This is a genomic window from Streptomyces sp. NPDC107517, from assembly GCF_055582645.1.
In genome coordinates this window covers 338,112-393,680 of sequence record NZ_JBVJPM010000006.1, presented here as the reverse complement: position 1 = coordinate 393,680, position 55,569 = coordinate 338,112, and the positions used below count along the sequence as shown (strand labels likewise).

At 71.2% G+C, this 55,569-nt stretch carries 53 protein-coding genes, 1 pseudogene and 1 riboswitch (2 of these 55 running past the window's edge); of the genes and pseudogenes, 25 read left to right on the top strand and 29 right to left on the bottom strand.

Annotated elements, in window-relative coordinates:
* From ACZ67T_RS17750 to ACZ67T_RS17740, 3 genes are all read right to left on the bottom strand, one after another.
* On the bottom strand, positions 1-171 hold the start of the coding sequence (locus ACZ67T_RS17750) for a sulfite exporter TauE/SafE family protein (RefSeq protein ID WP_469984948.1). 597 nt of this gene lie to the left of the window's left edge; 171 of the gene's 768 nt are visible here — the first part of the coding sequence; its start codon is at positions 169-171; its stop codon lies off the left edge, out of view.
* A gap of 205 nt (positions 172-376) precedes the next feature.
* Complete coding sequence (locus tag ACZ67T_RS17745) at positions 377-1,183, bottom strand: alpha/beta fold hydrolase (RefSeq protein ID WP_469984946.1); 807 nt, start codon at positions 1,181-1,183, stop codon at positions 377-379.
* A 142-nt stretch (positions 1,184-1,325) separates the two neighbouring features.
* On the bottom strand, positions 1,326-1,520 hold the full coding sequence (locus tag ACZ67T_RS17740) for a hypothetical protein (protein ID WP_469984945.1): 195 nt from the start codon (positions 1,518-1,520) through the stop codon (positions 1,326-1,328).
* 476 nt (positions 1,521-1,996) lie between these two features.
* On the opposite strand from ACZ67T_RS17740, the gene ACZ67T_RS17735 reads away from it, so the two are divergent.
* Positions 1,997-3,658 carry an ABC-F family ATP-binding cassette domain-containing protein gene (locus ACZ67T_RS17735; protein ID WP_469984943.1) on the top strand — a complete coding sequence of 554 codons (1,662 nt, stop codon included), beginning with the start codon at positions 1,997-1,999 and terminating at the stop codon, positions 3,656-3,658.
* An 82-nt stretch (positions 3,659-3,740) separates the two neighbouring features.
* Here ACZ67T_RS17735 and ACZ67T_RS17730 read toward each other — a convergent pair whose 3' ends face one another.
* Complete coding sequence (locus ACZ67T_RS17730) at positions 3,741-4,004, bottom strand: hypothetical protein (protein ID WP_469984942.1); 264 nt, start codon at positions 4,002-4,004, stop codon at positions 3,741-3,743.
* Between the two features lie 410 nt (positions 4,005-4,414).
* Between ACZ67T_RS17730 and ACZ67T_RS17725 the strand changes: the two genes are divergently transcribed.
* Complete coding sequence (locus ACZ67T_RS17725; RefSeq protein ID WP_469984941.1) at positions 4,415-5,038, top strand: class I SAM-dependent methyltransferase; 624 nt, start codon at positions 4,415-4,417, stop codon at positions 5,036-5,038.
* A 14-nt stretch (positions 5,039-5,052) separates the two neighbouring features.
* Here the strand turns inward: ACZ67T_RS17725 and ACZ67T_RS17720 are convergent, their stop codons facing one another.
* Positions 5,053-5,691, bottom strand: coding sequence for a LysE family translocator (locus tag ACZ67T_RS17720; protein ID WP_469984939.1), 639 nt, complete (start codon positions 5,689-5,691; stop codon positions 5,053-5,055).
* 124 nt (positions 5,692-5,815) lie between these two features.
* Here ACZ67T_RS17720 and ACZ67T_RS17715 point away from each other — a divergent pair, with 124 nt between their 5' ends.
* Positions 5,816-6,436, top strand: coding sequence for an L-threonylcarbamoyladenylate synthase (locus ACZ67T_RS17715; protein WP_469984938.1), 621 nt, complete (start codon positions 5,816-5,818; stop codon positions 6,434-6,436).
* A 16-nt stretch (positions 6,437-6,452) separates the two neighbouring features.
* On the opposite strand, the gene ACZ67T_RS17710 is transcribed toward ACZ67T_RS17715, so the two are convergent.
* The 3 genes from ACZ67T_RS17710 to ACZ67T_RS17700 are packed head-to-tail and all read right to left on the bottom strand — an operon-like array spanning position 6,453 to position 13,005.
* Positions 6,453-7,688 carry an epoxide hydrolase family protein gene (locus ACZ67T_RS17710; protein ID WP_469984936.1) on the bottom strand — a complete coding sequence of 412 codons (1,236 nt, stop codon included), beginning with the start codon at positions 7,686-7,688 and terminating at the stop codon, positions 6,453-6,455.
* A 10-nt stretch (positions 7,689-7,698) separates the two neighbouring features.
* A complete protein-coding gene (locus tag ACZ67T_RS17705; RefSeq protein ID WP_469984935.1) occupies positions 7,699-9,105 on the bottom strand; it encodes a M1 family metallopeptidase in 1,407 nt (468 codons plus the stop codon).
* Positions 9,106-9,141: 36 nt separating this feature from the next.
* Complete coding sequence (locus tag ACZ67T_RS17700; protein ID WP_469985020.1) at positions 9,142-13,005, bottom strand: Pls/PosA family non-ribosomal peptide synthetase; 3,864 nt, start codon at positions 13,003-13,005, stop codon at positions 9,142-9,144.
* A 510-nt stretch (positions 13,006-13,515) separates the two neighbouring features.
* On the opposite strand from ACZ67T_RS17700, the gene ACZ67T_RS17695 reads away from it, so the two are divergent.
* On the top strand, positions 13,516-15,159 hold the full coding sequence (locus ACZ67T_RS17695; RefSeq protein WP_469984934.1) for a GMC oxidoreductase: 1,644 nt from the start codon (positions 13,516-13,518) through the stop codon (positions 15,157-15,159).
* A 56-nt stretch (positions 15,160-15,215) separates the two neighbouring features.
* Here ACZ67T_RS17695 and ACZ67T_RS17690 read toward each other — a convergent pair whose 3' ends face one another.
* The 3 genes from ACZ67T_RS17690 to ACZ67T_RS17680 all read right to left on the bottom strand — a co-directional run bounded on the left by ACZ67T_RS17690 (position 15,216) and on the right by ACZ67T_RS17680 (position 18,270).
* On the bottom strand, positions 15,216-16,439 hold the full coding sequence (locus ACZ67T_RS17690) for an RNA-guided endonuclease InsQ/TnpB family protein (RefSeq protein ID WP_469984932.1): 1,224 nt from the start codon (positions 16,437-16,439) through the stop codon (positions 15,216-15,218).
* Positions 16,440-16,705: 266 nt separating this feature from the next.
* Entirely contained in the window at positions 16,706-17,185 is a 480-nt protein-coding gene (locus ACZ67T_RS17685; protein WP_469984930.1) for a carboxymuconolactone decarboxylase family protein, read from the bottom strand.
* Positions 17,182-18,270, bottom strand: coding sequence for an NAD(P)H-dependent amine dehydrogenase family protein (locus tag ACZ67T_RS17680; protein WP_469984928.1), 1,089 nt, complete (start codon positions 18,268-18,270; stop codon positions 17,182-17,184). The genes ACZ67T_RS17685 and ACZ67T_RS17680 overlap by 4 nt, the downstream gene beginning before the upstream one ends.
* Before the next feature lie 186 nt (positions 18,271-18,456).
* Between ACZ67T_RS17680 and ACZ67T_RS17675 the strand changes: the two genes are divergently transcribed.
* A complete protein-coding gene (locus ACZ67T_RS17675; protein WP_469984926.1) occupies positions 18,457-18,909 on the top strand; it encodes a hypothetical protein in 453 nt (150 codons plus the stop codon).
* A gap of 158 nt (positions 18,910-19,067) precedes the next feature.
* Here ACZ67T_RS17675 and ACZ67T_RS17670 read toward each other — a convergent pair whose 3' ends face one another.
* The 5 genes from ACZ67T_RS17670 to ACZ67T_RS17650 all read right to left on the bottom strand — a co-directional run bounded on the left by ACZ67T_RS17670 (position 19,068) and on the right by ACZ67T_RS17650 (position 24,185).
* The gene (locus tag ACZ67T_RS17670; RefSeq protein ID WP_469984924.1) at positions 19,068-19,367 is read right to left on the bottom strand and encodes a cupin domain-containing protein; all 300 of its coding nucleotides are present in this window, start codon (positions 19,365-19,367) and stop codon (positions 19,068-19,070) included.
* Between the two features lie 205 nt (positions 19,368-19,572).
* Positions 19,573-19,923, bottom strand: a complete 351-nt coding sequence (locus ACZ67T_RS17665) for a UBP-type zinc finger domain-containing protein (RefSeq protein ID WP_469984923.1) — start codon at positions 19,921-19,923, stop codon at positions 19,573-19,575.
* Entirely contained in the window at positions 19,920-21,401 is a 1,482-nt protein-coding gene (locus ACZ67T_RS17660; protein ID WP_469984921.1) for an ATP-binding protein, read from the bottom strand. Before ACZ67T_RS17660 ends, ACZ67T_RS17665 begins: the two co-directional genes overlap by 4 nt.
* Entirely contained in the window at positions 21,398-23,074 is a 1,677-nt protein-coding gene (locus ACZ67T_RS17655) for an NAD(P)/FAD-dependent oxidoreductase (protein WP_469984920.1), read from the bottom strand. Before ACZ67T_RS17655 ends, ACZ67T_RS17660 begins: the two co-directional genes overlap by 4 nt.
* Positions 23,075-23,210: 136 nt before the next feature.
* Positions 23,211-24,185, bottom strand: coding sequence for a threonine/serine dehydratase (locus ACZ67T_RS17650; protein ID WP_469984919.1), 975 nt, complete (start codon positions 24,183-24,185; stop codon positions 23,211-23,213).
* Positions 24,186-24,493: 308 nt separating this feature from the next.
* Between ACZ67T_RS17650 and ACZ67T_RS17645 the strand changes: the two genes are divergently transcribed.
* Positions 24,494-25,294 (top strand): ABC transporter ATP-binding protein, encoded by an 801-nt coding sequence (locus tag ACZ67T_RS17645; protein WP_469984918.1) that lies wholly within the window; start codon positions 24,494-24,496, stop codon positions 25,292-25,294.
* 80 nt (positions 25,295-25,374) lie between these two features.
* Here the strand turns inward: ACZ67T_RS17645 and ACZ67T_RS17640 are convergent, their stop codons facing one another.
* Complete coding sequence (locus ACZ67T_RS17640; RefSeq protein WP_469984916.1) at positions 25,375-25,932, bottom strand: AAA family ATPase; 558 nt, start codon at positions 25,930-25,932, stop codon at positions 25,375-25,377.
* A 147-nt stretch (positions 25,933-26,079) separates the two neighbouring features.
* Here ACZ67T_RS17640 and ACZ67T_RS17635 point away from each other — a divergent pair, with 147 nt between their 5' ends.
* Together ACZ67T_RS17635 and ACZ67T_RS17630 are read left to right on the top strand one after the other, a co-directional pair.
* Positions 26,080-26,538 (top strand): MarR family winged helix-turn-helix transcriptional regulator, encoded by a 459-nt coding sequence (locus ACZ67T_RS17635; RefSeq protein ID WP_469984914.1) that lies wholly within the window; start codon positions 26,080-26,082, stop codon positions 26,536-26,538.
* A 96-nt stretch (positions 26,539-26,634) separates the two neighbouring features.
* On the top strand, positions 26,635-26,781 hold the full coding sequence (locus tag ACZ67T_RS17630) for a hypothetical protein (RefSeq protein WP_469984913.1): 147 nt from the start codon (positions 26,635-26,637) through the stop codon (positions 26,779-26,781).
* An 11-nt stretch (positions 26,782-26,792) separates the two neighbouring features.
* Here the strand turns inward: ACZ67T_RS17630 and ACZ67T_RS17625 are convergent, their stop codons facing one another.
* Together ACZ67T_RS17625 and ACZ67T_RS17620 are read right to left on the bottom strand one after the other, a co-directional pair.
* Entirely contained in the window at positions 26,793-28,004 is a 1,212-nt protein-coding gene (locus ACZ67T_RS17625) for an FAD-dependent monooxygenase (protein ID WP_469984911.1), read from the bottom strand.
* 119 nt (positions 28,005-28,123) lie between these two features.
* The gene (locus tag ACZ67T_RS17620) at positions 28,124-28,918 is read right to left on the bottom strand and encodes a helix-turn-helix transcriptional regulator (RefSeq protein ID WP_469984909.1); all 795 of its coding nucleotides are present in this window, start codon (positions 28,916-28,918) and stop codon (positions 28,124-28,126) included.
* A gap of 85 nt (positions 28,919-29,003) precedes the next feature.
* On the opposite strand from ACZ67T_RS17620, the gene ACZ67T_RS17615 reads away from it, so the two are divergent.
* The 4 genes from ACZ67T_RS17615 to ACZ67T_RS17600 all read left to right on the top strand — a co-directional run bounded on the left by ACZ67T_RS17615 (position 29,004) and on the right by ACZ67T_RS17600 (position 33,538).
* Positions 29,004-29,471 carry a DUF2000 family protein gene (locus ACZ67T_RS17615; protein WP_469985019.1) on the top strand — a complete coding sequence of 156 codons (468 nt, stop codon included), beginning with the start codon at positions 29,004-29,006 and terminating at the stop codon, positions 29,469-29,471.
* 351 nt (positions 29,472-29,822) lie between these two features.
* A complete protein-coding gene (gene fusA / locus ACZ67T_RS17610) occupies positions 29,823-31,922 on the top strand; it encodes an elongation factor G (RefSeq protein ID WP_469984908.1) in 2,100 nt (699 codons plus the stop codon).
* A 144-nt stretch (positions 31,923-32,066) separates the two neighbouring features.
* A complete protein-coding gene (locus tag ACZ67T_RS17605; protein WP_469984907.1) occupies positions 32,067-33,038 on the top strand; it encodes a class I SAM-dependent methyltransferase in 972 nt (323 codons plus the stop codon).
* On the top strand, positions 33,035-33,538 hold the full coding sequence (locus ACZ67T_RS17600) for a hypothetical protein (protein WP_469984905.1): 504 nt from the start codon (positions 33,035-33,037) through the stop codon (positions 33,536-33,538). Before ACZ67T_RS17605 ends, ACZ67T_RS17600 begins: the two co-directional genes overlap by 4 nt.
* A 33-nt stretch (positions 33,539-33,571) precedes the next feature.
* Here the strand turns inward: ACZ67T_RS17600 and ACZ67T_RS17595 are convergent, their stop codons facing one another.
* From ACZ67T_RS17595 to ACZ67T_RS17575, 5 genes and pseudogenes are all read right to left on the bottom strand, one after another.
* Entirely contained in the window at positions 33,572-35,197 is a 1,626-nt protein-coding gene (locus tag ACZ67T_RS17595; protein WP_469984903.1) for an amidohydrolase, read from the bottom strand.
* Positions 35,198-35,342: 145 nt separating this feature from the next.
* Positions 35,343-36,002 (bottom strand): TetR/AcrR family transcriptional regulator, encoded by a 660-nt coding sequence (locus ACZ67T_RS17590; RefSeq protein ID WP_469984902.1) that lies wholly within the window; start codon positions 36,000-36,002, stop codon positions 35,343-35,345.
* Between the two features lie 124 nt (positions 36,003-36,126).
* Entirely contained in the window at positions 36,127-36,480 is a 354-nt protein-coding gene (locus ACZ67T_RS17585) for a deoxyxylulose-5-phosphate synthase (RefSeq protein ID WP_469985018.1), read from the bottom strand.
* Between the two features lie 225 nt (positions 36,481-36,705).
* Positions 36,706-37,095: pseudogene (locus ACZ67T_RS17580) on the bottom strand (LysR family transcriptional regulator substrate-binding protein); the annotation flags it as partial.
* Positions 36,995-37,420: a helix-turn-helix domain-containing protein gene (locus ACZ67T_RS17575; protein WP_469984901.1), complete on the bottom strand. Its 426-nt coding sequence runs from the start codon at positions 37,418-37,420 to the stop codon at positions 36,995-36,997. The pseudogene ACZ67T_RS17580 and the gene ACZ67T_RS17575, both read right to left, overlap by 101 nt.
* 119 nt (positions 37,421-37,539) lie before the next feature.
* On the opposite strand from ACZ67T_RS17575, the gene ACZ67T_RS17570 reads away from it, so the two are divergent.
* Entirely contained in the window at positions 37,540-37,938 is a 399-nt protein-coding gene (locus ACZ67T_RS17570; protein ID WP_469984900.1) for a tautomerase family protein, read from the top strand.
* 19 nt (positions 37,939-37,957) lie between these two features.
* On the opposite strand, the gene ACZ67T_RS17565 is transcribed toward ACZ67T_RS17570, so the two are convergent.
* Both ACZ67T_RS17565 and yczE read right to left on the bottom strand, forming a co-directional pair.
* On the bottom strand, positions 37,958-39,694 hold the full coding sequence (locus tag ACZ67T_RS17565) for an immunity 49 family protein (RefSeq protein ID WP_469984899.1): 1,737 nt from the start codon (positions 39,692-39,694) through the stop codon (positions 37,958-37,960).
* Positions 39,695-39,704: 10 nt separating this feature from the next.
* A complete protein-coding gene (gene yczE, locus ACZ67T_RS17560; protein ID WP_469984898.1) occupies positions 39,705-40,496 on the bottom strand; it encodes a membrane protein YczE in 792 nt (263 codons plus the stop codon).
* A 120-nt stretch (positions 40,497-40,616) separates the two neighbouring features.
* Here yczE and yczR point away from each other — a divergent pair, with 120 nt between their 5' ends.
* Positions 40,617-42,104, top strand: a complete 1,488-nt coding sequence (gene yczR, locus ACZ67T_RS17555; protein ID WP_469984897.1) for a MocR-like transcription factor YczR — start codon at positions 40,617-40,619, stop codon at positions 42,102-42,104.
* 27 nt (positions 42,105-42,131) lie between these two features.
* On the top strand, positions 42,132-42,695 hold the full coding sequence (locus tag ACZ67T_RS17550; RefSeq protein WP_469984896.1) for a hypothetical protein: 564 nt from the start codon (positions 42,132-42,134) through the stop codon (positions 42,693-42,695).
* Here ACZ67T_RS17550 and ACZ67T_RS17545 read toward each other — a convergent pair.
* A complete protein-coding gene (locus tag ACZ67T_RS17545; RefSeq protein ID WP_469984894.1) occupies positions 42,643-43,521 on the bottom strand; it encodes a bifunctional 5,10-methylenetetrahydrofolate dehydrogenase/5,10-methenyltetrahydrofolate cyclohydrolase in 879 nt (292 codons plus the stop codon). The genes ACZ67T_RS17550 and ACZ67T_RS17545 overlap by 53 nt on opposite strands.
* A gap of 22 nt (positions 43,522-43,543) precedes the next feature.
* Positions 43,544-43,634: riboswitch (ZMP/ZTP riboswitch) on the bottom strand.
* 242 nt (positions 43,635-43,876) lie between these two features.
* Between ACZ67T_RS17545 and ACZ67T_RS17540 the strand changes: the two genes are divergently transcribed.
* Positions 43,877-44,854, top strand: a complete 978-nt coding sequence (locus ACZ67T_RS17540) for a DUF1731 domain-containing protein (RefSeq protein WP_469984892.1) — start codon at positions 43,877-43,879, stop codon at positions 44,852-44,854.
* Between the two features lie 42 nt (positions 44,855-44,896).
* Here ACZ67T_RS17540 and ACZ67T_RS17535 read toward each other — a convergent pair whose 3' ends face one another.
* Entirely contained in the window at positions 44,897-45,604 is a 708-nt protein-coding gene (locus tag ACZ67T_RS17535) for an SDR family oxidoreductase (protein WP_469984890.1), read from the bottom strand.
* Positions 45,605-46,284: 680 nt separating this feature from the next.
* Between ACZ67T_RS17535 and ACZ67T_RS17530 the strand changes: the two genes are divergently transcribed.
* The 6 genes from ACZ67T_RS17530 (at position 46,285) to ACZ67T_RS17505 (ending at position 52,624) form a co-directional block, all read left to right on the top strand.
* Entirely contained in the window at positions 46,285-47,508 is a 1,224-nt protein-coding gene (locus ACZ67T_RS17530; RefSeq protein ID WP_469984889.1) for a cytochrome P450 family protein, read from the top strand.
* Positions 47,505-47,864, top strand: a complete 360-nt coding sequence (locus tag ACZ67T_RS17525) for a 2Fe-2S iron-sulfur cluster-binding protein (protein WP_469985017.1) — start codon at positions 47,505-47,507, stop codon at positions 47,862-47,864. Before ACZ67T_RS17530 ends, ACZ67T_RS17525 begins: the two co-directional genes overlap by 4 nt.
* 361 nt (positions 47,865-48,225) lie before the next feature.
* Positions 48,226-48,789: a winged helix-turn-helix domain-containing protein gene (locus tag ACZ67T_RS17520; protein WP_469984887.1), complete on the top strand. Its 564-nt coding sequence runs from the start codon at positions 48,226-48,228 to the stop codon at positions 48,787-48,789.
* 130 nt (positions 48,790-48,919) lie between these two features.
* Complete coding sequence (locus ACZ67T_RS17515; protein ID WP_469984886.1) at positions 48,920-49,750, top strand: oxidoreductase; 831 nt, start codon at positions 48,920-48,922, stop codon at positions 49,748-49,750.
* 248 nt (positions 49,751-49,998) lie between these two features.
* Positions 49,999-51,999: a hypothetical protein gene (locus ACZ67T_RS17510; protein WP_469984884.1), complete on the top strand. Its 2,001-nt coding sequence runs from the start codon at positions 49,999-50,001 to the stop codon at positions 51,997-51,999.
* A gap of 121 nt (positions 52,000-52,120) precedes the next feature.
* Positions 52,121-52,624 (top strand): GNAT family N-acetyltransferase, encoded by a 504-nt coding sequence (locus tag ACZ67T_RS17505; protein ID WP_469984883.1) that lies wholly within the window; start codon positions 52,121-52,123, stop codon positions 52,622-52,624.
* A gap of 795 nt (positions 52,625-53,419) precedes the next feature.
* Here the strand turns inward: ACZ67T_RS17505 and ACZ67T_RS17500 are convergent.
* Complete coding sequence (locus ACZ67T_RS17500; protein WP_469984881.1) at positions 53,420-53,887, bottom strand: nuclear transport factor 2 family protein; 468 nt, start codon at positions 53,885-53,887, stop codon at positions 53,420-53,422.
* 146 nt (positions 53,888-54,033) lie between these two features.
* On the opposite strand from ACZ67T_RS17500, the gene ACZ67T_RS17495 reads away from it, so the two are divergent.
* From ACZ67T_RS17495 to ACZ67T_RS17485, 3 genes are all read left to right on the top strand, one after another.
* Positions 54,034-54,471: a nitroreductase family deazaflavin-dependent oxidoreductase gene (locus ACZ67T_RS17495; RefSeq protein ID WP_469984879.1), complete on the top strand. Its 438-nt coding sequence runs from the start codon at positions 54,034-54,036 to the stop codon at positions 54,469-54,471.
* Between the two features lie 86 nt (positions 54,472-54,557).
* On the top strand, positions 54,558-55,094 hold the full coding sequence (locus tag ACZ67T_RS17490) for an NUDIX hydrolase family protein (protein ID WP_100593395.1): 537 nt from the start codon (positions 54,558-54,560) through the stop codon (positions 55,092-55,094).
* A 143-nt stretch (positions 55,095-55,237) separates the two neighbouring features.
* Positions 55,238-55,569, top strand: partial view of a DUF1330 domain-containing protein gene (locus ACZ67T_RS17485; protein ID WP_469984877.1) — the 5' portion only. Its footprint extends 22 nt past the window's final position; 332 of the gene's 354 nt are visible here — the first part of the coding sequence; its start codon is at positions 55,238-55,240; its stop codon lies beyond the right edge, outside the window.

Sequence of the window (55,569 nt, the reverse complement as noted above, 5' to 3'; positions counted from 1 at the left end):
GATGGATCCCGGGATCAGACCGAGCGCGTTCGAGACGGTCGCGGTGACGGGCGGCAGGCCGGTGGCGAGCAGAACCGGGAACGTGATCAGAGTCCCGGAGCCCACCGCGGTGTTGATGGCTCCCGCGCCCACCCCGGCCGCACAGACGGCGACCATCTCCCACACCGTCACTCGGCCCCGCCCCTCGCTCCTTCGTTTCGCATGCGGCAGACGCTAGGCCGCTGACGGTTCGGCGCCTGCCGAAGCGTCCGCGGCGGCCGAGGCCGGGGGCCGAACTCTCGCCGAACGTCTCGCGAAACCGAGATAGCCGGACCGCACCGGGCCCGGTGCCGGTCTTCGCGGACAAGCCCGACGAGCACCAGTTCCGGCAGATCCCTCAATCCGGCAGGGAGTTGAGGAAGTGGATCAGTGCGGAGTTGACGGCGTCGGGCTGTTCCATGTTCGGCAGATGTCCCGCGCGGTCGACGACAGTGAGGGTCGCGTGAGGGGTCAGCCGCTGAAGGGCCCGGGCGTCCTCGGGCGGGGTGTACACGTCGTCCGCGCCGACCACGATGAGTGTGGGAGCGGACGTGGCCGCCAACGTCTCGCGGTAGTCCGCCCGTTCGGCGCGCCCGCGCAGGGCCGCGGCGGCGCCCGCCGGGTCGGTGGTCCGCATCATCTCCCCTACGTGCGCGGCGACTTGGGGCATCGCGGTGACGTTGTACGGGGCCAGCATCTTGTCGATCACCTCACCCGCGTAACCGTCCATGCCCTCCGCGAGGAGCCGGTCCGCGAGGCGGTTGCGGAAGGCCTTGCCCTCGTCGGTCTCGGCCACCGGCGACGTGTCGGCGAGGACCAGGGCCCGCACGCGCCGCGGGTGGCCGCGCAGGAACTCCATGGTGATCTGGCCGCCCATGGACACACCGCCGACGACGGCGCGGTCGAGCTTCAGGTGGTCGAGCAGGGCGGCGATGTCGTCCGCGAACACGGGGAAGGGGGTGGTGCCCGCGACCGTGTCGCTGTCCCCGTAACCGCGCAGGTCAGGGGCGATGACGCGGTATCCGGCAGCGGTGAGCGCGGCGGTCTGGGGATGCCACATGGTGCGGTTGAAGGGGTGGCCGTGGATCAGGACGACGGGCGCGCCGTCCGCCGGGCCCAGATCGTCGAAGTGGATCGTGGCACCGTTCGAAGTGAGGCGGCTCATGTGGGCACTCTAGGCCCGCGATCATGACCTGCCGGCGGCGGGCGGGCGGCGCTCGTGCGCGCGAGGGTGTCCTTCCGCGCGGGGGCAGCGCTGGGTGACCCCGTGTCGCAGGACGTGACGGTGTGGGCGGCCGGCCCGCGCGTCAGTTGTGGCCGAACTTCCGCGGCGGCTTGTGCGAGTGGTGCTCCGAGATCCGGCGTGCCGGCTCCTCGGAGGGGTCGGTCGCCTTCGTGACCGGCTCGGGCGTCGACTTCTTCTCGGCGGCGGGGGTGCTGCGGCCATGTTCGTGGCCGCCCGAGCGGGCGCCGCGGTTGTGTCGGCTCTGCTTCTTGCTCATGATCGCTCCTCCTGCCGGAGTGCGCCGGAGTCGAGTGCCCGACGGCAGTGCCCGACGGCAGTCCGGCCACTCCCAGACTTGCACGCGGCCGCGCATGGTGCATGTCGGGCGCGCAGCGTGCACGGCAGGCCGGACACAGCCCGTGGCCTGCGGCTCTTGCCTTCCGATCACCCGGTCGTTAAGGTTTTCGGCGTCTCTGTTGTCTCCGATTGAGGTGGACGTTGCGCATCTGAGGATCGCGATCACCGCGCCGTACGGCCTTCGCCGCCGTACGCCCGTCACGCCGCAGCGGCCGTTCCGTGCCGCCCGTGACCTCGCGTGGATGCGACCTCGGTGCATGAGCCGTCCCCGATGATCTGTCGGACAGCCACACCCCCCTTGCCCGGTTTTCGGATCTCCGGATTCCCGGTTCGGTCGCCGCGTGGTGCTCGCATACGTAGCCCCCTCCCACCGCGCTTGCGAATGCGAGAAACACCATGGCGACACCCACCGCGCCCAGCGCCTCCCTGACCTGCTCCGGCCTGTCCTTCCAGTGGCAGGACGGCACCCCTGTCCTCGACGGGCTCTCCCTGGCCATCGGCCGGGGCCGCACCGGGCTCGTCGGCACGAACGGCACCGGCAAGTCCACCCTGCTGCGCCTGCTCGCCGGCCAACTCGCCCCCTCCCAGGGGTCGGTGGCCGTCGGCGGCAGCCTCGCGTACCTGCCGCAGAACATCACCCTCGACACCGCGATGCGCGTCGACCAGGCCCTCGGTATCGCCGAGCGGCGCGCCGCGCTGCGCGCCATCGAGAACGGCGATGTGAGCGAGGAGCACTTCGACACGGTCGGCGACGACTGGGACGTCGAGGAGCGGGCCCTCGCGACCCTCGGCTCACTCGGCCTCGCGGACGTCGGACTCGACCGCACCGTCGGCCAGCTGTCCGGCGGCGAGACCATCCTCCTGCGGCTTGCCGCCCTGCTCCTGGAGCGCCCTGACATCCTCCTGCTGGACGAGCCGACCAACAACCTGGACGTCTTCGCGCGGCGCAGGCTCTACGAGGCCGTCGACTCCTGGCGCTCCGGCGTCCTCGTCGTGGTCAGCCACGACCGCGAACTCCTCGAACGGGTCGACCGGATCGCCGAACTGCGCTCCGGCTCCGTGAGCTGGTACGGCGGCGGCTGGTCCGCGTACGAGGAGGCGCTAGCCACCCAGCAGGAGGCGGCCGGGCGGATGCTGCGGGCCGCCGAGGCCGACGTACGCCGGCAGAAGCGCGAACTGGAGGAGACGCAGATCAAGGTGGCCCGCCGCGCCAGGCACAACAAGAAACTGGACGCCCAGCGCAAGGCCCCGAGAATCGTCGCGGGGGAGAAGAAGAGGTCCGCGCAGGAGTCCGGCGACAAACTGCGCGGGCTGCACGAGGACCGGCTCGGCGAGGCGCACGAGCGGCGCGAGGAGGCCGCGGAGGCGATCCGCAACGACGCCGAGATCCGCGTGAGCCTGCCCCACACCGCCGTACCCACGGGCCGTACGGTCCTGAGCCTCGACGAACTGAGCCTCCCGCACGGCAAGTTGCGCGACGGCAGCCTCCACATCCACGGCCCCGAGCGCATCGCGCTGGTGGGGCGCAACGGAGCCGGGAAGACCACGCTCCTGCGCACCCTCACCGGTGAGCTGCAACCGCTGTCGGGCGAGGCGAAGACGTTCGTCCCGCTGCGGTTCCTGCCGCAGCGTCTCGACGTACTGGACGAGCAGTTGAGCGTCGCGGCGAACGTGGCCCGCATGGCCCCGGGCGTCACCGATAACCACATCCGCTCACAGCTCGCGCGGTTCCTGTTCAAGGGCGCCCGCGCGGAGCAGCCGGCCGGCACTCTCTCCGGCGGCGAACGCTTCCGCGCGGCACTCGCGGCGACGATGCTCGCCGCACCGGCCCCGCAGCTCCTGATGCTCGACGAGCCGACCAACAGCCTGGACATGGCGAGCGTGCGGCAGTTGACGAGCGCGCTGGAGGCGTACGAGGGCGCCCTCCTCATCGCCAGCCACGACCTGCCGTTCCTGGAATCGATCGGCATCACCCGCTGGCTGCTGCTCGGCGAGGACCTTCAGGAGACCACCGCGGAGGAGGTACGCGACCTGCTGGAGGCGCCGGAGACCGGGTGAAGTCGGCGGCGCGGCGTCCACTGCCTCGCCCGCGAACCGGGCCACCCGTGACCGTCCAGGCCCGGGCTCGGACGGCTGAGCCCTACGCGGTGCGCGGCGGGAGCCCGAGGCCGGACGGATCCAGGAACTGGATCCGTCCGGCCGTGCCAAGTCCCTCCGGGGTACCCGGGAAGAGCCAGAGGCCGCCCTTGCCGCGCCGATAGCCGGGGGCGTCCGCCATCACGTCGGAGCGGCCGTCGCCGTTGACGTCGAGCAGGGGGAACGTGGCGGCGAACCCGTCACCGCCCGACGGGTCGTGCTTGCCGGGCACACCGGGGGTGTCGAGGTCGAAGGCGGTCGCGTCCACGCCCGTCGGTGAACCGTCGGGAGCGCCCGGCAGCAGCGTGAAGTTTCCGCGTGGTCAGGGACGTGACGAAGTCGTCGTAGCCGTCACGGTCGAAGTCCCCGAGCCCGCGCTCGCCCGCACCCCGGCCCGTGGGCACCCTCGGAGCCGGGTCGCCGGTGCGATCCTCGCGGGCGTCGCCCTCCGAGCAGCCTGCGAGGAGCGTCACCGCGCATCCGCAGGCGATCAGGGCCTGCGACAGACGATGGCGATTACGGGGCGCACGGGACAGGATGTTCCTCCTGGGTCTCCTGTGAGTTACCGATGGGACCGCTCGGGAACAGCCATGGTTGCGGTCCGGAAGATCGCGGTTCAGCAACGTCGCACCGAGGCCGCCGCGATGCCATGCTGGACAGGAGAAATGGAGGACCGCCATGGGGTTCTATGCCGAGCAGGTGCTGCCCCGGATCATCGATGTCGCCTGTGGCGCGAAGATGACCGCACCGCTGAGACGGCGGGTCTGCGAGGGGCTGCGCGGCCAGGTCGTGGAGATCGGGTTCGGCACGGGACACAACGTCCCCTACTACCCGTCGACCGTCGAGGGCGTCGTCGCGATCGAACCCTCGGACGTCGGATGGCGGCTCGCCGCCGCGCGCATCGGCGCGGCGTCCGTCGCGGTGCGCCGCGCGGGCCCGGACGGCCAGTCGCTGCCTTTCGAGGACCACAGCTTCGACACCGCGCTGTCGACGTGGACGCTGTGCAGCATCCCCGACGCCGGTGCCGCCCTGCGCGAGGTGCGCCGTGTGCTGCGGCCCGGCGGGACACTGCACTTCCTGGAGCACGGGCTCGCACCGCAAGGGGACGAGAACGTACGCCGCTGGCAGCGACGCGTGGAACCGGTGAACAAGCGGCTTTGCGGCGGCTGTCACCTCACGCGCCCGATCGCCGACCTGTTGGCGGAGGCCGGGTTCACGATCACGGCACTGGACGTCTTCTACGAGCAGGGCGCGCCGAAGCCGATGGGCGCCGTCTCCCTGGGCGTCGCGCTCGCGCCGTAGACAGGTGGATGTCCCTAGTCGGCACGGCCCGTCGCCGCGACGGTCACACCCAGGCCGATCATCGTGAGCCCACCGACACCGCCGACCATGCCGAGCCGGCGCGGCGAGCGGGCGAACCAGCTCCGCGTCGTCGCCGCGACCAGGCCCCACACGCTGTCGGACACCACCGCGATGACGTTGAAGACCAGGCCGAGCAGCAGCATCTGAAGGGTGACGTGCCCCTGGCCGCGGTCCACGAACTGCGGCAGCACGGCGGCGAAGAACACGATCGTCTTGGGGTTGGCCACGCCCACGGCGAACCCCTCCCACAACGTACGCAGGCTGCCGTGCGCGACCCCGTCACCCGTGAACGCTGCGTGCAGCGAACGCCGCCCGCGCACCGCCTTGATGCCGAGGTACACCAGATACGCGGCGCCGACGAGCTTCAGCGCGGTGAAGACGAGGACCGAGCGCTCCACGACGGCACCGACACCGAGCGCCACGGCCACGACGAGCACGTAGGCGCCGAGCGTGTTGCCCACGACGGTGGTCAGCGCGGCACGACGGCCCTGACTCAGCGCCCGTCCGATCACGAACAGCACGCTGGGGCCCGGAATCACGATCAGCAGGAACGACATGGCCGCGAAGGCCAGCAGTCGGTCGGGAGAAACCATGAGGGCCATACAACACGTTGGCGTGTCATGACCGCATTTCCTTTCGCCTTCAGGGCACTGCTTTCGGGGGAGAGCCGCGCCCGTTCGGAGATCGAAGTGTGACCGCGGCCACTACAATCGGCGAATGGCGAAGTACTTCGACGTACACCCCGAGAACCCCCAGCGGCGCACGATCAGTGGTGTGGCCGACAGCATCCGGTCCGACGAACTCGTCGCGTATCCGACCGACTCCTGCTACGCGCTGGGGTGCCGGCTCGGCAGCCGGGACGGAATCAGCCGGATCCGCGCGATCCGCGACCTCGACGACCGTCACCACTTCACGCTCATGTGCCAGAACTTCGCCCAGCTCGGGCAGTTCGTGCAGATCGACAATGATGTGTTCCGTGCGATCAAGGCGGCGACGCCCGGCAGCTACACCTTCATCCTGCCCGCGACGAAGGAAGTGCCGCGCCAGTTGCTGCACCCGAAGAAGAAGACGGTCGGCGTCCGGATCCCCGACCACGCGGTCGTGCAGGCCCTGCTGGCCGAACTCGGCGAGCCGATCCTGTCCAGCACGCTGCTCCTGCCCGACGAGGAGGAGCCGCTGACGCAGGGCTGGGAGATCAAGGAGCGGCTCGACCACGAGGTCGACGTCGTGCTCGACTCGGGCGACTGCGGCACCGAGCCGACCACCGTCATCGACTTCTCCGGCGGCGAGATGGAGATCGTACGGCGCGGGGCGGGCGACCCTTCGCGGTTCGAGTAGCGCCCGCAGGCCCCGCTCAGCGCCGCCCGCGGAACGTGCGGCGCAGATCGTCGACCCAGGCGTCCGGGACCTCCCACGGGATGAAGTGCCCGCCTTGGTCATGGGCGTTGACGTTCACGTGGTGGTACCACTCGGCCCGGTCGCTCGCGAACCAGTTGTCGACGCGCTGCTGTGGCGTCGTGACGCCGGGCGGGTTCTCGTGGCCGACGAAGGTCAGCCCGGTGGGGGCCTCGACGACGGGCGTGCGGGTGTGGGCAGGCGTCCACGGGTAGCGGTTGGCGTTCGCGTAGTACCGCGTCGACGTGCCGATCGTGTTGCCGGCCCAGAAGATCGTGGCGTGGGTGAGGAGGTCGTCCTTCGTGAAGACCGTCTCGATGTCGCCGTGGTGGTCGCTCCAGCTGACCCAGCGCTCCAGGATCCAGGCAAGCAGCCCGACGGGCGAGTCGCTCAGGCCGTAGGCGAGCGTGCCGGGGTCGAGGACGTGCACGGCCAGGTGGGAGGCGAAGCGGCGGTCGAGGGCCAGGATCCCGGCCCGGATGTCGTCGGGCAGTCCGTCGGGGACGGGCCGGCCGCCACTGAAGTCCCAGGCGCGGTCGCCGTTGAAGAAGTCCAGTCTCAGGCCCGATCCGATGTGGATGCCGAGGAGTTCGTCCGCGTACTTGTGGCCGAGCTGACCGGTGACCAGGGCGCCGATGTCGCAGCCGCCGGCGGCGTACCGGGTGTGGCCGAGCGTGTCGGTCATGAGGGTGTGCCAGAGGTCGGCGACCTTCCAGAAGTTCATGTCGGGGTGGTCGCGCAGCGGCGCCGAGAAGCCGAAGCCGGGCAGGGACGGGACGATGACGTCGAACGCGTCGGCCGGGTCCCCGCCGAAGGCCGCGGGATCGGCGAGCGGGTCGACGACCTTGGACCAGTGCCAGAAGGTCCAGGGCCAGCCGTGGGTGAGGATCAGCGGCGTGGGGTTCGGGCCGGCCCCGGGCCTGCGCATGAAGTGCACAGGGACACCGGCCACGCGCACCTGGTAGTGCTCGTAGGCGTTGATCGCGGCTTCGGCCTTGCGCCAGTCGTAGCTGTGGAGCCAGTACTCGGCCAGCTCCTGGAGGTAGCCGCGGTCGACTCCGTAGAACCAGTCGCCGTTGCCGACGTCGTCCGGCCAGCGCGTCATGTCGAGGCGTCGGCGCAGGTCCTCCAGGACGGCGTCGGGCACGTGGACGGGCGTGGGATCCAGGGGGAAGCGCGGTGTTCCGTCAGCCACGGGAGAATCCTTACCTGTACGGGACGAGAGGTGCCGGGAGCGGCGGAAGAGGCCTGCGGCGCAGCCACGCCGTCAAGAGGTCGCCGACCGGCGCCGCCGCGTACCGGGCGACGTGCGCTGTGAACGCCTCCGTCGTGACCACGCCGTGCCGGTGCGCCGAGACCCAGTCGCGCACCATGCGGAAGAACGGCTCGTCGCCCAGCGCGCACCGGATCGCGTGCACGGTGAGCCCGCCGCGCTCGTAGACCTGGTCGTCGAACAGCGACTTGCGGCCGGGGTCGGCGAGCAGCAGATCCTGCGGGAGCACGGACAGCTCGCGGTGCGCGGCGGCGGCCAGTTCCTGCGTGGACCGGCCGCCCGAGCGCTCCGACCACAGCCACTCCGCGTACTTGGCGAAGCCCTCGTTCAGCCAGATGTCCCGCCAGTCGGCGATGGTGAGGCTGTTGCCGAACCACTGGTGGGCGAGCTCGTGGGCGACGAGCCGCTCCCAGCCCCGCGCACCGTCCACGTGGTTCGCGCCGAACAGGGAGAGACCCTGCGCCTCGACCGGGACGTCGAAGTCCTCGTCGGCCACGACGACGGCGTACTCACCGAAGGGATAGGGCCCGAAGAGGTCCTCGAAGAGCCGCATCATCTCGGGCTGCCGGGCGAAGTCCCGCGAGAAATCCGACAGCAGACGCACCGGCACGTACGCGCTCTGCGGCACCCCGCCGAGCCCCGGCTCGCCCAGCAGGACCGTCTGGTACATGCCGATCGAGAGGCCCACGAGATAGCTCGGCGTCGGTGCCTGCTGCTCGTACACCCAGGTCGTCGTCGACGATTTCGTCGTGCGCGTGAGCAGGCGCCCGCCGACGACCACCGTGTACGGCGAGGGGACCGTGAGGGAGATCTGGTACGCGGCCTTGTCGTCGGGCCGGTCGTTGCACGGGAACCAGGACGGCGCCCCGACGGGCTGGCTCGCGACCAGCGCGCCGTCCGACAGCTCCTCCCAGCCGAGCCCGCCCCAGGGGCTGTTGACCGGCTTCGGATTGCCCGACCACTGCACCTCCACCGTGAACGCGGCCCCGGCCCGCAGCGGCTTGACGGGCCGGATCCGGAGCTTGCCGCCACGGTGCGTGTAGCGCGGCTGCCGCCCGTCGACGAGCACCTTGCCGAGCCTGAAGGCCTCGAGGTTGAGGTGGAACTCGGTGAGCGGGACCCGGCCCGCTATGGCGCTGATACGAGCGTGACCTGCGAGGCGATTGGGGCCGGGGCGGTAGTCGAGGGACAGCTCGTAGCGGTGCACCCGGTAGCGGGGGTCGCCGTGGCCGGGGAAGTACGGCTCCGAAGCCGCTGTCTGGCCGCTCACTGAAGTGTCCACTCCCTGCGCCGTACCCAACGTGTCTGTGTCGTGCCCCCCACCTCGTGCCGTACGCATCGAAGCTCTGACCGACCTTAAGGTGTGTCCGCCCTTCTAGGACCGCCAGGCCTCGATCGGATTGCCCAGCCAGCGTGTGTCGTCGGGTACGGACTCCGCGGCCATGACCAGGGACGCGGGCCCCAGAGTGACGCGAGCGCCGACGGTACTGCCCGGCAGGACGATTCCGCCAGGGCCCACCGTCGAACCCGCGCCGAGTGCCACCTTGTCCATCCGCAGGATCCGGTCGTGGAAGAGGTGCGTCTGCAGCACGCAGCCACGGTTCACGCTGACCGCGCTGCCGAGGGTCACCAGGTCCGTCTCCGGCAGCCAGTAACTCTCGCACCACACGCCCCGGCCGACACGCGCGCCCAGGCCGCGCAGCCACAGCGCCATGAGCGGGGTCCCCGGCACCGCTCCGATCAGCCACGGCACGGCGACCACCTCGACGAACGTGTCCGCCAGCTCGTCGCGCCAGACGAAGCCGCTCCACAACGGGTGTTCACCGGCCCGGTGCCGGCCCACGAGAAGCCACTTCGCGGCGACCGCCGCCGACGCGCCCACGACGCCCGCGCCGAGGAGTACCGCTCCGGACAGTGCGGCAGCCGCCCACCAGCCCACTCCGGTCGCACCGGCGAGCGCGCACAGCACCCCGCCCGTGAGGACCGCGAGCGCCGCCGAGCAGAAGACGGGCACGAGCCGGAACAGTTCCACCGCGCCGCGCGCCCACAGCAGCCGCGCCGGCGGGTCGTACGTACGGGAGTGGTCGCCGCCCTCGGGAGCGCGCGGCAGCTTCATCGGCGGCAGCCCCAGATACGAGGTGCCCTTCTTGGCCTTCTTCGGCGTCGCCGACAGGACACCCACCAGACCGCCGTCCGGGACGCTGCGTCCCGGCCCGGTCATGCCGGAGTTGCCGAGGAACGCCCGCCGCCCGATCGCGGCCCGCCCGATCCGCACCCAGCCGCCGCCGAGTTCGTACGGCGCGGTCAGGGTGTCGTCCGCGAGGAACGCGCCGTCGCCGACCGTGGTGAGGCTCGGCAGGGCGAGGACCGTGGAGACCTCCGCACCCCGGCCGATCTTCATACCGAGCAGCCGCAGCCACAGAGGGGTGACGAGCCCCGCGTACAGCGGGAACAGCGTCTGCCGGGCCGCGTCCATCAGCTGAGTGACCGTCCAGGCCTGCCAGCCGGTGCGGCTGTGCGTCGGATGCAGCCCGGGCCGCAGCCCCAGGCTCAGCAGCCGCACGGCGCCCGACAGCAGCAGCGCGTACGCGCATCCGAAGGCCAGGGCGGCGGGCACCACCGCGAGCAGGGCGCCGCGCAGCGCCTCGCCGAGACCCGCGTCCGCGGGTACGAAGCGGAGGGCCACCGCGAGCGCCGGCACGGCCGCGAGCACCGGCAGCGCGGAGAGGGCGAGGCCCGACGCGCCGTACATCAGCCGCCACCCGTACGAGCGCTTCGGCCGCTGCTTGGGCCAGTCCCGCTTGGCCTTGCCCAGCTTCACGGCGGGGGAGCCGGCCCAGCGCTGGCCGGTCGGGATCTGGGCGGTCACCGCGGATCCGGGGGCCACCTCGGCCTTCTTGCCGACGCGCGCGCCGGGGAAGAGCAGGCTGCGGGTGCCGACGACGGCCCCGCCGCCGACCTTGACGGCACCGATCACCAGACGGTCGCCGTCCAGCCAGTGCCCGGACAGGTCCACATCGGCCTCGACGGCGCAGCCGCGGCCCAGCTTGAGCATGCCGGTCACCGGCGGCAGCGAGTGCAGGTCCACATCCGCGCCGATCCGGGCGCCAAGGGCGCGCGCGTACCGCAGCAGCCACGAACCGGTCAGCGAGGTCGCGCCGCTGTACTCGGCGAGCCGCTCCGCCGTCCACAGCCGCAGATGGACCCGGCCGCCGCGCGGATACGTGCCGGGCTCGACGCCCCGCAGCAGCAGGCGCGCGCCGCCCGCGGCGAGCGCGATCCGCCCCGCCGGGCTGAACAGCACCACCGCCCCCGCGGCCACCCACCACCAGGACACGGCCGGAGCCCAGGCATAGGACCCGAACCAGTGCAGGACATTGCCGAGCGCGGCCAGAGCCACCCACCAGCGCAGCCCCACCAGCGTGAACAGCGGGAGCAGGAGCAGGAGTTGAACGATCTGGGCGCGCACCGGCACCGGCCCGACATCGCGGTGCGCCTCCGTGCCCTGTGCGGACTCCTCCAGATGACGGGCGAGCTTGCGCAGCGTCGGGTGCTGGTAGATGTCGAGCACGGCGGCGCTGGGGTAGCGGGTGCGCAGCCGGGTGGTCAGCTGGGCGGCGGCCAGGCTGGAGCCGCCGATCGCGAAGAAGTCGTCCTTGGCGCCGGTCACGGACACCCCGAGCGTGTGCGCCCACTGTTCCGCGAGCCATGCCTCAGTGCCGTACAGCTGCTCGGCGGGCCCGGTGGCGGTCTCCAGGTCGGGCAGCGGCCAGGGCAGAGCCGCCCGGTCGACCTTCCCGGACGTACGGGTGGGCAGGCTCTCGACGGGGGCGAGGAGCGGCACCAGGGCGGCGGGCAGCGCGGCCCGCAGGCGCTCGACGGCTCCGGCTCGGTCCCAGCCGTCCTGCGTGACGACGTAGCCGACGAGCAGCTGGTTGCCGCTGCGCGCCGTGCGTACGGCGGCGGCCGCCCCGGCGACACCGGGCAGCGCCTGCAGAGCCGCATCGACCTCGCCGAGCTCGATGCGGCGCCCGCCGAGCTTGATCTGCTCGTCGCCGCGCCCGAGGAAGACGAGGCCTTCGGGATCCGCCCTGACGAGGTCGCCGCTGCGGTAGGCGCGCTCCCAGCCGAGGGAGGGCAGCGGCGCGTACTTCTCGGCGTCCTTGGCGGGGTCGAGATAGCGGGCCAGGCCCACGCCGCCGATGACGAGTTCGCCGGTGGCGCCGAGGGTGACGGGGGCGCCGGCCTCGTCGACGACGGCCAACTCCCAGCCGTCCAGCGGCAGTCCGATCCTGACGGGCTCCTCGCCGGTCATCAGGCACGCGCAGGCGACGACGGTGGCCTCGGTGGGCCCGTACGTGTTCCACACCTCGCGGCCCTCGGTGACCAGGCGCTGCGCCAGCTCGGGCGGGCACGCCTCACCGCCGAAGATCAGAAGGCGTACGTCGTCCAGGACCTGGGGCTCCCACAGCGCGGCGAGCGTGGGCACCGTGGACACGACGCTGATGTCCTGCTCGACGAGCCAGGGACCGAGGTCGGCGCCGCTGCGGACTCGGGAACGCGGCACGGGCACCAGGCAGGCGCCGTTGCGCCAGGCCAGCCACATCTCCTCGCACGAGGCGTCGAAGGCGACGGACAGGCCGGCCATCACGCGGTCGCCCGGGCCGATCGGCTCGTCGGCGAGGAACAGGGCGGCCTCGGCGTCCACGAAGGCGGCGGCGCTGCGGTGCGAGACGGCGACCCCCTTGGGCTTCCCGGTGGAGCCGGACGTGAAGATGATCCACGCGTCGTCCTCGGTGCCGGGCAGGCAGTCGGCCGATCCCGGGGGAGTCCTGATACCGCCCTGCTCCGTGACGTCGGTTCCCCAGGCGGTCAGGTCGCGGCCGGCGCCGATGACGGCCCGGACCCCGGCTTCGCCGAACACCAACTCGGCGCGCTCGTCCGGGTCTTCTGCGTCCACCGGGACATAGGCGGCGCCGACGGCGAGCACCCCGAGAATCGCGATGTAGAGATCGTTGGTCCCGGACGGGACGCGGACCCCGACCCGGTCGCCCCTGCGGACCCCGGCCAGCGCGAGCCGTACCCGCAGGCTCTCCACCTCGTCGGCGAGCGCGCGGTACGTGAGCTGCTTCGCGCCGTCGTCCAGGGCCACCTCGTCGCGGTGGTCGCGCACGGACGCGCCGAAGATGTTCACGAGGGTACGAGCAGGGGCGGCGGGGCCCCCGGTGAACAGGGCCATGCCGCTGTGTGCCGCGACGGTGCTGTCCTCGAAGCGCTCCGCGTCGGGGGAGGCGACCGTCAGGTCGAGAGGTTCGATCGGCGGCGTGCCGTGCCCGCCCGCGCCCCCTGCGTCGTCGAGTGTCACCGTGCCGGGCAGCGGTCCGTCGAGCGGGGGGACGTCGCTGCCGTTGTGTGAGGTCGTCATGGGTTCCTTGCGTGTCGCCGCCGGAGCTGGATCAACGGTGATCCCGCATGAAAGCCGTGCTGCCGGTCCGGCCGGGCGCCGAACAACCTGACGAAGTGTAGTAACCCGCTCGATTGTTTACATGCAGGGACTTGCCTGGATCTGTGTGACAGTGCTAACTCCTCCGCGGCTGCCGACGGCCGCCCGTGGCCGTCGGTGCGCCCGGGGTCGAGTGGACGCGAGTTACCTGTTCGGCGCACATGAATTACCCATTCGTGTGTAGTGACTTGATGCGCGGACGGCAGTAGAACTCGTTTCGATTCCACCGAAAGTGAGGAACGTGCCATGAGTGGTCCCACCACGCGTGCAATCGGTTCCAAGAACGTCTCGCGACGCACCTTTATCGCTGGAACCGGTTCTATTCTGAGCGCCGCGGCGCTGTCGGCTCACGCCCCCGCGGCCTATGCAGCACCCGCGCCCGTCGCCGCTCCGATCGACCCCGGCGCGCACGTCCGCGCCCTCGTCGTCGGCACCGGATACGGCGGCTCCGTGGCCGCGCTGAGACTCGCCCAGGCGGGCGTCGACGTCCACATGATCGAAATGGGGATGGCCTGGGACACCCCTGGACCGGACGGCAAGATATTCGCCAACACGACCAGCCCGGACGTCCGTTCCTACTGGCTCCGGACGAAGACCAAACAACCCCTGAGCAACTTCCTCGGCTTCCCTCTCGACAAAGACGTCCCCCGCTACACCGGGATTCTGGACGCCGAGGAAATGGGCGGGATCACCGTCTACCAGGGCCGCGGAGTCGGCGGCGGTTCGCTCGTCAACGGCGGAATGGCGGTCACGCCCAAGCGCGAGAACTTCGGCGCCATCCTGCCGTCGGTCGACGCCGGCGAGATGTACGCGACCTACTACCCGCGCGCCAACGCGGCGTTAGGCGTCGGCACCGTCGACCCGGCCTGGTTCGAGAGCGCCGAGTGCTACCGGTTCGCGCGCGTCGGCCGTAAGCACGCCCAGCGCTCCGGCTTCCCGTTCGTCTTCGTACCCGACGTGTACGACTGGGACTACATGAAGCAGGAAGCGGCCGGCACGGTCCCCGCGTCGGCGCTCGCCGGCGAGATCCTCTACGGCAACAACCACGGCAAGAAGTCACTCCAGAAGACCTATCTGGCCCAGGCCGCGGCCACCGGCAAGGTCTCCATCTCGCCGCTGCACAGGGTGACTTCGGTCGCGCCCGCACCCGGCGGCGGGTACACGGTCGTCATCGAGCAGATCGACACCACCGGCACGGCCACGGCCACCAAGACCGTCACCGCGGACAAGGTGTTCTTCGCGGCCGGCAGCGTCGGGACCAGCAAGCTCCTGGTCGAGCTCAAGGCCACCGGCGCCCTGTCCGCCCTGAACGACGAGGTCGGCAAGGGCTGGGGCGACAACGGCAACGTCATGTGCGGCCGCGCCAACCACCTGTGGGACCCGACGGGCAAGGTCCAGGCGTCGATCCCCTGCGGCGGCATCGACAACTGGGCCGCCGGAGGAGCGTTCGCCGAGGTCGCGCCGCTGCCGACCGGGATCGAGACCTACGCCTCGTTCTATCTGTCGATCACGAACACCCCGCACCGCGCCGAGTTCTCGTGGAACGCGCAGGCGGGCAGGGCTGATCTCAACTGGCAGACGGCCTGGAAGCAGACCTCCATCGACATGGCCAGGACGATCTTCGACAAGATCAACGCGAAGGAGGGCACGATCTACCGCACCGATCTCTTCGGCACGTACAAGATCTGGGGCGACCACCTCACGTACCACCCGCTCGGTGGCGCGGTCCTGAACAAGGCCACCGACAACTACGGCCGCCTGCACGGGTATTCGGGCCTCTACGTCATCGACGGCTCGCTGATCCCCGGCAACACGAGCGTCAACCCGTTCGTCACGATCACGGCGCTCGCCGAGCGGAACATCGAGAAGATCATCGCCACTGATCTTTGACATGCTCCTCGGGCTGAAGTCCGAGGATTCTGGCCGTCCCGCGGGTTGCTGTGCCGCTATGCGGCATGGCTTCCTGCTGGGATTCCGCGGCTTCCTGTTTCTTCGCGCTGTGCCAGAACGGGTTCTGGTCTTACCTTCGCTCCGCAGGCTGTTACCGCCAGTCCGGCGGCCTGTTTCACATTGATCGACGCATTGACATCGCGGTCGTGGACGGTGCCGCAGGCGGGGCAGGTCCACCGCCTGATGTGCAGGGGTTTGGGCCCGTCGTGGTGTCCGCAGGTCGAGCACACCTGGCTGGTGGGCTCGAACCGGTTGATCTTGATAAGGCTCCGTCCGTACCGGGCCGCCTTGTAGGCGAGCATGTTCACGAACTGTGACCAGCCCGCGTCATGGACCGACTTGGCCAGTTTGGTGCGCGTGAGGCCCTTGACCGACAGGTCTTCCACGGCGATCGCTTGATTCTCGCGGATCAACCGAGTGGAGAGCTGGTGGTGGAACTCCTTGCGCGCATCCGCCACTTGAGAGTGGGCGCGGGCGACGTTCAGGCGGGCCTTGGCCCGGTTCTTCGAGCCCTTCTGTTTGCGGGACAGCTCCCGCTGGGCCTTCTTGAGTTTCTTCTCCGCCCGGCGCAGAAACCGCGGGGAGTCGATTTTCGTGCCGTCGGACAGCACCGCGAAGTGGGTCAGGCCCAGGTCGATCCCGATGGCCTGGTCGGTGGCGGGCATCCGGCCTGCGTCGGCGGCCGGGTCGGTGTCGAAGACGAAGCTCGCGAAATACCGGCCCGCACTGTCTTTGATCACGGTGACTGAGGACGGCACCACGGGCAGGGCGCGGGACCACTTCACCCGCACCTCGCCGATCTTCGGCAGGTTCAGCCTGCCACCCGCAGTGATGGACCAGCGGGCGTTGGCCGTGAAGCGGATCGACTGCCTCGAGTCCTTGCGCGACTTGAATCGCGGCGCCCCCACCTTCGCGCCCTTGCGTTCGCCCTTGAGGGAGGCGAAGAACGCCCGGTAGGCGGCCTCGACATCGCGCAGGGACTGCTGGAGCACGACCGAGGACACCTCGCCCAGCCAAGACCGCTCCACGGTCCGCTTGGCGCGGGTTATCAGGTTCTGGGACAGCTCGGCAGCCCTCGGATACGGCAGGCCCGCCGCGTGGGCGTCCTGGCGGGCGCGCACAGCGTCGTTGAACACGACTCGCGCGCACCCGAACGCCCGGCCCAACGCGAGGCGTTGACCCGGTTCCGGGTACAACCTGAAGGCGTACCGGAGCTGCATGAACGTCACCCTAGGTGTGCCCTCCCGGGCGCCGCCCTGGAAGATCGGAACTGATCACGATCGTCCTCCTGTTTGACGCTCGTGCTCAAGTTCGTCCTGTCGCGCCCGCCCGTGATCGTTGGACGCGTGGGGCGGAGACCGGGCGGGAGGCGAGCCATGAAGCTCCGCACCGGGAGTCCAGAAGGACCAGACCTCCCTGCTCCGCAGGGAGGGACGACGCTGCGATAGCAGGCGCTCAGCGCGGGGGCCGGCCGCGGCCCCGCGCCTCAGGCCGTGGGCAGTACGCACGTGGTGTCGAGGCCCAGCACGTGGTTGAGCCGGCCGAACGCCAGCCAGGAACCGATGCTCATGCTCAGCTCCACGATCTCGACCTGGCTGTAGTGCGCGGTCATCCGGGCCCAGAACTCCTCGTCCAGGCCGTGGTGATCGAGCGCGTACCGCTCGGCGTACTCCGCCGCGAGCCGGGTGCGGTCGTCGAAGGCGTCGCTGGTACGCCACTCCGTCACCGCGTCCGCGAACGAATCCTCGACCTTCTCCCCGTCCCGGTCCGTACGCCAGTCCAGGCAGAACTGGCACCCGTTGATCTGCGCGATCCGCAGCCGGGCCGCCTCGAACTCCCGCAGCCCCAGGGTCGTATGGGCGTACACGGACAGCGAGAAGTTGGCGGCCGCCGTGCCGATGCCGGGGACCATGTCCCCCCAGACGTAACCGATCGGTTCCTGTCCCTCGGGGATGTCGATGATCATCGTTGCTTCCTTCCGCGATGGCCGAGCTTTCCGACTGCGGGGCGCAGCGGGACGTCGAGCGCGTCGTACAGGCCCGGGGCCTGGTCCACGAGCCAGTCGATGGCGTTCACGAGGCGGCCGACCGCGGTGGCGTTGCCGCCGGCGGACCGGTTCTCCCCCTCGTCCCCGGCCTCGACGGTGACCTCGATGCGCGGACGGCCCTCGATGACCACCCGGTGCGCCCCCGTGCCGTCGGGCGGCGTCGGCCAGTCCGGTGCGCAGGACGGGTGGATGCGGGTGACGTGCTCGATGACGATGAGGGGTTCGCCCCCGACGATGCCCTGTACCTCGAACCGCACGGCGCCCTGGGTGCCGGCCTCGAAGTCGCCCATCGTGCGCGTGCTCACCGTGGCGTCGAGCGGGCGGCGGTCCAACGTCTCGCGGATCTCGTCGAGTTCGACCCCGAGCGCCCGCGCCATCAGCCGTATCTGCCCGCCCCACACCATGGTGGGAACGGTGTCCCACAGCATAGGAGGGTCGTAGTCCATCGGCTGGCCCATGCCGACCAGGAGCCGTACCGAGTCGGGCTGGTCGTACGTCGAGTAGTCGAAGATCTCCTGGCAGCGGATCGCGTCGACGGTGCTGCCGAGCCCGCTGACGAGGAGCGGCAGGACGTCGTTGCCCCAGCCCGGGTCGACGCCGGATGCGAACAGGGAGCCGCCTCCCTCCGCGATCGCGGCCACCATCGGATCCAGGAACTCCGGCGGCGCGCTTCGGTGGTCGTAGAGCGGATAGAGGGCGGGCGAGACGACAACGGCGCCGGACCGCAGGGCCCGGGCGATGTCGGCGAGGGCGTCGTCGGGGCGGATGTCGCCGGAGGCCGCGTACACGACGGCCCGGGGCCGGGCGGCCAGCACCGCAGCGATGTCGTCGCTCGCCCTCACTGCCAACTCATGGCCGAGACCCGCGAGTTCGCCCGCGTCGCGGCCGACTTTCGCGGGGTCGTGGACCAGCACGGCGACGAGCTCGAGCGCCGGGTGGGCCTCGACGGCACGGATGGCCGCGCGCCCGACATTTCCGGTACCCCAGACAGCGGTCGAAATCATGCGCGGAGGGTAGCGCCGGGGCCCGAACCTTCCTAGGCCCAGAGCCATGACGGGTGCACGAGATGCGGACGGACGGGCTCCCGCACCGGGTGACCGTCCCGGGCGCCCCAGTATGCTCAGCAGTTCGGCCCGGGCGAGTGGTGCCCGGGCCGAACTGCTGAGTTGTACGGGGATCACGGAGGAAACGTGCGCAGGACAGTAACCGGTATTGCTCTGGTCGTGGCGACAGCCGCTCTGCTGGCAGGGTGCGGCAGCGGCGGGGGAGACGGCAAGGAGGCCGGGGCGAAGCAGGACACGTCGAAGGCCCCGACGCACGCGGCTTCGAAGCCGGCCGGGGGTCAGCAGGCGACCCGCGAAGTGACCTTCGAGGTGCGGGGACAGGGCAGTACGCAGGTCTTGTGGACGGCCGGCGACAGCAAGACGGAGCAGGTGAAGCTGCCCTGGACGAAGACGACCCGACTGACCGTCAAGGGCGCCGAACTGAAGGTCGGCAGCCTGGTGTCGGTCGTCCCCGGCTCGGTGACCGGCTCGGACGGTCAGCTCGAGCCGGCAGCCTGCGTCATCAAGGTCGACGGCAAGCAGGTCGCGGACAACAAGGACGGCAAGTCGATCGCGGGGTGCAAGTACCTCGTGAAGTGAACGGCGTCAGGTGTCCGACCGAGCCCTAGGGGCTTCTCGTTTGGATCAAGCTGGGCTCGCGGGGCCCGGCACGCACTGCCTCAAGTTCTCGGCTTCGCTCGAACAGGGGGACCGCCATGGCCCCGCTCCCTGATCCGGCCTGATCCAGACGAAGAACCCTAGGCCTTCGATGTTCCCTTGAGCTCGATCTCGACGAACGCCAGCCATGTGCCGCCCGTGTTGACGACATCGTGCTCGCCGCCCGCCGGGCGCGCGTAGGACTCGCCCGCGCGCAGCTGCGACTCGGTCACCGTGCCGTCAGGGGCGAACGCGCTGATCCGGCCGTCCACCACGGGCACGACCACGTAGTCGTGCTCGTGGGCGTGGCGGCCGGTACGCGTGTCGGGCTCGAAGTCCCAGCGGGTCACCCGCACCTGCTCGTCCTCGTGCTGCACGCTCGGCTTCGCGGTCGTCGTCATCGAACCTCTCCCTGCTGTCGATCATGGGGCGTCGGCTCCCACGCCCACGTCAGAGGCCTGATCGGCATCCGACGTCAGTGGAACACAGGCACGGGAGGGCGCAAAACCTTGTGGAGCCGCCCGGGGTCGACGACGCACTCGGCGGACGTGACGTTCACGGCCCCGGGGCGGGCCTGATCCGCAGTGCTTCCGTCCAGGGAACCCCTCAGCCCAGCAACTCGGTCCAGTTCGAAGGGACTCGGTCCGCAGGGCCGGGGGTCGACTGCGTCGCGGGGTGGCTGACCGGAGGCGCGAGTTCGGGACCCGATTCGATGAGCGAGGACGTGTTGTAGTCCCAGAACCAGCTCTCGTCCGGCTCGAAGCTGCGGATCACCGGGTGCCCGCTGCTCTTGGCGTGTTCCGTCGCGTGCTTGCCCTGTGAGTCGTCGCAGCAGCCGATGTGGCCGCACTGCGCGCAGCGCCGCAGATGGAACCACCAGCCGCCGAGCGCGTCGCACTCGGCGCAGCCGGTGCCGCTGGGCGGGACCGAGGGGTCGATTCCGTTCAGGGTACTCATGAAGGCTCCTGAGGGGGTTCGGGGTCGGGTACGGGTTCCGGGTCGGAGTTCGCGGACGTGAGGGGGAGATGCACCTGGAAGCGGGTGTCTCCGGGCTCCGAGTGCACTTCGAGTTGGCCGTGGTGCTTGTTCACGACGATGCGCCACGAGATGTCGAGGCCGAGCCCGGTCCCCTCGCCCACCGGCTTGGTGGTGAAGAACGGGTCGAAGATGCGGTCACGGATGTCGGCGGGGATTCCCGGCCCGGTATCACGGAACTCCACGAGCAGAAGGTCACGATCGAGCGCGGTGCGCACGGTCAACGTGCCCTCGCCGCCCGCGTCGTTCATCGCCGATACCGCGTTGTCGATCAGGTTCGTCCACACCTGGTTGAGCTCGCCGGGGTAGGCGGGGATCTCGGGCAGTGTGCGGTCGTAGTCCTTGACGACCTTGATGCCGTTGCCGAACTTCCCGGAGAGCATCATCAGCGTGCTGTCGAGCAGTTCGTGCACGTCGGCGTACCGGGACGGGACCCGGTCCAGCTGGGAATACTGCTTGGCCGCGTCGACGAGGTGGGAGATCCGCGCGGTGGAGTCCTCGATCTCGTTCATGAGGAGCTCGGTCTCGACCGTGTAGTTCAGCCACCGCACGGCGCCTTCGAGTGTCTCCTCGCCGACGGCCGACGCGACCTGGTCGAGCCAGTCGATGTCGAGGCCCGCCTGGACGAAGTTGGGCGCCAGCTGCCAGCCGGCGGTGATCCCGTGGTCGTCCAGCCAGTCCGTGAGGGCGTCCTCGCGGTCGGATGTCTCAAGGGGGGTCAGTGCGGGAGCCTTGGCCACCTGGTCGGCCGTCCGCTCCTGGATCTCGATGAGCGTCTCCAGCGTGGCCCGCCGGTACGGGCCCGCGGCGATCGCGCCCAGCTTGTGCCGCATGCCCGCGACCCGCTCCCGCAGCGACGACGTGGCCCGCGCGGCCGCAGCGGCCGGATTGTTGAGTTCGTGGGTGAGCCCGGCCGACAGTGAGCCGAGCGCAAGGAGCCGCTCCCGCTGCCCGATCCTCTGCTGGGTGCTCCGGACGCCGAAGTAGAGCCCTTCCAGCAGGTGGACGGCCATGGGGAACCATTCCCGCACGACGGCCGCGAAGGTGTCCGCGGGCAGGATGAAGAACCGCGAAGGCTCCGTGACCCGCATCGAGCTGTTGTACGTCTGCGGGGCGCGATCGCCGAGATAGGACTGGAAGGCGCCCGAGTACACACCGCGGCTGGAACTCCGGTTCACCTCGACGTCGTCGGCGCCGACGCGGCGCGACAGCACGAGCTCGCCCTCGAGGAGTACGTAGAAGCAGGTCGCCGGATCGCCCTCCGCGTACACGGGCCCGGGATCGTAGGCCTCCACGCGGCCCTCGCGGCACAGCCGGTCGAGCTGGTCCGCGTCGAGCTTCTCGAACAGGAACAGCGAGCCCATTTCCTGGCGGCTGCACGGAACCCGGCGCCCGTTCACGACTGCTCCAGATACCGGTGTACGAGCATGACGGCCATGGCTCCCTCTCCGACGGCGGACGCGACGCGCTTGGCGGACTCGGAGCGCGCGTCCCCGGCCACGAACACGCCGGGGACATTGGTCTCCAGGTGGTACGGCGGGCGGTCGAGATCCCAGTCCGCGGGCGGCCGTCCGTCCGGGGTCAGGTCGGGACCGGCCATGATGAAGCCCCGCCCGTCCCGCAGCACCGTCCCCTCCAGCCAGCCGGTCAGCGGCGCCGCCCCGATGAACACGAACAGCCATTGCGCGTCGACGAGCTCGGTGTGACCGGTCGCCACGTCGCGCAGGGTCAGCTGTTCCAGATGACCGGAGCCGTGGGCGGCCTCGAGGACGGTGCCGGTGCGTACGGAGATGTGGGGCGCGTCCTCGATCTGCTGGACGAGATAGTGCGACATCGAGGCGGACAGCGACGGGCCGCGCACGAGGAGGGTGACGGACTTGGCGCCCCTGGCCAGGAACATGGCGGCCTGTCCCGCCGAGTTCGCGCCGCCGACGATGTACACGTCGTGCCCCTGGCAGGCGCTCGCCTCCGTCAGCGCGGAACCGTAGAAGACCCCGCACCCCGTGAGTCCCGCGAGGCCCGGGGCGTCCAGCTGCCGGTACGACACACCGGTCGCGAGGATCACGCTGTGCGCGGAGACGGCGGAGCCGTCCGAGAACAGCACGGTGCGCGCGGCGCCGTTCACCTCCAGGCCCGTCACCTCGCGGGCGGTGAGGATCTCGGCGCCGAACCTCGCGGCCTGGCGCCGGGCCCGTTCGGTGAGCTGCGACCCGGACACGCCGTCCGGGAAGCCGAGGTAGTTCTCGATCCGTGAGCTCTGGCCGGCCTGTCCGCCGGTCGCCGAGCGCTCCACGAGCACCGTCCGCAGCCCCTCGGACGCGCCGTAGACGGCCGCGCCGAGCCCCGCGGGGCCGCCGCCGACGACGATCAGGTCGTAGAAGTCGGCCGTCGGCGTCGTGGCCAGGCCCACCCGCGCCGCCAGCTCGGCGTCCTCGGGTTCGACGAGCGCGGTGCCGTCCGGGGTGATCACGAGGGGGAGCCGCGAGCCGTCCTCACCGGCGGCGGCCAGCAGACAGCGGGCCTCCGGATCCTCGGACGAGTACCACCGGTACGGCACCTGGTTACGGGCGAGGAACTCCCGTACGTCCGACGACCGCGCCGACCACCGGTGACCGACGACCTTCGTCGTGGGCACCGGCTTGCGGTCGGTGGCCCGCCAGGTCTCCAGCAGGTCCTCCACGACGGGATAGAGCTTCTCCTCCGGGGGGTCCCAGGGCTTGAGGAGGTAGTGGTCGAGGTCGACGACGTTGATCGCGTCGATGGCGGCGCTCGTGTCGGCGTACGCGGTCAGCAGGACCCGGCGCGCGCCCGGATAGATGTCGATGGCCTGCTCGAGGAACTCGATGCCGTTCATCTCGGGCATCCGGTAGTCGGCCAGGATCACCGCCACGAGGTCGCCGCGCAGCTTGAGCTCGCGCAGCGCGTCCAGGGCCGACGCCCCGGACTCCGCGCGGACGATGCGGTACGACTCGCCGTAGCGGCGCCGCAGGTCCCGGGCGACGGCGCGGGAGACTCCCGGGTCGTCGTCCACGGTCAGAATGACGGTGCGCGCTGGGCCTGCGGCCTGTGCCATTGCGTCTTCCACCCCGAACTCATCGGCGTCTCGCCCGGCGGCGGTCCCCGCGAGCGTGCGCGGGGGAGCGGCCGGAGAACCCCATCGTAGGTTCGATCGCCCGGGTTTGCGCTGGAACGCCCGTGGGGGCGCACGCTCAGGACCGCAGGTGTGCGCTCCGCGTCAGGTCGGCGGGGTCCGTGTTCGCGCCGCACAGGATCACGGCGACCCGCTCGCCGGGTGCGGGCGTGTAGACGCCGGAGGTCACCGCCGCGAGCGCCGTGGCCGCCGCGTGCTCGACCGCGAGCCGCCGGTCGTCCCACAGGGCCTGACGTGCGGACACGATCGCCTCGTCGGTGACGAGAACGGACCGTACGTGGTCCTGGCGCGCCCATTCGAGCGCCATCTCGGAGGTGCGGCGCGCGCCGAGGGAGTCCGCCGCGACCGAGTCGACCGGGACGTCGACCACGGCGCCCGCCCGCAAAGCGGAGTGCAGGGCGCAGCAGCGCTCCGGCTCCACGGCCACGACGCGCACGCCGTGCTCCCGCGCCGACACGGCGATCCCCGTGAACAGTCCGCCGCCGCCCACCGACACCAGGACGGTGTCGACGCCGGGCAGCGCCTGGACGATCTCCTCCATGACCGTGCCGGCGCCGGCCGCGATCAGCGGGTGGTCGTACGCGTGCGACTCCAGGGCGCCGCTCTCGGCCGCGTACTTCTGCGAGGCCGCCAGCGCCTCCGCGTACTCCGAGCCGACCTGCCGGACCGTGGCGCCCAGGAGCCTGAGCCTGTCGACCTTCACGGCGGGCGCCGTCTCGGGGACGAACACGGTGGCCCGGACCGAGTGGCGGGCCGCGGCCCAGGCGCAGGCGAGCCCGGCGTTGCCCCCGGAAGCGATGACGACGCCCGCGTCCGGCATCAGGCCCGCCGCCAGGTGGCTGCTCACGAAATTGAAGGCGCCGCGCGCCTTGAAAGACCCGGTGTGCTGCATGAACTCCAGCGCCAGCCACCCTTCGGCCTCGCCGAACGCACCGTCGAACGCCCCGTCGCCCAGGGGAGCCGGCACGAGCGGGCGGGTGTGCCCCGCGATGCGGTCGGCCGCGGCCCGTACGTCGTCGAAGGCAATGGTCACGAGCTTCTCCTCGGCTGTGCGCGCGGTGACTGGTGGTGACGACCCTACGAGAAGGGGTCGGCGCCCCGGCCGTCGCCCGTGCCCTGGGCCCGGCGGGCGTGCCGGGACGTCCGGACCTGTACGCGTGGGTGGACGCCGTGCCGGCTCGACCGCCTCCTGGAGCGCCTTGGCGCGCAGCGCGACGCGGAGGTGCCACCCGCCACCGTCAAGAGCCCCTGACCACGGTCCGCGGTCCACGAACTGGACATCTCCGCATTTGAATGCCGTGTGCAGCTAACCTGTGCCGGTCCATTCGACAGGAGGCGTCAGTGAGCAACGGACGGATCGTCGCCGCCCTCGACGGGGCCTGCGTGCGCAGGTTCACGACGGGCCAGGTCATCCTCGACGACATCAACTGGACGGTGCGCTCAGGCGAACACTGGGCCCTGCTCGGTGCCAACGGCGCCGGCAAGACCAGCGTGCTCCGTCTCATCGGCGCCCTGATGCACCCCACCACCGGCACCGTCGAGGTCCTCGGCCACCGCCTCGGCAAGGTCGACGTACGCGAACTTCGCGCGCACATCGGCCTGGTGTCGAGCGCGCAGCGCGTACCGCAGGACCTCACCGGGCACGCCGTCGTCCTGACCGGGCACACCGGCACCGTGCAGCCGCTGTGGCGCAAGTACGACGCCGACGTGCGCGAGCGCGCGCACATGCTCCTGGCCGAACTCGACATCAAGGAACTCGCCGACCGGCCCTACGGCGTCTGCTCCGGCGGCCAGCGGGCCCGTGTTCTCATCGCCCGCGCGCTGATGGCGGACCCGTCCCTGCTGCTGCTCGACGAGCCCTTCAACGCGCTCGACCTGCCCTCGCGCGAGGACCTCATCGACACGATGCGTCAACTCGCCGAGGGGCGCCGGGAGTTGGCGACCATCACTGTCACCCACCACCTGGAGGAGCTGTCGCCGGCGATCGGCCACGCGCTGCTCCTGCGCGACGGCCGCGTTCTCGCGGGGGGCCCGGCCGACGAGGTGCTGACGGCCGCCCGGATGACGGAGTGCTTCGGCCGCCCCATCGAGGTGTCACGCCACGGGGGCCGCTGGCTGGCACGCTCGGGCACGGTCGGCTAGGGCCTTTCGTCCGGATCCGGCAGGGCCAGGGAGCGGTGCCTGGCCCCGCGAGCCCGGCGTGATCAGGACGAGAGGTGGCCCTAGGTCCACCCGGTGACAGGCTGCCGGTCGGCCCAGCCGGTGGCCGCCAGTACCTCGTGGGCGATGTCGGTGACCGTCCGCCCGTCGGTCGCCACCCGCACGGTGTCCGAGGGTGCCCGCTCGTCCAGGAGTCGCGCCTTGCGGGCGCTGCCCCGCAGCTCCGTCTCCAGCTCCGAGCCGAGCTCGCGGGCGGTCAGCCGCTCTCCGGCGGTGGTGTCGGAGGCGGTGAGCAGCACCCGTACCATCCGGACGCCCGCTCCCATCGCACGTTCGAACATGCCGGCTGTCTCGGGCAGCACGCTCACCGTGTTCGTGTAGATGAGGCGGCGGTAGCCGCGCCGGGCGAAGTTGCCCCACACGGCCGTCAGATTGTCCTCGGTGACCGAGGCCCGGTGCGGGTCGCCCTGCGGCGCCGGATGCACCTGACCCATGAAGTCGCCCTCGATCACGGCGTGCGACACCTCCATGGCGCGCAGGAGGGCCGACACCTCCCAGCCCACGGTCGTCTTGCCGACACCGGCCCGTCCACCGAGGAGAAGCACTTCCGCATCGCTCATGACAGCAGGGTGCCAGGGCGCGGCCGCCGCGCGCGATCCGAAATCGGAGCGGTCTTCTGCGTCGCGGGCCCTGGACCTCAAGCATGGTTGAGCTTCTAGGCTCGGAAGTGCCGAAGGAACGTACTCGGCGGACGGAGCGAACCAGCCATGGAGTACTCGCACAACGACGCGCAACTGATCGAGCAGCCCATCGGCTACTGGGCCTGGGCCGCCTACAAGGCCGTCGTCACCCGCACCAGGGGCGCCCTCGCGGAGAAGGGCACCACTCAGCCGCAGTGGTGGGTCCTCGCGCAGGTCGCACGGGCCGAACACGCCAAGACACGGGGGGATGTGTCCGAAACCCTCAGCGGCTACCTCGACGCGGGGGAGGCCGTCCTGGCGGAGGAGATCGACGCGACGATCGCCCGCGGCTGGCTCACCGAGGACGCCGCGGGGCGGCTCTCGCTGACGGCGGCGGGTAAGGATTCCTTCGACGAACTGGCCGCGCTCCAGGGGGAGTTGTGGGCCGAGCGGCACGCGGGCGTCTCGGACGAGGAGTATCTGACCACCCTCAAGGTGCTTCAGCGCTTCATCCACAACACGGGCGGGCGCGCCTGGCACCACTGACGGCGGCCCGGCGGTCCGCCCCTCGGACACGCCGCCGATGACGTAATCGGAGCTCCGGCCCCTGCGGCTGGGACGCCCTGGTCGTTCGACCGTGGGGTGTCCGGGCACCCCGCGGTCCAACGCGCGGTGGCCGCCACCCTCGTGTCGGCGGACGCGGAACGCCTCGCCGACTCCGTGCTCGCCGAGCTGATCCCGCGCGGCGGCAGCTCCGACGACACGGCCGTCGTGATCACCCGGTTCTGACCCGAAGTTCCTCACCCACGCGCGGAGTTGTGGTGCTGGAGGGTGCGGGCGAGTCGAGGCCCCAGCCACTGCTTGAGCCTGCGCAGCGACTGCAACCGGTCGGCCGCCCGGTCGATCCGGTAGTAGAGCTGAGGCGGGATGTGGGGGAGCAGCGGGGAGTGCCGCTGGCCGAGCAGGGCGAACATGTGGGCCGGCGGGAGATGGATGTAACGGGGGAGGTTCTCGTACCACTGGGCGCTGTGCCGGGCCGCGCTCTGCACGGACAGCAGCTCGCTCTTGCGCGTCTGCTCGTAGCGGGAGAGCGCCGGCCGGATCGTCTTCGCCTCGGCGAGGGACCTCGCCAGCGCCATCGCGTCCTGCATCGCGAGCGTCGTGCCCGCGCCGACGGAGTAGTGCGTGGTGTGCGCGGCGTCGCCGAGCAGCACCAGATTGCCGTGCGACCAGGTCCGGTTGGTGAGGGTGCGGAAGGTCTGCCAGGGAGCCGGGCCGCCGAGGTCCGTGCGGCCGACGAGGGGGTGGCCGTCGAGGAGCGACGCGAAGATCTCCTCCAGGCGGCGCAGGGCCTCCGGCTGGGGCAGGCGGTCGAGTTCGAGGCCCTGCCAGGTCGCCTTGGAGCACTCGACGACGCAGGTGCTGTGCTCGTCGCTGTACCCGTAGGCGTAACACCAGATCCAGCCGTGCGCGGTCTCCGCGAAGGCGAAGGTGAAGGAGCGGAACACCTTGGTCGTGCCGAGCCAGAGGTACGGGTTGCTGCCCAGGGTGGTCTGCGTGCCGAAGTGGCCGGCGTGGCGGTCGCGCATCCGGCTGTTGGCGCCGTCGCCGGCCACGACCAGGTCGGCGTCGGGCAGTTGTTCGCGGTCCGGGATCTCGTGGCCGTACTCGATGGCGACGCCGAGGGACTCCGCGCGGCGGGCGAGGATGTCGAGGAGCCTGTGCCGGCCGATGGCGAAGCCCTCGTCGCCCTGGTGGGTCGTGGTGCGCCGCCCGACATGGGCGACCCCGTCACGCCAGCGGAGCGACCCCTCGCTGATCGCGGCGGCGGAGTGCGGGTCGTGCTGTCGGAGCCGCTCCAGCATGTCCGGCCAGTACGTGACGCCCCAGCCGTAGGTGGAGCCTTCCGGGTTCCGTTCGAAGACGGTGATGTCGTGCGAAGGGGCCTGGAGCTTCAGCAGAATCGAGAAGTACAGGGCGGCGGGACCTCCACCGACACAGACAACCTTCACGCTCACTCCCAGGGTCTCGTCGCGGCCCGGCATCGGCGCCCGGCGGCATCCGTGCAACGACGGTAGGGGGAAGTGGTTCCGCGAACGTGGACAACACCCGCTAAAAGCACCCGAAGCGCTCAGGGCGCGGTGCGGGCGTAGCGGCCAGGGGTGGTGCCGAGTACACGCTTGAAGTGCCGGGTGAGGTGCGACTGGTCGTAGAAGCCGGCGGCGGTCGCCACTTCGCCCGGCGGCTGCCCGTCGAGGAGCAGGCGGCGGGCCAGATCGACGCGGCGGGACATCACGTACTGGTGCGGCGGGATGCCGAAGGCGCCGCTGAAGGCGCGTACGAGATGGGTCGGGTGGGCGTGGACGAGCCGCGCCGCCTCGTCCAGGGCGATGCCGTCCAGGAGCCGTGCGTCCAGAAGGTCCCGCAGGTCGTGGGCGACGCCCCGGCCGGGCCGCGCGGTGTCGGCGGAGCCGGGGCGCAGGTGGGTGCGCAGCCGTTCGCCGATCAGGGCCAGGCGGCTCTGCGCCTCGAACTCGTCGCCCCGGTGCTCGAGCGCGCTGTGGAGCTGGCCGACCCGGGTGCGCAGGACGGGGTCGGTGAGATCGGGGCCGTCCACCGCCGCACCGATGAAGGACTCGTCGAGCTGCGTCGTGTCGAGGTAGAGGACGCGCTTGCGGAAGCCGTGTGCGGTGGCGGGCGACCCGTTGTGCGGGACACGCGGCGGCAGCAGGCTGACGGTGTCGTTCGGCGTGCCGCGCTCGTGGCGGTCCAGGTCGTAACGGACGGCGCCGTCGTCGACGATCAGCAGCGTCCACGCGTCGTGGACGTGCATGGGGTACTCGTGCTCGGTGAAGTGGGCGTGGAACACCTCCACCACACCCGCGACCTGCGGGCGCCATGCGGAGATCTCCGGCCGGGGCACCATGCAAGGAACGTACAAGACCTGACCGGGGCGGACAGCGCAGTCTCGAAGCATGAGAACGATGGACGAGACCCCCACCGACGCCGCGATGCAGACGCCGAAGCCGACCCCGGCCGGAACGGATGCGCCTCCCAGCCGCGCGCCTGTCCGCTTCGACACCAAGATCGCCGTCCTGCTGCGCGACGACCTGGAGCCCTGGCAGCGGCTCAACGTGACCGCGTTCCTGGTCAGCGGGCTCGGTACGGCGGCGCCCGAGGTGGTCGGAGCCCCGTACGAGGACGCCGACGCGACCGCCTACCTGCCGATGTTCCGCCAGCCGGTGCTGGTCTTCGAGGGGCCGAAGCAGACCCTGAGCACGGCGCACGGACGCGCCCTGTCCCGCTCGCTGCCGACAGCGGTGTTCACGGCGGAGCTGTTCGGTACGGGCAACGACAGGGACAACCGTGCGGCGGTCCGGGCAGTGCCCGCCGACCAGCTGGACCTGGTCGGCATGGCCGTCTACGGCCCGCGCAACGCCGTCGACAAGGTCCTCAAGGGGGCTCGGATGCATCCCTGAGAGCTGCGCCTGCTGGCGCATTTAATCGGGTGTCCGGCACGGGCCCGGTTCCCTACACTCGCCACGTATTCACGCCGCTGCCCCACGTCGCAGCGCGTGCCGTGACAAGTGAGGGGAGCCGGGCCGTGCGTCACCGCACCGCTGTCGTCGTTCCCCGGTCACGGTTCGAGGTGATCCTGGTGTCTCGGTGTGCCCGGCACCGGCTGCGCGGCCGGTACCGGACCCCCGCGACGAACATCTGACACCTCACGTGTCCGCACGCCCCTGAACCGACCCTTCGGCAGGGCCCGTTGCGTCGTACGTCCGGCAATCGCGCTGCCTCTGTGCAAAGCCACCCGAAAGGCCACAGGCGTGCGTACCAACCTGCACCGTCATGACACTGACCCCCTGAACGCCGTCCGCAACGTGGGCATCCTCGCCCACGTCGACGCCGGCAAGACCACCGTCACCGAACGGATCCTCTACGTCACCGGCGCCACCCACAAACGCGGCGAAGTCCACGACGGCACCACCGTCACCGACTTCGATGTCCAGGAACGCGAACGGGGCATCACCATCTCCGCCGCGGCGGTCAGCTGCGCCTGGGACGGTCACCGGGTCAACCTGATCGACACCCCGGGCCACGTCGACTTCGCCGACGAGGTGGAGCGCTCCCTGCGCGTGCTGGACGGCGCGATCGCGGTGTTCGACGCCGTCGCGGGCGTCGAGCCGCAGAGCGAGTCGGTCTGGCGTCAGGCCGACCGACACGGTGTGCCGCGGATCGCCTTCGTGAACAAGCTCGACCGCGCCGGTGCCGACCTCGACACGGCGGTCGAGTCGATGCGCCGGCGCCTCGACACGGTACCGATGGTGGTCCAGCTGCCGGTCGGCCGCGAGGACGCGTTCACCGGTGTCGTCGACCTCATCCGCATGCGCCTTCTCGTGTGGCGAGAGGGCGGCGACACGTACGAGGAGGAGCCGGTACCGGCAGAGCTGCTCCAGGAGGCGCGGCGGCGCAGACGACTCCTCGAGGAGACGGTGGCGCAGCTCCATCCCGACGCACTGGAGGAGTTCTGCGACGGATCGGCCCTGTCCGCGGGGACGTTGACCACGGCACTGCGGGATCTGACGCGCAACGGTGAGGGCGTCGTCGTGCTGTGCGGCTCGGCGTACCGCAACCGCGGTGTCGAGCCGCTCCTCGACGCGGTCGTCGCCTACCTGCCGTCACCGCTCGACGTGCCGGCGGTCCGCGGTGCCGTCGGCGACGACGAGCAGGAGCGAGTCTGCGATCCGCTGGCGCCGTTGGCCGCGCTGGTGTTCAAGGTGCAGGCGACCCCTCGTGGGCGTCTGACCTATCTGCGGGTGTACTCGGGAACGGTTCACAGAGGAGAGGCGGTGTGGGATGCGGGCGCACGGCGTACGGAGCGGATCGGCCGGATCCTGCGCGTCCAGGCGGACCGGCACACCGAGGTCGACCACGCGGTGGCCGGTGACATCGTCGCGGTGGCCGGCGTGAAGGCCGCCCGCAGCGGCGCCACCCTGTGCGCGCCCGACGCGCCTGTCGTCCTCGAACCGCCCACGGTGGCCGAACCGGTCGTCTCCGTGGCGGTCGAGGCACGCAGGAACGCCGACAGTGCCCGGCTGGTGTCCGCGCTGGCACGACTCGTGGAGGAGGATCCCTCGCTCGTGGTCAGGACCGACCTCGAGAGCGGCCAGACGGTGCTTTCGGGCATGGGCGAGCTGCACCTGGAGGTGGCGGTCGAGAAGATCCGCCGGGCCCACGGCCTGGAGGTCGGCGTCGGCAGGCCGCAGGTGGCCTACCGGGAGACGGTCTCGCGCGGGGTGTCCGGACTGGTGTACCGGCATGTCAAACAGGAGGGAGGAGCAGGCCAGTTCGCGCACGTCGTCCTTGATGTGCAGCCTCTGCCGGTGGCGCAGGACGGTACGGGCGACGGCGCGGCGGAGTTCGAGTTCCGGTCGGTCGTCACCGGCGGACGGCTGCCGCGGGACTACGTGCAGGCCGTGGAGGCCGGATGCGGGGACGCCCTGAGCGAGGGCCCCCTCGGCGGCCACCGCGTCACCGGGGTACGTGTCACGCTCACCGACGGGTCCACGCACCCCAAGGACTCCTCCCCGATGGCGTTCCGCACGGCCGGCCGCTTCGCGCTCAGGGCGGCCTTCCGGGCGAGCGTCATGGCGCTCCTCGAACCGGTGGTCGAGGTCACGGCCACCGTGGCCGAGGACGCCGTGGGCGGGGTGCTCGGGGACCTGGCCGCGCGCCGCGGCCAGATCTCCGCCTCCGCGATGCGCGCCGGCACCGCGGTCGTCACGGCGACGGTGCCGCTCGCCGAACTGTTCGGCTACGCCTCCCAGTTGCGCGGCCGGACCCAGGGCCGGGGCACGTTCACCAGCCGGGCGACCGGCTACGCCCCGGTGCCGGGTGCGGTCACCGGCCAGGTGGCTTCGCGGTAGCGACGAGCGCAGGCCCCGTCCGTCCGAGGACGGGCGGGGCCGTCCGGCCGTTGCGCCGGCCGAAGCCGCGTCCTTGAACTCACGTGCCGGACTGGCTCCCGGGGCGTGGCGCCGCCGGCCTCCCCGGCCGCGTACCTTCTCCCTGTGCAGCTCATCGAGATATCCGATCTGGTCGTGGACCACGACCCCGGCACGCGCGAACGCCTGCCGGTGCGGGGCGCCGACGTCGTCGCGCGGCTCGCCGCCGCGGGTGACCGCAGCGGCGCCCGTATCGCCGCCGGGCTGGCGTGCGACGACGACGGGAACCTCGATCCGCTCGCCGTGGACCGCCGGCTCGTCGCCGTCCACACCGAGCTCCAGCGGCTCAGCGAGGAACTGCGCCTCGGCGACCGCATCGCCGAACTCCTGCGCCCACTGCTCGCCGTGATCCGCGCAGCCGGGCGGAACGACGGTCCGCTGCGGGTGGTGGACGTCGGCTGCGGGCTCGGCTACCTGGTGCGATGGCTGGCCGCGTCCGGCGCCCTCGGACCGGAAGTCGACCTGGTCGGCGTGGACTTCAACGCGGCCCTGGTCACCGAGGCCGGGAGGCTCGCCCGCGCGGAAGGACTGCCCTGCCGTTTCGTACGGGGTGACGCGTTCGCCCTCGACGAGCCCGCCACCGTGTACGTGTCCACGGGCGTCCTGCACCACTTCAGGGGCACCGACCTCGACGCCTTCTTCGCCGCCCAGGCCACGCCGGGCACCGCCGCGTTCTGCCACTTCGACATCGCCGCCACCGGTCTCGCCCCGATCGGCGCGTGGGTCTTCCACCGGGCGCGGATGCGCGACCCGCTGGGCCGCCACGACGGCGTGATGTCGGCCCGCCGCGCCCATGACGACGAGACACTGCTGGCCGCTGCCGCCCACGCCGACGGCCTGACCCCGCTCGTGTACGAACCGCGGGGCCGCAGCAACCCGTTCTGCACCACGCTGCGCCCCGTCATCGGCGTACGCCCGGACCTGCTGCCGCCCCTGCGGGCCGAGCTGGGGCCCGGTCCGTCGGGCCGCCTGGTCGGGCGTGCGGACGCCGTGGGCGGGACACGCCAGGGGGCCTCGGCGGGGGAGGGCGCCGGGTGAACGCCTTCCTGCTCGCCGCTCTGGCGCTGATCGACGCGGCGTTCGCCGGCTTCCGTGCCTACACCGGGCGGGACGGCCGCATCCGCAAGTCGAGACGGGCGCTGCTCGCGGCCCGCCGCGGTCTCACGGTCGGCGCCCCGGCGCTGCTCCTGAGCGCGGCCCTTGCCGTGACGCTGCTCGTCGCCGCGGCGGACCGGGGCGCGCGCTACGCCGAACTCGACGCCGCCGCCCACCGGATGCTCCTGTGTTTCGCGCCGTACGCGGTGATCGTCGCCCTGAGCCTGGGCTGCTACCTGTGGGGCCCGTTCCGGGCCGGCACCCTCGCCGTGGTCGTCGGCCTCGGGCCGCTGACCCTGGTACGCCCGCTGGTCGTGCTCGCCGGGGCGGTCGCGGCAGCGTGGGGTTCCCTTCCGGCGGCCTCGGTGGCGGCGGTCGCGGCGGTGGGGGTGCTCCTCGTGGAGCCGGTCGTCCACCGCCGCTGGTACGCGGAGCCGGTGTGAGCGGCTCCGCCCGCTCCGCGCACCCGTGGACGCCTACAGGCTCGCGTCGCGGTGCGTGGGGCGGCCGTCGAGGACCGTGAGCAGCACCGGCAGGTCCGGCAGCGCCATGTCCGGCGTGGTGAGCGGGTTGTCGGCGAGAACGGTGAGGTCGGCGCGGTAGCCGACGGCGATCCGCCCGGCCTCGTGCTCCTCGCCCGCCGCGTAGGCCGCGTTGACCGTCAGACCCTGGAGCGCTTCGAGCGGCGTGAGCGCCTGCTCGGGTCCGTGCGGGTCCTGAGTGAGGTCACGGCTCGGGCGGCGGTGGCGCGCGCCCGCCATGACGCCGAGCGGCGGATACGGGGCGATCGGCCAGTCGGAGCCGAGGACCACCGTGGCGCCCGAGTCCTGGAGATCGCGGCAGCGCCAGGCGCGTGACGCGCGCTCCTCACCGAGGCGGCGCGACCAGTTGTCGGTGTGGTCGGCCCGGGTGAAGTCGCAGCAGTGGGTGGGCTGCATGGACGCGATGACGCCGAGTGCGGCGAACCGGCCCAGGGTGTCGTCGGGCACCGTCTCGATGTGCTCGACCCGGTGACGCACCCCGCGCCCGCCCGTGGCCTGCGCCTTCTCGACGGCGTCGAGGACATGGCGTACGGCGGCGTCGCCGATCGCATGGGTGGCGGTGGGCACTCCGGCGCGGTGCAGCTCGCCGACGATCCGCGTGTAGACCTCGGGGTCCGGCCAGAAGGCGTGGGTGGACTCGCCGTGGCAGTCCGGGCGCTCCAGCCAGGCCGTGCCGTTGTCGATGGTGCCGTCCATGAAGATCTTGACGCCGTCCGTCCGCCACAGCGCGCCGCCGACGCCCTGCTGTGCGATGAGCGCCCGTACTCCCTCGGCGTCGGTACCGGGCTGGCACCATGGCGCGACCCGCAGCCGGAGCGCGAGTTCACCTGCGGCGTCGAGCTCGGAGAACAGGGCGAGGCTGTCGCCGTTCGCGTCCATGACGTGACCGCCGGTGAGACCCGAGGCGGCCATGGCGCGCAGCGCGGCGGCGAGCCGGTCGCGCCGCTCCTCCCGCGTGGGCTGCGGGGCGACGCGTTCGACGAGCTCGCAGGCGGCGTCCTCCTGCAGCAGACCGGTGGGACGGCCCTGCTCGTCGCAGACCACTTCGGCAGAGGCCTGGTCGAAGGCGCGCGGGCCGTCCACACCGGCCAGTTCCAGCGCGCGCCGGCTGGCCAGCATGGAGTGGGCGTCGAACAGCAGCAGAAGGGCCGGTACGCCGTCGAGAACGGAGTCGAAGGGGGCGATCCCGACGGGCCGGTCACCGAAGACGTTCGGGTCGAGCCCCCAGCCGTGCAGCCACGCCCCCGGCGCCAGGTTCCGCACCTCGGCGGCGAGCGCCGCGCGCACGTCCGCCACGTCGGTGCAGCCCGACAGGTCGAGCCCGTGCGTCAGCTCGGCACCCGAGACGGGGTGCAGATGTCCGTCGACCAGGCCCGGTGTCACCACGGCGCCGTTGAGGTCGATCACCGTGGTGGAGGAGTCCACCTGCTCACGTATGCCGCGGTCGTCGCCCAGGGCGGAGATCCGGCCGCCGGACACGGCGAGGGCGGTCTGCGGCAGGAACGCGCCGGTGACCGGGTCGAGCAGGCGGGCGGAGAGCAGGACGAGCGAGGTGGGCACAGCGGCTCCTTGCAGGGCGGGTGGGTGGTGGCCGGGGAGGGGAAGGGCCAGGTCCTGCCGTCACCTTCCCGTCGTCGCCCGAAGGGCGGCCGCGCGGCGTCCGTGCCGGGACGTGGCCGGGCAGACGGGAGATTGACGGCAGGCCTTAACCGGTGGGTGATGCCGTGAGCGGTGCGTCGGTTCGGGTGAGCGTCCCCTTGGGAAGGCCGAGTTCACGTTCCGCCGTCGTGGCGGCCAGGCGCGACACCGCGGCGGGCCGGTTGCTCGTGTCGGTGTTGGCGTGCGCTCCGAGGCCGTCGAGCACCACCAGGATCTGAATGGTCGTCACATGCGGGTCGTCCGTGCGGAATTCGTTGCGGTCGACGCCTTCCCGGATCAGGCCGGTGAGCCGCTCGCGCCAGGCCGCCTCCTGCTCGGCGACCCGGTCGCGCAGGACGGGCCGGTAGCGGCTGAGGTGGCGCGCGTTGATCCAGAGGCGGCTGATGTTGTCGTAGGACTCGCCCGTCGCCCGCGCGAAGAACCACCCCAGGTGCAGCGTGGGTGTCCCCTCGGCCCGCTCTGCGGGCAGTAGGCTGTCGAGCTCGGAGCCGGCGGCGCTGCCGAAGGCCTCCGCCACGAGGTCGTCCGCCGAGGGGAAGTAGTGGCTGATCAGCCCGGGGCGGACGCCGAGCTCCTCGCCCATCCTCCGCAGAGTGACGCACTCGAGCCCCTCCGCGAGGGCGACCGAGGCGGCCGCCGCAACGATTTCCGCACATCGGGCGGCCGGCGTCTTCCGAATTCGCTTGTGCTGGACGCTTGACGGCATACCGGGATGCTATTGAGTGTGCGACCAATAAGCAAGTGTGTGGCCCGTCAGGAGGTCACCGGCTCGCCCCCGGCGCAGCGGCCGTCGCGCTCCGCGCCAACGCGGCCCGACACGACGGCGCCCGTCAACGCCGACCGGGCCCGCCGGTCCACGGCACGTCGTACCGCCTGAGTGCGCGCTCGACGGGCTCACCGGACCGCTCCGCGTACGCGAGGCGCTCGCGCACCTCACGCAGCCTGCGGGGCCGGAAGCCCGGGCCGCCGCAGCAGCTCTTGTGGAAGCCCACGCCCGCGTTCAGCAGAACCGTGAGCGCCCGCCACGCGGCCGTGTCCCGGCGGCGCGGCGCGGCGAACGCCGACCCCACATGGATCATCGGCTCGGCACAGCGCGGACAGGTCCGCTCCCTGCTCCGGTCATGGGTCTGCTTGTACGAGACCCGGCAGGGCAGGCACACGTATGAAGTCTTCCCGTGGGTCATGCGGCCACAGTAATCAGCACCGTCCGTGGCTTCGACGGGATTCTTCAGCCCGCGTGTGCGGCCGACGTGGCACCGGAAGGGGCGAGATGGTCGAGAGCGGAGTCCGCCAGGGTGTGGATGGCCGGGTGCCAGGGGCGGGCGCGGGGCCCGGTCAGTACGAGGCGGCGTGAGGTCTGGGGGGTGCACCGGCAGCAGCGCCAGGTCGGGTGGGATCAGCGAGCGGGACACCTCCGACAGGACGGTCACGCCGATACCGGCCTGCACCATGCTGATCAGGGTCGCCAGATCCCGTACCCGGTGCGCGGGTGTGAACCTCAGCCCGGCGAGGCGGTGGATCGTCCGGATGCGGTCCTCGCAGCCGTTGGGCGAGATCAGGAACGGATCGTCCTCCAGGTCGCGGATGTCGACGATCGGCTCTCCGGCGAGGGGATGGTCCAGGGGCAGCACGGCCCGGTAGCTGTCCGCGGCGAGCTGGATGCCCGGGCCCGGGGGAGGGTCGATCAGGATGGCGGCATCAGCCGTCCCGTTCTCCAGCCAGGCGGCGATCTCGGAACTGTCCCCCTCGAAGACGCGCACCGTGATACGGGGCTGGTCCTCGCCCCAGTGCCGCAACAGACCGGGAACCAGACCCTGGCAGACCGTCGGCGTGGCGGCGAGCCGAACCGTGCCCGTCATCGTGGCGGCGTCCGACGCGAGTTGCTCCACGGACCCGTGCCGCCGCCACGGCGGTCCGGGCGTGCGGCACGACCCGCACGCCGAGCGCCGTGGTCCGCACGGGGGTGGCCCGCACCAGCAGCGGAGCGGCCAACTCGCGCTCCAGGGACGCGACCGCATGCGACACCGCCGACTGGCTCAGACCGAGTTCGGCCGCCGCCGCGCTGAAGCCCCCCGCGTCGACGACGGCGAGGAACGCCCTCAACTGGGAAAGGTTCACGCTCATGCGGGGGCCTCATATACCTATGACACGTATGCGTTGGATCAATGGTGCCAGGTCGGTGAGGCTTGGTCCGTGTCGCCACCTCCGGCGGACACACTCCTCCCACCTGCTCAGGAGAAGCCATGCCTTTCATCCGTGTCACCGTCACCGACCCCGCGCTTCCCGCCGCCGTCCAGCGCACCCTCGCCGAGGGCCTGACCGGCCTGGCCGTGTCGGCGCTGCGCAAGTCCGGCGCGCGGACCGTCGTGCACGTCGACCTGGTTCCGGCCGAGCGCTACTACCTGGACGGCAGGCCGCTGACCGGTGGCCTCGACGCCCATGTCGAGGCCACCGTCACCATCGGCACGAACAGCGCCGCAGAGAAGGCCGCGTTCATTGCAGCGGCGGGTGAACTGCTGACCAAGTCCCTGGGCCCGCTTGTCCGTTGTGGAGTCGCGCTGCACGAACTGCACCCCGAGAGCTACGGCTACGACGGCGTCACGCAGTTCGACTTCTACCGCCGCGAGGCCGCCCGGCGGTAGCCGCCCCCAGAGCCCGCTCTCACGTGTCGAACTCGCCGTACCAGGCCCGGTCGAGGAGGCGGGTGGGCAGATATGGCGACTTGCTGTCGACCGGGAACTCCGAGTCGAGGGCGAGGCACGCCAGCGCGAGCGGGCCGAGGGCCACCCGGCCGTGCGGCCCCGCCGAGTCGCTCCAGTAGCGCTCGTGATGGGCCAGAGCTTCCGTGAGTGCCTGCGCGAAAGCGTCGTGGTCGCCCGTCACGAGACGGTGGAAGAGCACGACGGGCTGGTAGTCGACCAGATTGAGGAAGTCCGCAGGCGTACGGGTCGCCACGTCGGGGTGGGACGTGTTCATGGTGGCCAGCAGCTTCTGGACTACGTCGTCCATGGGGCCCTGCAGCCAGTACGTCTGGAGCGTGTCGATCCAGTGGAAGACGTACTCGTCCATGGGGGCGGCCCGGCGCAGGTCGTCCAGCGGAACGTGGCACAACTGGGTCATGCGGTCCCGCTCGCGGCAGACGACGGCGAGGTAAAAGGCGTTGAGCCAGGCGCGGCCGTCCGCGTACGGGGCGGGGCCGGTGACCGGAAGCGTCACGACCTCGTCCCCGATGCGGCAGTTGACGCTGCTCTCCCGCGAAGTCGTGGTGGCGAACAGCGCCGAGCCGACCTGCATGGCGCCGACCCATGCCTCCCATGTCTCCAGGGCGCTCCCGTCGGGGTCGGAGGCGCAGCGCGCGTGGCTCAGAGCGAGGGAGGCCGCGAACGCGTCGCCGAAGGCCCCGGGGGACTGAGGCAGCCGGGACGTCAACTCGGCTACCACCAGGGAGAGTTGGTCGTCCGTCCGCGCGTCGGATCCCGGTTCCGGCGTGGCGTCGGCGGAGCCCTGGCCACGCAGGGACCTCATGAGGTCCATCAACGCCTGCGGCGGCACCACGGAGAACGACCGTGCCTCGTGGTCGAAGACCGTGAGCGACACCAGCCGCCCCTGGTGCCACCAGTACAGCCGCGGTGAGAGCGCGCCCGGCCCGTCCTCGTAGGCGCCGATGGCGTACGCGCCCAGGTCGTTGACGGCGTCCACCACGCTGCCGTCCACGATGGGGTGGAACGCCAGCAGATGCCTGGTCGGCATCACGACGAGCGCCCCGGCTTCCGACAGCTCCCGACCGGTCAACTCCCGTACCAGCTCCGGAAGTACGAGCGCCTTGCTGGAGACGAAGAACGAGTCTCCGTGAACGGAGTGCATCAACGCGCCCTGCGAGCCCCGGAATTCGTCGTGCTCGACCGGCTCACGGATCAGGTTCGCCCGGCCCGCGGCCCACAGCTGTTCAGCACCGGCGCGCGCCACATCCTGGTCGCCGAGCATCCGTACGGAGGTGGGTGCGTCCAGGGCGAGGGCCGCGAGCAGCCCCTCGGCGACCGGCCGCGCATAGCGGAAGCCGTCGGCCGTCTCGCCCGCGAACGCGTCGTCGGGAAGGAGCCGCCAGCACGTCCGCTCCAGGAGCTCCGTGGCGCTCTCGCCTCCCTGGGAGGAGTTCTCCAGGCCGGCGAAGTGCTGCTCCACCACCCGCGGCCAGTCCTCCTCGGCGGACTGACGGCACCGCTGCGCGAGGTTCGACAGCGGGCTGATCCTGCCCTCCAGGCGCACCGCGTCCCCCGTCACGGTCATGTGCGTGCCGTGACGGGCGAGGAAGTAGGCGGCCGTCAGGCTCCGCAGGCGCTCTGCCTGAGGGACGTTCAGCATCGGCAGGTGTGGATCGGGTGCATGGTGAAGGTTCACCGCACAGACCCTACGAAGAGGTGCGGGAACCGGTGACGGGCGGGCCCGTGCGTGCGGTCCTGGTCGGGCTCGTGTAGGCGAACCGGGGCAGGAAGAACTGCGTGACGGGGCCGACGGTCAGGGCGTACAGTACGGTGCCGAGCCCCACGCCGCCGCCGAGCAGCCACCCCGCGGCGAGCACGGCGATCTCGATGCACGTGCGGACGGCGCGGATGGAACGCCCGGTCAGGGCGGCCGCTCCGGTCATGAGCCCGTCCCGGGGCCCCGGACCGAACCGTGCGCCCACGTAGACGGCGACGGACAGGGCGTTGGCGAAAATCCCCGCGAGGAGAAGCCCGACGCGCTCGGGGAGTGCCAGGCCCGCGGGGACGAGCGCGAGCCCGAGGTCGGACGAGAAGGCGATGACGACGATGTTGGCGGCGGTCCCGAACGTCGGCCGCTGCCGCAGGGGGATCCACAGCAGCAGGACGGACACGCCCACGACGGCGGTGAGTGTGCCGAAGCTCAGCGAAGTGTGCTTCTTCAGCCCTTCGTTGAGGACGCTCCAAGGGCTCAGCCCCAGCGCGGAGCGCACCATGACGGCCATGCTGAATCCGTACAGGGCGAGGCCGACGAACAACTGCGGCAGGCGGCGGAGCGGGCGTTCGCCGAAGCGTACGTAGGTGAGTGGGGGAGTGGTGCGGGCGGCGCCACCGGTGGTGAGGGGCGGGGGCGTCGTCGGGTTCCCGCCGGGCCCGGGAGGCGGGGTGGTCGCGTCGGTGTCGTTGCTCCGGGGTGCCGCCTTCTCGGGGTGGTCCGTCATACCCGTTTCGTGCCGCATGTGTGCCTGTCTCCGCCCTGCGTGTCGTATGCCTTCAAGGCCATTGCGGCAACTCTGTAGAGTTATTGGCCCACATGACATGGCCAATCTCGGGAGAATGGTTTGACTGACGCGAGCGCCTTCCTGCCCGTGGACAGGGTGGGGCGCGCGGACCGGACCCTGGGCAGCCGTCAGCTCGCCGCGATGCTTCCTGACGCCTCGGGCACGAGACCCGCCTACCGCCACCTCGCGCAGGCGATCAGCACGCTCATCCTCGACGGACGCATCGCGCTGCACGTCAGACTCCCCGCCGAGCGCGAACTGGCCGCAGCCCTCGCCACCAGCAGGACCACGGTCACCGCCGTGTACGACCTGTTGCGCGAGGGCGGCTACGCGCACAGCCGTCAGGGATCGGGCACGTGGACCGCCCTGCCCGAAGGCCGCACCCCCAGTGGCATCACGCGCCTCCTCGGCCCTCCGGACACGGCTATCGACCTGGCCAGAGCCTCGCCCGGGCTGCCCCGCCAGGCGCTCGTCGATGCCCTCGCGCACATCACCCCGCAACTGGCCGAGCAGGCGCACACCCCCGGCTACCACCCCTACGGCCTGCCCGACCTGCGCGACGCCATCGCCGAGCGCTACACCCGACGCGGTCTCGCCACCCTGCCCGAGCAGATCCTTGTGACGTCCGGCGCGCAGCACGCGCTGACACTTGTCCTGGGACTCCTGAGCAGCCCCGGCGATCGGGTCATGGTCGAGAACCCGTCCTACCCCAACGCCCTCGACGCCCTGCGCCGGGCCCGGCTGCGCACCGTGTCCGTCCCCGTGACCGACACCGGCTGGGACATCGAGATCGCCGAATCGACCCTTCGTCAGGTCGTGCCCCAACTGGCCTACCTGATCCCCGACTTCCACAATCCGACCGGATGCCTCATGCCCGAGCACGAGCGGGCGCGTGTCCTGCGCGCGGCGGAGCGCTCCGGTACATGGCTGGTCATCGACGAGACGCTGGCCGACCTCGCGCTCGACGTTCCCGCCCCGTCTCCCTTCGCCTCCCACGCCGCGAAGGGAGGTACCGGCCAGGTCATCACCATCGGCTCGATGAGCAAGACCCATTGGGGCGGCCTGCGCATCGGCTGGCTGCGCGCGCCCGCACGGCTCGTCACCGAACTCGCGGGCCAGCGCGTGGCCACCGACATGGGCGGATCGGTCGTCGACCAACTCCTGGCCCTCGCCCTCCTGGACCGGTCGGACGAGCTTGTGCCACCTCGTCTTGAGCAACTTCGGCTGCAGCGCGCGGCGTTGGCCGCCGCACTGGACGAGCACCTGCCGCACTGGACCTGGCAACTGCCGCCCGGTGGGCTGTCGTTCTGGGTCGACCTGGGCGAACCGGTCGCCTCCGCGTTGTCCGAGCGGGCGCTCGACAACGGCGTTCGGATCGAGAGCGGCGCTCACTTCGCCACCGACCCAGGCATCTTCGAGCAGCGGATGCGCATCCCGTACACGACCTCTGCGGACACCTTGCGCGAGGCCGTCCAGCGCATGGCGACCGCGCTCGCCGCGGGCCTCCCCTCGGCATCAGCCGCGCGCCGACCGCACTGGGTGGTCTGAGTGCCCGTGCCCGAAAGAGATCACTCGATGCCCGTGGATGGTCCCCGTCCCGGAACCGGTCCCCTCTTCCGCCTCGCATGGCGAGGGCCCCGCTGTCCGGGCCGGCCCGTCGAGGAGCTGTGGATCGGCCTCGACGCAGATGCGGACGGTGGCTGGTGGTTGGAGGCGTCCTGCCTCGGGCGCGTGCCAATGGGTGACGGCGCGGCGCGGGCCGCCGAGTTCGCTCAGTGGCTTCTGGCCGACCCGCCGACAGGCCCGTACGAGGGGGAGTTCACACTGATCGCCGGTGAACCGCAGGCCGGATCGCCGCGGATCGCCGCCGGAACGCTGCTGACCGTCGAATTCCTCCTGGGCCGCGAGGAAACCGGCGGGTCCGAGTATCTCCAGATGCTGCCTTCCGGTGAGACGGCGGTACGGCACATCGGCTTCGAGGTGTGCGCACCGCTGGAGTGCGAGCCGCTGCCGCGCGCCGCACTCGCGGTGGCGGCCGCCGGACTCCTCGGCGTCGCCACCGCACAGGGCGCGGACCTCCGTCCCCTCAGGCGAGCGCGCGGCCAAGGTCCGCGCCGAGCTGGTGGTATGCGGCGGTGACCGTCTGCGCCAGGAGGACGGCGATGGTCATGGGGCCCACCCCGCCGGGAACGGGAGTGATCAGGCGGGCCCGCTCGGCCGCGGTGTCGAAGTCCACGTCGCCGACGTTGCCCGCGTTGTAGCCGGCGTCGATGACGACCGCGCCGGGCTTGATGTCCTCGCCGCGGATGAGCCGGGGCCGGCCCACCGCCGCCACCACGATGTCCGCCTCCCGCACGAACGCGCTCAGGTCGGCAGTCCGCGAGTGGCAGTACGTCACCGTGGCGTCCCGGGCGAGCAGCAGCATCCCGGCCGGCTTGCCGAGGATCGCGCTCCGGCCCACGACGACTGCATGCCGGCCCGCGAGTTCGACGTCGTACTCGTCGAGGAGCCGCATGATTCCGCCGGGTGTGCAGGAGACGAACCCGGGCAGCCCGAAGGCCATCGCGCCGAACGAGCTCATGGTGACGCCGTCGACGTCCTTCTCCGGAGCGATGGCCTCGAAGGCGGAGCGTTCGTCGATGTGCGGGCCCACGGGGTGCTGGAGCAGGATTCCGTGCACCGACGCGTCCTGTGACAGCTCGCGCAGGGCGGCGACCAGTTCCGCGGTCGTCGTGGTGGCCGGGAGCTGGACGCGCCGCGACTCGATACCGGCCTTGGCGCAGCGCGCCTGCTTCATGCGGACGTACGTGACGGAGGCGGGGTCCTCGCCCACCAGTACGGTCGCGAGGCAGGGCGCCGAGCCCGTACGCCTCACCAGCTCCGCCGCCTTGACCGCGGACTCCTCGACGAGGCGCCGGGCCGTACCGGTGCCGTCCATGAGGTGGGCTGTCTGTGTCGGGGACATGGTCGCCTCCCAGGCGTCATTGACCATTCGCCCAGGCGCACGGCATACATCGACCCTTTGGTCAGGCCGCTCCCCGGTGGTTCTCCACCCCAGCGCCAGTCACGGCCCGTGCGCCACTGTAACGGCTTCGGTCGGCCGCGCGAGAGCCGAGGCCTCCTCGCGGCCGTCCTCGGCACTGAACGCATGCACGACCAGGCCCGTCTCGCCGGGAGCTGCCCGACGTCCGCTTCGTCGCAGCGCGGGCGGAGTACGTGCGACGACTCGACAACTCGTCAAGGCCACGCCGGCCCCACCGCCTATTTGAACGTGTTCAAATTTCTGCGCTAAAGTGGTGCCGACACGATGAGGGGGCTCCATGAAGATCGTGATACCCGGCGGCACCGGGCAGGTAGGGACGATCCTTAAGCGTGAACTGGCCGAAGCGGGACACGAAGTCGTCGTCCTCACGCGGCGGCCCGTGCGCGAGGGCGAAGTCCGCTGGGACGGTGAGACCCTGGGCCCGTGGGCCGAGGTCGTCGACGGCAGTGACGTGGTGATCAACCTCGCCGGACGCAGCGTGAACTGCCGCTACACACAGGCCAACCTCCGGGCCATGATGGATTCGCGCGTGCGGTCCGCCGAGGTCGTCGGCGAGGCGATCTCCGCCGCCGCGCGGCCTCCGAGGGCGTGGCTGCAGATGAGTACGGCCACCATCTACGCCCACAGCTTCGCCGCACCGAACGACGAGACGACCGGCGTACTCGGCGGCGACGAGGCCGGCGTCCCGGGCTACTGGGGTTACAGCGTCGAGATCGCCGAGGCGTGGGAGCGGGCGCAGGAGCGGGCCGACACCCCGCGCACCCGCAAGGTCGCCCTGCGCGCCGCGATGGTCATGAGCCCCGATCGCGGCGGCGTCGTCGACGTCCTCCTGCGCCTGGCCAGGCTCGGCCTCGGCGGTCCGGTCGCGGGCGGTGGCCAGTACGTGTCCTGGATCTACGACCGTGACTTCGCCCGGGCGGTCCAGTTCCTGATCGAACGCGACGATCTGGACGGGCCCGTGAACCTCGCCGCCCCCGAGCCGCTGCCGCAGCGTGACTTCATGCGTGCGCTACGCGCGGCATGGGGTGTTCCGGTGGGCCTTCCCGCAACGAAGCGGATGGCCGAACTCGGCGCGTTCGCGCTCCGCTCGGACACCGAACTCCTTCTGAAGAGCCGCCGTGTGGTCCCGGGCCGGCTGCTCGACGCGGGCTTCTCCTTCGGCCACGCCGGGTGGCCCGATGCCGCCGCCAACCTCGCGCGACGTGTACGTGGTGGGCGTGACGTCACGCGGGCCATGGCGGACGGGACGGTGTGAGGCGGTGAGCCGTGGGCCGTCTCCTTCGCGCGGCCCGCGTCGTCACCAAGGGAGCGGGCCCTCGACGTCGACGTATGTGCCGGTAGGGCCGTCGGGGCCCAGCTGGGCCATGCGCACGATGATCTCGGCGCCTTCCTCGACGGTCTGGATGCCCGTGTGCCCGTTCAGGTCCGTCGCGGTGTAGCCGGGCTCCACCGCGTTGATCCGCATGCCGGGGAACGCCTTCGCGTACTGCACGGTGATCATGTTGACCGCGGTCTTCGATGCCGGGTAGGCGACTCCGGGATACGCGTGAGTCGGCGTACCCGCGTCGGAGACCCGGGCCAGCGAGGCCAGGCCGCTGCTCAGGTTGACCACGACCGGCGCGTCGGACTTCTGCAGCAGGGGCAGGAACGCGTGGGTCACGCGCACGACGCCGAAGACGTTCGTCTCGAAGGTCGACCGCATCTCGTCGGCGGTCACGTCCGCGGCGCCGATCACGCCTCCGTCCGGGGTCCGGCCCTCGATGCCGGCGTTGTTGATGAGCACGTCCAGGCCGCCGTCGGCCTCGATCGTCTTCGCGGCGGCGTTGACGGACGCGTCGTCCGTGACGTCGAGCTGGACCCAGCGTGCGCCGAGCTGCTCGGCGGCTCGACGCCCGCGCTCGGCGTCGCGGCTGCCCACGTAGACGGTGTGGCCTGCGGCGACGAGTCGACGGGCGGTTTCAAAGCCGAGACCCTTGTTCGCTCCGGTGATGAGTGTTTTCGTCATGCCACCAGCGTGCGGCCCCACCCTGCGATCAGCCAGGAGTCCCGTCTTCCTGGGACTGGCGGTACCAGGCGGGTCCCGGGTCCCGGGTGGCTCCCGGGCGGGGCCCTGTCGTCCCACGCGCCGTCCCAGGCCTGGTCTCATCGAGTGGTGCCTCGACCTCAGCTTTAGGGTGAGGGTTCAGTGATCCTGGGGGTGCGCATCGTGCCGGGTGCGGCCCGTGTCACCGGCCGCCGAACGGCCTCCGGCGGTAGGCCCGTCGCGGGCGAAGTGGTCGCCGGAGTGTGGCGGAGGTCCCCGTGCCCCTCCGTGCCGCGATCCGCTCGACGGTGTCGTCGCTCGGCCCCAGCAGCTCCTGCGCCTCCCGCACGCGCCCGCGGGCAGGTGTCTCCGGTCCGCCCACCGCGCCAACTCGGCCGTGCCTATACGGTTGTTGACCGTCCGTCGAGCCGTTGACTTTCGGCCAAGACGTGACCCGTTGAGGACCGGTTCACTCAGGGGTGCCGCGCGCGCCCGCCCGGCCGGAACCGCTGTCGAGCGACCGGCGACCGCGGCCCGGCCGCATCGAACCGGCCATCCCTGCCCGACAGTCGAAATGATCTTGGATAGGTTCCTCAGGGCTCTCGCGCCGCGGGGCGCGGCATCCTCCGACCCCGAGATCCCGACCAGGCAGGAGCCACTTCATGGGACCGCAACCCGTCGCCATCGACCCGGCCGGCACCGACGTCCATGCCGAGGCCGCGCGGCTGCGCGCCTCGGGCCCGGCGACGCTCGTCCAGCTCCCCGACGGCCCCGAGGCATGGGCCATCACCAGCCACAGCCTGCTCAAGGACCTGCTGACCGACCCACGCGTGTCCAAGGACCCCAACCTGCACTGGCCCGCGTGGCAGCGCGGCGAGTACCACGAGTCCTGGCTGGCCACGTGGGTCGGCGTGAACAACATGTTCACTGCCTACGGGAGCGACCACCGACGGCTGCGCAAGCTCATCGCACCGGCGTTCACGGCCCGCCGCACCGACGCCATGCTGCCCTCGGTCGAGCGCATCACCGCCGCCCTCCTGGACGAACTCGCCACGGCGCCCCGGGGATCCGTGGTCGACCTCCGCGAGAGCTTCACGCACCGGCTGCCGATGCAGGTCATCTGCGAGCTCTTCGGTATCCCCGAGGGCGACACCCGCGCCGAACTGGCCCGGCTTTCCGAGATCATCATGACCTCCGTCGACCCTCAGGAGGCGGGCGCCGCGTTCGTCGAGATCCAGGCGCTGCTGAAGGGGCTGGCCGCGCTGAAGCGCGAGGAACCCGCGTCGGACCTGACCAGTGTGCTGGTCGCCGCCCGGGACGAGGAAGGCCAACGGATGACCGAGCAGGAGCTCATAGACACCCTCCTGCTCGTCCTCGTCGCCGGCCACGAGACCACGGTCAACCTCATAGGCAACGCCGTTCACGCCCTGCTCACGCACCCGGAGCAGCTCGAACTGGTCCGTGCGGGCAAGCTCTCCTGGAACGACGTGATCGAGGAGACCCTCCGCTGGGCCCCCAGCGTCGTCAACCTTCCGCTCCGGTTCGCCGTCGAGGACATCGAGATCCCCGACGGCCCCACCATCCGCAAGGGCGAGCCGATTCTGGCGTCGTTCGCGGCCACCGGGCGCGATCCGCGGCAGCATGGGGACACCGCCGACCAGTACGACGCACGCCGCCCGAGCGCAGAACACCTCAGCTTCGGCCACGGAGTCCACCGCTGCCTGGGCGCACCCCTGGCCCGTATGGAAGCCGCGATCGCCCTGCCGGCCCTCTTCGAGCGCTTCCCCGACCTGGAACTCGCTGTGCCCGCCGAGGCGTTGGAACCGGCGGGCGGCTTCATCGTGGGAGGCCTGAAGGCGATTCCCATGAGGCTGGCGAAGGACTGACCCGGGGCCGCGGATGCGCGCGGCGGCCGGAGCTCCGCAGGCTCAGCCGGCCACCGCGCGCATCCGAGGCCGAGGCAGGTGACGGCCGCCTCGGCACGGTCGCTCCGGACGAGTCCATCCGCGACGCCCTCGACCGCGTCGGCGTACGCACCCTGAGCAGCTGCCGCCAGGGGACCTGCGGCACCTGTGAAATGCCTGTCCTGGCCGGTACGCCCGAACACCACGACGACCTGCTCACCGAACAGGAACGCGCCGAGAGCCGGGCGATGCTGCGGTGCGTGCCGCGGAGCGCCGGGCGGAGGCTCGCGCTCGACGGGTCGCGGAGCGCCGGACCGACGGTCAGGCGCGACAGGTGACGGAGCGACGGCGCGACGATCCGTTGCCGCTCGGATGTGTGTCCTGGGAAAGATCCTTCGCCAATGGCGTGGCCAGGAGAGGGCGCGGTCGTTGGTCAGCGCATGAACGACCCGCGCAAAAGCGTTCCTGCGCCCCGACCGCGTCACGCTGCCCCGCTGGGCACGGGCGGGGCCGCCTCGCCGACGCCCATTTACGACGCGCTCGTGCATCAATGGCGCGCCCTGCACCGGGAGGTACCGCGCCCGCCCACCACACGGCAGGGCTGGGTGCGCGTAGATCCGCAGGACCTGTTCCACCGTGGCTGAGACAGTCCCACAAGAACCATTGCACAAGAGCTCTTGTGTAAGTAGTGTCGCCCGTATGGCCCCTCCGATCACCGATTCCCGGGTACTGGCGGCGATGGCCCACCCGGTCCGTCGCCGTCTGCTCGACCTGCTCAAGCTCGACGGCCCTTCCACCGCCAGCGCACTGTCGCAGTCGACGGGCGAAGCCGTCGGCAATGTCAGTCACCACCTGAAGGCGCTGGCCGCCGCGGGGCTGATCGAGGAGGCCCCCGAACTCGCCCGCGACCGCCGGGAACGGTGGTGGCGACGCACCACGCCGAAGCTCCTGTGGTCTTCCGTCGACTTCGCCGACGACGCGGCGGGGGAGGCCGTCGCGCAGGCCGCCGAGTCCCTCAACCTCGAGCGGCAGGTCAACCAGGTGCGCCGCTGGGCCGATCAGCCCCAGTCCGAGCAGCAGCGCTGGCCGCTCGGCCCCTTTGTCGCCGAGGTGTGGCTGCGGATGACCGATGCCGAACTCGCCCAGTTCAAGGACGAGATCGTGGAAGTCATGGACAGGTGGGCCGACCGGGAACTCCCCGACGACGGCCAGGAACGGGAAACGGTCTTCACCTTCGCCCGTGCCGTACCGGGTCGCCCGTGAACCGCATCCGCATGTCGCATCCGTAAGCGGCATTCGCAAGCCGCATCCACGTACAGCGCGGACGGCACCCGCGACCCGGGTCATCCCTATGGCACACACGCAGTCAGTCACGCTCACGAAAGCAGGAGACATGTCTGTTTGGTTCATCACCGGCGCCTCGCGCGGCCTGGGAGCGGAGATCGCGCGGGAGGCGCTGGCGCGAGGGCATGAGGTCGTCGCCACCGCGCGCGACGCCGAGGCTGTGCGCCGTGCCTTCCCGGACGCGTCCGACGCCCTGCTCGCCGTCGACCTGGACGTCACCGAGGAGGCGACGATACGCACCGCGGTCGATGCCGCGCTCGCGCGCTTCGGCCGCATCGACGTCCTGGTCAACAACGCGGGGCGCGGCCTCCTCGGGGCGGTGGAAGAGGTCTCGGACGCGGCCGTGCGCGACGCGTTCGACATCAACGTCTTCGGGGTGCTCGCCACTCTGCGGGCCGTGCTGCCCACGCTCCGGGAACAGCGGTCGGGCCACGTGATCAACATCGGCTCGGTCGGCGGTTTCGCCACCGCTCCCGGCGTCGGCCTGTACGGCGCGACGAAGTTCGCCGTCGAAGCCATCACCGAGGCTCTGCACGGCGAACTCGCCCCCTTGGGCGTCCACGTCACCGTCGTCGAACCCGGCGGCTTCCGCACCGACTTCCTCGACGCGTCGAGTCTCTACACCGAGCCCCACATGATCGACGACTACGCGCCCACTGCCGGCGCCACTCGCAAAGCCCTCGCGGACGTCAATCACCGCCAGCCCGGAGACCCCGCCAAAGCGGCAGCCGCCGTCGTCGGCCTGGCCGGGACCCCCGAACCCCCGCTCCGCCTCCTGCTCGGCGCCGACGCCGTGGCCCGCGTCGAGGCCAAGCTCGACCTCGTCGCCCGCGAACTCGAACGGAACCGAGCCCTGGCCATGTCGACGGACCTGGCGTGACGCAGGGAGCCAGGACCCGTTTCGGGGTGCTGCTTGAAGTTGCGCAAAAGGTTCTGCTTGAAGTTGCGCAAAAGTTCCATTGACCGAGCAATTTCAAGCAGATAGCTTTCCTTCGTCCGCAGATCGTCAGTCCCCCGCATCAGCTCTCCTCGTCACGATTCGGAGCTGCATGGGCGGACAGGGCGGTGGGCCGGCGAAACCACCGGCCCGCGCCTGCCCTCGTACACACTCGTACAAGGAGAGTCCCGTTGCCGGCGCGCTACCACCTGCGGTTCCAGCTTCCTCCCCGCAAGGACCCGGCCGAGGTGGTCGCGCATGCCACCGCCCTGGCCGGGGCCTGCCAGGAGGCAGGGGTCGACGAAGTCGTTCTGCTGCTGGCCGCGGAGGAAGTGTTCGACGGCCATGTCGTCGGTGAGGCCGAAGACCGCTGGTACGAGACCACGGCCGCCGTCAGCGAGATCCTGCGCGACGCAGGACTCGACGTCAGCCTCAATCCGTGGGTGACGGCCGGCCACGCGGACCGCGGCCGCAAGGACGCCCACGGCTTCCTGCCGATGGTCTCGCCCACCGGCAGAACCGCCGCCGCGCAAGCCTCGTTCACCTGCCCTCGCTGGCAGGAATGGCTGTACGCCCACTACGGACGCTTCGCCGGACTCGGCTTCCGCGTGCTGTGGCTGGAGGACGACTTCCGCTACCACAACCACGCCCCGCTGGACTGGGGCGGGGGTTTCGAGACCCCCGTCCTGGACCGGCTGGCCGGTCTCGTCGGCCGTCCCGTGACCCGCGACGAGGTCGTGCGGGCGATCACGGAACCCGGCCCGCCGCACCCGTGGCGCGCCCTGCTCCAGCAGGTCTGGCGCACGGTCCAGACGGAGATCGCCGAGCGGCTCAGCGAGGTCGTCGAGGAACGTTCGGCGGGCCGTTCCCGGCTCGGGCTGATGAGTTCGCTGCCCGAGGTCCACTCCGTCGAGGGCCGCGACTGGCCGACGCTGTTCCAGGCCCTCGCCGTCCAGGGCCGGGCCACGCACCGCCCGCACTTCGCCCCGTACAGCGACAGCGCCCCGCGCTCCCTCAGCAGCCAGATGTGGCTCCTGGAATCCCAGCGCGCGCTGCGGCCCGACTGGGTCGAGTCCGAGCCGGAGATCGAGAACTGGCCGCACACCACCTGGTCGAAGTCCGACGTGCAGACCTGGTCCGAGATGACGACGGCCCAACTGTCGGGCGCGGACGCGCTGTTCCTCAATGTGCACCCCATGCAGGCCGGCCGCCCCGACCGCTTCCCCGGCACGGCTCAGCTGCTGCGCCGCTCACGCCCGGCCCTCGACTGGATCTCGGGGCGCCACAGCAAGCAGGCCCGGACACTCGGGGTGGGGCTGCCGTACCGGCACGACGCGGCGGCCCGCGCCCGCACTCGGACCGGCACCCTGGAGGAGCTGCGCACCGGCCCGCGCGGGGCAGCCGACTTCCTGCTGCGCTACGGCATCCCGGTCACCGCCTCGAAGGCTCCGGTCCAGGCCGTCTTCGGCACACTGGCCTGGGCGTTCGACGACGACGAGATCCGGGAGATGCTCACGGGCGGGCTGCTGCTCGACGGGATCGCGGCCGACGTGCTGACCCAGCGCGGATTCGGCGACCTGCTCGGTGTCCAGGTCACCGAGGTCGTCGACCGCGAGGACGCGCAGACGACAGACCCGTTCAGCTTCGAACAGATCACCCACCACCCCGAGTCCGACCTCGTCGGCACGCTGCTGAGCGTCAACACACAGCCCGCGCTGGCCCGTCTGTGCCCGCATCCGGACGCCGTGGTGTGGACGCACATCCTCACGCCGGGGGAGGACGCGTGGGGCGCCGGCAGCTGCGGATACGTGAACGAGCTCGGAGGTCGCGTCGCCGTACTCGCCGCCACCGACCCCGCGGACCTGCCGCGCGACGACTTCGGGCAGCGCGTCCTGCACGCCGTCATCAGATTCCTGGAGGGACGGGCCCCGACGCTGCCGTTGGTCAGCGGCGGACCGCACCTGATCCCGCACCTGTCCCACCAGGACGGGGTGACGCGACTCGCCATAGCCAATGGCAGCTTCGATCCCGCGCTGCCCCACGTCGACTTCTCCACGCCACCCGACGCGGCCTCGTCGGTCCGCCTCGACCCGCTGAAGACCCCGGAACCGGCGAGTGTGTCCCACGGCGCGGAAGGCATCACGGCCGAGACGGAACTGCCGCATCGGGCCTGGCTGATGCTGGCCTGGTGAGCCACATGCCCCGCGAACGGGGAGCCGTGGCATGACCGGAGGCCGCCCGCCCCACGGCGCGTCCGCCATACGTCGCCGAAAAGCACTTGATCCGCCCTCCTGGGGCGCAGAGGGTGCAGGCATGACGACGAAGCCTCGCCTGGAGGCCATCACCCCGGCCAACTTCGAGACGGCGACAGCCCTCAAGGTCCGGCCGGACCAGGAACACCTGGTCGCCCCCGTGATGAAGTCCCTCGCCGAGGCCTACGTGCATCCCGGTGTCGCCTGGCCCCGGCTGATCACGGACGGCGGCAGGGCCGTCGGCTTCCTTATGGCCTTCCTCGACATCGATTTCGCCGGGGACGGCACGGGCAACGACGTGCGCTCCGGACTCTGGCGCCTGAACATCGCGGCCGGTGAACAGGGGCGGGGGTACGGCCGCTTCGCGGTCGAGTCCGTGGCCGAGGAGATCCGGCGCCGCGGCGGAACCCGCCTCACGGTCACCTGGCACCCCGGCGCGAGCGGTCCGGAGGGGTTCTACCTAGGGCTCGGGTTCCGGCTGACCGGTGAGATGAGCGAAGACCAGGTGGTCGGGGAGCTGGACCTGGCTCAGCAGGCCGCGCCCGGAGGATCCCGGACGGCGTAACTCAGGGCGCCGGGCGACGACCTTGTGCGTACGGTCGGCGATGGGCGCCCTGACAGGACGGCGCACCCGGGCGGTCTCGCGGACCACTTCGCACGTACCGCGAGGCCGCCCATCACCGCCTCCGGCACGTGAGGGGCACTCGCCAACGGGTCCCCGACGAGCAGGACTTGGACCACGCCAGCAGGCTCGTACGCGCCCCGGGCCGCGGACCGTCCCCAGGATAGGAGGCGGTCCAGGAAGCCGGCGATCAGAACTCTGCCCCGCACACGCCGACCGAGCCGCGGCGCCTCGCGCCGACCGTCCGCGAGCCGGCCCGGGACGGCGCTGCCGTGACAGCGGTGCCCCACTGAACCGGATCACTGGGTCTCTGCCTCGCCGCCCACTCGGCGGAGTCCGCCGTCGGCCTCCTCGCCGATCCCGGGTCGCCGGCGTCAGGTGGCGCGAGGGCGAGACCGTGTGCTGCTGTACCTGTCGGCCCACCCCCGCCACCGCTGGCTCGGCCGCACGTTGCGGCAGCCGAGCGCGTGGCCCGCTGTCACCGGCGCCACGAGTCGGACACGGCCAACGGTCGGACTGGGATGGGCAGTTGGGTGCCGGCCTTCGTAGCCGCGTGTGTCCATCCGTTCTCGAGGCGTGGTTCCGATCGCGTCCCGAGTCTGTGAAACTTGAACAGTCACGCTCGACGTGGCAGCCCCCGCCGTCCCATCCCCGTGACGGCGGGGTGCTACGCCGTCCCATCCCCGTGACGGCGGGGTGCTACGCCGTCACATCCCGGCGCGCGGCATAGCGCCGTGGTCACAGACCGAGATCGGTGAGGCCCGGGTGGTCGTCGGGGCGGCGCCCGAGCGGCCAGCGATACTTGCGCTCGGACTCCTCGATGGGCAGGTCGTTGATGCTCGCGTGGCGGGTGCGCATCAGGCCGTCGTCGTCGAACTCCCAGTTCTCGTTGCCGTACGAACGGAACCAGTGGCCGGAGTCGTCATGCCATTCGTAGGCGAAGCGGACCGCGATGCGGTGGCCGTCGAAGGCCCACAGCTCCTTGATGAGCCGGTAGTCCAGCTCCCGGTTCCACTTGCGCGACAGGAACTCCACGATCGCGTCCCGGCCGGTGATGAACTCCGCGCGATTGCGCCAGCGTGAGTCCTTGCTGTAGGCCAGGGCGACCTTCTGCGGGGAGCGGCTGTTCCAGCCGTCCTCGGCGAGGCGTACCTTCTCGATCGCAGTCTCGCGGGTGAAGGGAGGGAGGGGTGGGCGTGCGGACATGTTGCCTGCCTTCGAATGGTCAACTGGGGCTGTTACAACAGGAGAACGTAGGCTTTCGGTACGTGGGCGACCAGGGCGCGTCCGATCAGGGCTCGTTCGCTCAGGACAGGATCGAGCACGGCAGGCCGGAAGCGGAGGAGGGGCGCATGGCGAAGTCCTACCGTGTCGGACTCGGCACACGCGCGGTCAACGGGGTGTTCGCGACCATGACCCGGCTGGGGATCGGCAAGGGCTACCGCTACATCCTGACCGTGAAGGGCAGGAAGTCGGGACGCTCGTACTCCACCCCGGTCGACGTGATGTCGGCGGGCGGTGAGCGCTGGCTCGTCGCCGCGTACGGGGTCAGCAACTGGGTACGCAACGCGCGCGCCGCCGGCGAGGTCGGCCTGAGCCGAGGCGGCCGGTCGCAGAACCTGCGCGTGGTCGAACTCGGCCCCGAGGAAAGCGTCCCCGTACTGCGGCAGTACCTGCGGGAAGTGCCGGTCACCCGGGCCTACTTCGACGTGACGCCCGATGCGACCGACGAGGAGTTCGCCGCGGAGTCGGCGCGGCACCCGGTGTTCCACCTGGTTCCCTTTGCCTGAATTCGTGTAGGACCGTCCGCCCCCGATCGGAGTGTTGCCGGGAGCGGCGTGCATGAGCGGGCAGACGTTGAAAGTACGATCGCCCAATGTCTGATACGACCGAAACCACGCCCGGCTGGCTCACCTCCGACGATCTTGAACTGGCGCGCGCCCGCATGCCGATCCTGTACGTCGAAGCCGTACCGGTGCGAGTCGACAACAATGGTGAAGTCACCCACATCGGACTGCTGTTGCGCATCGGGCGGGACGGGACGGTCAGCCGCTCCTTCGTCTCCGGCCGGGTGCTGCACCACGAACGCGTCCGTGACGCGCTGCTGCGCCATCTGGAGAAGGACCTCGGCCCGGTCGCCCTGCCGCGCGTGCCGGCGTCCCTGCAGCCTTTCACTGTGGCCGAGTACTTCCCGACGCTCGGCGTCACGCCGTTCCACGACCCGCGCCAGCATGCCGTGTCGCTCGCGTACATCGTCCCTGTGAGCGGTGACTGCCGGCCCCGGCAGGACGCACTCGACCTGGTCTGGTTCACCCCGGAGGAGGCTTCGTCGCAGATGGTCCAGAACGAGATGCCGGGCGGGCACGGCGTCCTCCTGAAGCAGGCCCTCGCGCACGTGGGGGCCCTTTCCTGAACCATGGTCCAGGCGGTTGTCCCGTGAACGCCGCGGCGGCTCCCTGGCAACTACCTCAGAGGTAATCGACCGCTCAACCGCCCCCGGTCTACGTTCGGGTCCTCGTCTTTGCGCCGCGAGGACCCGAACGAGGGAGCCCGACCGTGCCCGCCTATGGCTTCGCGCATCTGCGCAGCCGCCGGCATCACGCCGACATCATCGAGTACCTGGAGCGCATCCAGGCCACGCTCGACCCCTTCGAGGGCCGCTTCGTCATCCACGGCCCGCCCGCCGAAGTGGTCGAGGGGAGCTGGCCGGGCAGCATGGTGCTGATCGAGTTCCCCGGCCTCGCCGAGGCGCGTGCCTGGTACAACTCGCCCCCGTACCAGGACATTCTGCGGCTGCGGACCGACCACATCGAGGGCGATCTGCTGCTGATCGAGGGCGTCGGACCGGACTACGACCCGACCGAACGGGCCGCGAAACTGCGTGCGGA

Bases quoted from the DNA above. Each gene is read 5' to 3' on its own strand.
- ACZ67T_RS17550 (WP_469984896.1), top strand. From the start codon at position 42,132: ATGCCCGTGGATGGTCCCCGTCCCGGAACCGGTCCCCTCTTCCGCCTC.
- ACZ67T_RS17520 (WP_469984887.1), top strand. From the start codon at position 48,226: ATGGCCCCTCCGATCACCGATTCCCGGGTACTGGCGGCGATGGCCCAC.
- ACZ67T_RS17505 (WP_469984883.1), top strand. From the start codon at position 52,121: ATGACGACGAAGCCTCGCCTGGAGGCCATCACCCCGGCCAACTTCGAG.
- ACZ67T_RS17635 (WP_469984914.1), top strand. From the start codon at position 26,080: ATGGAGTACTCGCACAACGACGCGCAACTGATCGAGCAGCCCATCGGC.
- ACZ67T_RS17585 (WP_469985018.1), bottom strand. From the start codon at position 36,480: ATGACCCACGGGAAGACTTCATACGTGTGCCTGCCCTGCCGGGTCTCG.
- ACZ67T_RS17670 (WP_469984924.1), bottom strand. From the start codon at position 19,367: ATGACGACGACCGCGAAGCCGAGCGTGCAGCACGAGGACGAGCAGGTG.
- ACZ67T_RS17535 (WP_469984890.1), bottom strand. From the start codon at position 45,604: ATGACGAAAACACTCATCACCGGAGCGAACAAGGGTCTCGGCTTTGAA.
- ACZ67T_RS17615 (WP_469985019.1), top strand. From the start codon at position 29,004: ATGCAGACGCCGAAGCCGACCCCGGCCGGAACGGATGCGCCTCCCAGC.
- ACZ67T_RS17680 (WP_469984928.1), bottom strand. From the start codon at position 18,270: ATGATTTCGACCGCTGTCTGGGGTACCGGAAATGTCGGGCGCGCGGCC.
- ACZ67T_RS17570 (WP_469984900.1), top strand. From the start codon at position 37,540: ATGCCTTTCATCCGTGTCACCGTCACCGACCCCGCGCTTCCCGCCGCC.
- ACZ67T_RS17745 (WP_469984946.1), bottom strand. From the start codon at position 1,183: ATGAGCCGCCTCACTTCGAACGGTGCCACGATCCACTTCGACGATCTG.
- ACZ67T_RS17545 (WP_469984894.1), bottom strand. From the start codon at position 43,521: ATGTCCCCGACACAGACAGCCCACCTCATGGACGGCACCGGTACGGCC.
- ACZ67T_RS17575 (WP_469984901.1), bottom strand. From the start codon at position 37,420: ATGAGCGTGAACCTTTCCCAGTTGAGGGCGTTCCTCGCCGTCGTCGAC.
- ACZ67T_RS17620 (WP_469984909.1), bottom strand. From the start codon at position 28,918: ATGGTGCCCCGGCCGGAGATCTCCGCATGGCGCCCGCAGGTCGCGGGT.
- ACZ67T_RS17530 (WP_469984889.1), top strand. From the start codon at position 46,285: ATGGGACCGCAACCCGTCGCCATCGACCCGGCCGGCACCGACGTCCAT.
- ACZ67T_RS17700 (WP_469985020.1), bottom strand. From the start codon at position 13,005: ATGGCCCTGTTCACCGGGGGCCCCGCCGCCCCTGCTCGTACCCTCGTG.
- ACZ67T_RS17695 (WP_469984934.1), top strand. From the start codon at position 13,516: ATGAGTGGTCCCACCACGCGTGCAATCGGTTCCAAGAACGTCTCGCGA.
- ACZ67T_RS17735 (WP_469984943.1), top strand. From the start codon at position 1,997: ATGGCGACACCCACCGCGCCCAGCGCCTCCCTGACCTGCTCCGGCCTG.
- ACZ67T_RS17740 (WP_469984945.1), bottom strand. From the start codon at position 1,520: ATGAGCAAGAAGCAGAGCCGACACAACCGCGGCGCCCGCTCGGGCGGC.
- ACZ67T_RS17725 (WP_469984941.1), top strand. From the start codon at position 4,415: ATGGGGTTCTATGCCGAGCAGGTGCTGCCCCGGATCATCGATGTCGCC.
- ACZ67T_RS17715 (WP_469984938.1), top strand. From the start codon at position 5,816: ATGGCGAAGTACTTCGACGTACACCCCGAGAACCCCCAGCGGCGCACG.
- ACZ67T_RS17590 (WP_469984902.1), bottom strand. From the start codon at position 36,002: ATGCCGTCAAGCGTCCAGCACAAGCGAATTCGGAAGACGCCGGCCGCC.
- ACZ67T_RS17640 (WP_469984916.1), bottom strand. From the start codon at position 25,932: ATGAGCGATGCGGAAGTGCTTCTCCTCGGTGGACGGGCCGGTGTCGGC.
- ACZ67T_RS17655 (WP_469984920.1), bottom strand. From the start codon at position 23,074: ATGGCACAGGCCGCAGGCCCAGCGCGCACCGTCATTCTGACCGTGGAC.
- ACZ67T_RS17690 (WP_469984932.1), bottom strand. From the start codon at position 16,439: ATGCAGCTCCGGTACGCCTTCAGGTTGTACCCGGAACCGGGTCAACGC.
- ACZ67T_RS17495 (WP_469984879.1), top strand. From the start codon at position 54,034: ATGGCGAAGTCCTACCGTGTCGGACTCGGCACACGCGCGGTCAACGGG.
- ACZ67T_RS17540 (WP_469984892.1), top strand. From the start codon at position 43,877: ATGAAGATCGTGATACCCGGCGGCACCGGGCAGGTAGGGACGATCCTT.
- ACZ67T_RS17500 (WP_469984881.1), bottom strand. From the start codon at position 53,887: ATGTCCGCACGCCCACCCCTCCCTCCCTTCACCCGCGAGACTGCGATC.
- ACZ67T_RS17705 (WP_469984935.1), bottom strand. From the start codon at position 9,105: ATGCGTACGGCACGAGGTGGGGGGCACGACACAGACACGTTGGGTACG.
- ACZ67T_RS17720 (WP_469984939.1), bottom strand. From the start codon at position 5,691: ATGGTTTCTCCCGACCGACTGCTGGCCTTCGCGGCCATGTCGTTCCTG.
- ACZ67T_RS17490 (WP_100593395.1), top strand. From the start codon at position 54,558: ATGTCTGATACGACCGAAACCACGCCCGGCTGGCTCACCTCCGACGAT.
- ACZ67T_RS17685 (WP_469984930.1), bottom strand. From the start codon at position 17,185: ATGATCATCGACATCCCCGAGGGACAGGAACCGATCGGTTACGTCTGG.
- ACZ67T_RS17515 (WP_469984886.1), top strand. From the start codon at position 48,920: ATGTCTGTTTGGTTCATCACCGGCGCCTCGCGCGGCCTGGGAGCGGAG.
- ACZ67T_RS17665 (WP_469984923.1), bottom strand. From the start codon at position 19,923: ATGAGTACCCTGAACGGAATCGACCCCTCGGTCCCGCCCAGCGGCACC.
- yczE (WP_469984898.1), bottom strand. From the start codon at position 40,496: ATGACGGACCACCCCGAGAAGGCGGCACCCCGGAGCAACGACACCGAC.